The following is a 52,920-nucleotide window of genomic DNA, read 5'->3' as shown; positions in this document are numbered from 1 at the left end:
CCTTCGGGTCATTCTGTCGCTGACCGCCCAGCCAACGACACGGCGGCTGTGTAGATCAAGAACAACAGCGAGGTAGAGCCAACCCTCGGCAGTCCATATATAGGTGATGTCGCCTGCCCATTTTTGGCTGGGAGCAGCGGCAACAAAATCACCGTCAAGCCAGTTCGCCGCAATGCCAAGACGATGATTACTGTTGGTGGTGACCTTGTGCTTGCGAGTGCGAACTGGGCTTGGCTTTATGATCCCCCGGATCATAAGTTACCTGCGCTCCCGTTGATCCGCATTAAACGACCAACACGGCGCTCGCCTACAACGAGCCCTGCCTCGTTACCGCCCTCGATCACACTCTTTGTAGAACGTGAAATCAGCGCTTTCGAACGTGCCGTCCCGGCGCTTGGAATGGTCAAACAGGGGGATATTCGGTTCGATTGGGCTCACAGCTGCTTAAGCAGAGCGTTCTTCTCTTCCTTCAAGCTCGTGACAACATCAACAAAGACATTCACAATACACTCGACAATGACCCTGAAATGTTTTTTCGCATATAAAAATAGCGTTACAGTTTCGGCAGGAGAGGTCACTACTGCAATAGTGGCAGGCATCCCGGTCATCACGGGAGTCAAAAACCTTCAAATCGTCAGCGGAGGACAAACAACGGCGGCTGGCAGCTCTTGTGGGCCTTCGCGTTGCGTCTGCTTGGCTGACGAAGTTCGGCCGCAAAGATATTTTCGTTGTCGAGCTGCTTGACCGCGGACAAACTAGTTTTGGCAGACCAGTTTTACCTTTCTCAACATCATTACCTGGGGGTGCTCGACGGTGATCGGGGGCAAGCTCGGCGTCGACCGCGCTGTGGGCGAGACGAGATATTTTAAAATCGGTCAATGTCAGCACTTCGCGACCATCAGGCTGACAATGTCTTTCGCAAAAGCCATGACGTCTTTACCTGTCGCCTTATTTTCCTCCGAAGACATGGCGAGATCGAAGGCGGCCTGGTCGGCAAACGCCATTTCGACAATCATAAAGGGTTGGTCTGCGCCGAAGAGGTGCTTTTCAACCCGGTTGACCGTGAGCGACTTAAGGCCAGGCACTTCTTTGACGAGTGGCGAATGCACATTTTCATAATGCATATTGAACGCCGCTTCGTCTTCGGGTTTGCGATATATTGCGATCAGTTTTACAGTCATTTCGATTATTTCCTTTTGCTATCGCCGGTCAAATACGTGAACGGCTTTTCCTGTCGACCGAGCTATTGTTTCGGGACCAACGACCTCGACGGCTGTTGTTATCCCGACGGTTGTTTTCAATATATTCGCGAGTTCTGCGCCAATGGCTTCGCCTTCGCCCCGGCTCAGATAGCCCCGAGATTCGACTTTGATCAAAACCTCGTCGAGGCGGTTCGGACGCGTCAATTCGATTTCATAATGTCCGGTCAATGCGACGCATTTGAGTATCTGTTCTTCGATCTGGCTAGGAAACACGTTGACGCCACGAACGATCATCATATCATCAGACCGTCCAGCAATCCTCGCCATTCTGCGCATCGCGCCGTGGGTGCTGGGTAGCAAGCGCGTCAGGTCACGCGTGCGATAGCGGATGATCGGCATCGCCTGTTTCGTCAGCGATGTCAAAACCAGCTCGCCCTCTTCACCGTCAGTCAGTACTTTGCCGGTCTCGGGATTGACGATCTCTGGGTAGAAATGATCTTCCCAGATCGTGAGCCCATCCTGGCTATCGGCGTATTCCTGCGCGACACCCGGCCCTATCACTTCGGACAGGCCGTAAATATCCACCGCCGTGATATTGAAAATCGCCTCGATTTCAGAGCGCATCGCTTCGGTCCACGGCTCTGCACCAAAAATTCCAATGCGCAGAGATGTCGATGCAGGGTCGATACCTGCCGCACGCAATCCGTCGGCCAGGGCCAGCATATAGCTTGGCGTGACCATGATTATTTCGGGAGCGAAATCGGTGATGAGTTGCACTTGTTTTTCGGTTTGGCCGCCCGACATCGGAATCACGGTGCAGCCCAGTTCTTCCGCACCATAATGTGCACCCAAACCGCCTGTGAACAGTCCATAGCCGTAAGCGACGTGGACCTTCATTCCAGGCCTTCCACCTGCCACATATATCGAACGCGCAACAAGCTGCGCCCAAGTCGAAATATCATCGCGCGTGTAGCCAGCCACGCAGGGCTTCCCGGTGGTTCCCGAAGACGCATGGAGCCTGGCAATCTGCTCCGCGGGCACAGCGAAGAAACCGAAAGGGTAATTGTCGCGCAAGTCGGCCTTTGTAGTAAAAGGAAAGGTTGCGAGATCGTCGAGCGTAGCAATGTCGTTAGGATGGACGCCAGCTTTATCGAGCTTCGTCCTATATGCGGGGTTACCAGCATAGGCATGGGCGATCGAGGTCCGCAGGCGGTCCAACTGTAATATCTTGAGTGCAGAACCGTCAAGCTCAGTGCCGTCAAGACAGGTAGGTAGCGTTCTCATACTATGGCGTGTTCATGGTCAGCAAATCATAGGTTGCAACCACATCGTCGCCCTGATTGGTGACCAGCACCGACCAGCGCACTTCTCCCATTTCAGCATTGCGCAGCGATTTTGACTTTGCCGTCAGTGCAACTTTCATGCTGTCACCCGGTTTGAGCGGCTTCACGAAACGAAGCCGCTCCAGTCCGAAATTTGCGAGCACGGGACCAGGTGCTGGATCAACAAACAGACCAGCTGCAAAGGACAGGATCAGATAGCCATGCGCGACGCGGCCGCCGAAAATCGGGCTAGCAGCAGCAGCGACCTCGTCCATATGCGCGTAAAATGTATCGCCCGTGAAATGCGCGAAATGCTCAATGTCCTCCAGTGTTACCGTACGCCAGGCGCTATTGAACGTATAGCCGATTTCAAGTTCGCTCATTTTCTTGCGGAAAGGGTGGACGTCGCCTGTGGTTTGCGTAGTCCCAGGCAGATACTCGCCAATAATCGCCGCAAGCATGTCGGGCGTACCCTGTAGCGCAGAACGCTGCATTGCATGCTTGACCGCTCGCACGCCGCCCTGCTCTTCGCCACCGCCTGCACGTCCTGGTCCGCCATGGACTAAGACAGGAAGCGGCGTGCCATGGCCGGTCGATTCCTTCGCGCAGTCGCGATTTATGAAAACCATACGGCCGTGGAACGACCCCGCTCCCGAAACAATCTGCCGAACAACATCATTATCATGGCTGACCACAGACAGGGCAAGCGAGCCCTGTCCAAAGTTGGCAAGCGCGATAGCATCGTCGACATCCTTGTAAGGCATTAGCGTCGCTACCGGTCCAAACGCCTCCATTTCATGGATCGCGCTTGCCTTCCAAGGATCATCGGCGCGAAGTAGCAAGGGCGAAAGAAATGCACCCTTGTCTAGCCCGTCCCCCTTAAAGTTGGCCTCGTCGAGCGAACCAAAGACAATATCGGCAACTTTGGCTTGGAGCGCGACTTTTCCTAAAACGTCGGCGCGCTGACCCCGGCTGACGAGCGCGCCCATGCGTACATCGTCGCGGCGAGGGTCGCCGACGATGGTCGCTGCAAGTCGCCGTGAAAGAGCATCCTGCACCTCGTCCATACGATCTGCAGGAACAAGCGCGCGGCGGATAGCCGTACATTTTTGTCCAGCCTTTACCGTCATTTCCTTAGCGACTTCCTTGACAAACAGGTCGAATTCTGGCGTCCCTCCCATTGCATCCGGTCCGAGTATACTGGCGTTCAAGCTATCCCGCTCGGCGTTAAACAGCACTGCCTCGCGCGCGATAGCTGGATGTTGTTGTAGCTTTTCCGAGGTGGCGGCCGAACCGGTAAACGCGACCGAATCCTGTCCGGTCAGATGGTCGAGCAAATCACCCGTTGATCCTGAAATCAGTTGTAGTGCGCCATCAGGCAGTAAACCCGTTGCCAGCATAATCCTCACTGCGGCCTCGGCAATATAGCCCGTTTGCTGCGCAGGTTTAACAATGACCGGTAGCCCAGCAATAAGGGAGGGCCCGATCTTCTCAAGCATTCCCCATATAGGAAAATTGTAGGCATTGATGTGAACAGCGACGCCCTGTTTTGAACTATAAATATGCAATCCGGCAAAGCTTCCGGACTTACTCAACGGCTCAAACTCTCCATCGATTATTATATTCGAATTCGGCAGCTCGCGCTTTGCCTTGTTCGATGCGGAGAACAATGTCCCCGCCCCGCCCTCGATATCTATCCAACTGTCGGCCCGAGTTGCTCCCGTGTCGAATGACATTTCATAGAGTTTTTCCTTGTGTTCGCCAATCGCCTGCCCAAGCGCCTTGACGAGATTAGCTCGCTGGTGAAAGGTCATAGCGCGGAGCGCCGAGCCGCCCGAATTGCGCGCGTACGAAACCATAGCGCCGAAATCGAGGCCGTCGCTTCCAGTTTCGGCGACAATCTCGCCATTGATCGCGCTCTCGATGGGTGAAAGCCTTGTACTTCTAAACCATTTGCCTTCGGCGAAACTTTCTACTGTGCGAACGACCACTTCATCATTCCTTTCTTACCTGCCTTTGAATGCCGGGGGACGCTTTTCCGCAAAAGCGGCAACCCCCTCTGCATAATCTTCACTGAAGCCCAGCGTGCGCATCGCATCGCGTTCCGCATCCAGCTCATGATCGAGCGAATTCAGCATCGCTTCCCGCAAACGCTTTTTCGTGAACGCCAACCCCAATGTCGGCCCGGATGCAAATTTGGTGGCAAGCGCATCGACTGTTCCGACTAGCACGTCGTCATCAACACATTGCCAGATTAATCCCCACTGCTCCGCTCGCTCGGCACTAAGAGGTTCACCGGTCAAAGCCAGTCCCATCGCTCGAGAGAGACCGATCAAGCGAGGTAAAATCCAGGTCCCTCCCGAGTCCGGAATGAGCCCGATCGCGGCAAAAGACTGAATGAACTTAGCCGAACGCGCGGCGATCACAACATCGCACGCAAGTGCAATGTTCGCTCCTGCGCCCGCAGCAACACCGTTTACAGCTGCGATCACGGGCATTTCCAGCGCCGTCAATGTTCGGATCAGCGGATTGTAGAAACGCTCAACCGAATCTCCTAAATCTGTCTTGCCACCAGCGGGCGACACGGCACGGTCGGATAAATCCTGTCCGGCACAAAACCCGCGCCCTGCACCTGTCAATATTAGGCATCGCGCCCCCTGATCGACAATTCTAGTCAATGCGTCGCGCACTTCTTCATGCATCTCGACGGTAAAGCTATTCAGCCTGTCCGGTCTGTTGAACGTAATGCGTGCGACGTCCGATTCGACGGACAGAACTATCGTCTTATAATTCATTGCATTTTCGATCCTCGAAATCCCCGGATCGTTTCTATACTTGACCGTATGGTCGGTCAATCATTATGTGAGCAGGTTCGACGCTGGAAGGAAACGAAAGATATGAACCATGCCTATATTTGCGATGCTGTCCGAACACCCATAGGACGCTACGGCGGAGCACTTGCTTCGGTCCGGACAGACGATCTGGGCGCGGTTCCGCTTACAGCCCTCATGGAGCGTAACAAAGGTGTGGACTGGGAGGCGCTCGACGATGTCCTTTATGGTTGTGCTAACCAGGCAGGTGAGGATAATCGTAATATCGCACGAATGTCATTGTTGCTTGCCGGGTTGCCGGTTTCGGCTGGCGGGACAACGATCAACCGACTGTGCGGGTCTGGAATGGACACAGTTACGATGGCAGCGCAACGGGTGATGGCAGGAGCAGCCGATCTGGTGATAGCCGGCGGGGTTGAGAGCATGAGCCGCGCGCCTTTCGTAATACCCAAGGCAAACAATGCCTATGACCGCAGTGGACAGATGTTCGACACAACAATCGGCTGGCGCTTCGTCAACCCCGTGATCGCTGCGCTATACGGAATTGATTCTATGCCAGAGACTGCGGAGAACGTAGCCGAAGATTTCCGCGTCAGCCGTGCAGATCAGGATCTTTTCGCCATGGCGAGCCAAGACCGCGCCGCTGCAGCGCAAGCCAATGGCCGCCTGGCGCGAGAGATCGTTCCGGTGAAAGTCACACAAATGAAGGGCGATGCCATTTTCATCGACAAGGACGAACACCCTCGTCCAACAACGCTTGAAGCATTAGGCAAGCTGCAACCTATCGTTCGCCCCGAAGGAACGATAACCGCTGGTAATGCAAGCGGTGTCAACGACGGGGCAGCAGCGCTTATAATTGCCAGCGAAGCGGCAATCAAAAAACACGGCTTGACCCCGAGGGCGCGGGTTTTGGGGGGCGCGGTTGCTGGCGTGCCACCACGAATCATGGGTATTGGGCCGGCTCCTGCCACTCGCAAACTGTTGCACCGGCTGGATCTTGGCATCTCGGATATGGACATTGTGGAATTGAATGAGGCGTTTGCCGCACAAGGGATCGCGGTGCTACGCGAGCTGGGGCTACCGGATGTGGCAGAGCATGTTAACCCTAATGGTGGCGCCATCGCGCTTGGACATCCGCTCGGCATGTCGGGGACACGGCTAATACTTACTGCTATAGAAGAACTGCATCAGCGGCAACTTTCAAAAGCACTCGCCACTATGTGCATCGGCGTAGGGCAAGGCATCGCCATTGTTATAGAGCGCGCTTGAGTAATTAATTGACCGATTATTCGGTTAATGCTATTTAGAGAATATCGGAGCAGGTTATGTACACTACGGAATTGCAGAAAAGCCCCCGCATATTGCCCGTTTCCACCGAGGCCGCCGAGCAGACAGTCGCCTTCGATGCTCGGGTTGCAGGCGACGAGTATATCGAGCCTAAAGACTGGATGCCGGAGGCGTACCGCAAGACATTAGTGCGGCAGATTTCGCAGCACGCGCATAGCGAGATTGTCGGAATGCTGCCTGAGAGTAACTGGCTGACCCGCGCACCCTCGCTTCGACGAAAGGCGATCCTGTTCGCAAAGATTCAAGACGAGGGCGGGCATGGTCTCTATCTTTATGCTGCAGCCGAAACGCTTGGCACCAGCCGTGCCGAAATGATTGATGCGCTACACGGCGGCCGTGCGAAATATTCGACTATTTTCAATTATCCGACGCTGAATTGGGCCGATATTGGGGCAATCGGATGGCTTGTAGATGGTGCGGCAATTATGAATCAGGTGCCGCTGCAGCGCACCTCCTATGGCCCTTATGCGCGTGCAATGGTACGTATCTGTAAAGAAGAGAGTTTCCATCAGCGCCAAGGCTTCGATATCATGCTCCACATGGCGAAAGGCACAGCTGAGCAAAAGGCCATGGCACAGGACGCACTCAATCGCTGGTGGTGGCCAAGCCTGATGATGTTCGGCCCACCCGACGATAACTCGCCCAATTCGGCACAATCGATGCGCTGGCGAATTAAGCGCGAAACGAACGATGAGATCCGGCAGAAATTTATTGATGCGACGGTTCCACAAGCAGCGTTGCTTGGCCTAACGCTACCTGACCCCGACTTGAAATGGAACGACGCAAAGGGGGGGCATGATTTCGGCGCGATTGACTGGGAGGAATTCAATGCAGTCGTGCGCGGCGAGGGGCCTTGCGCGCTCGAACGGATCAGTGCTCGCCGCAAGGCATGGGATGAGGGAGCCTGGGTGCGGGATGCGGCGGATTCTTATGCCGCCAAACAGTCCAGCAAAAAGGCAGCATGAACATGTCATCCGACTGGCCCTTGTGGGAAGTATTCATTCGCGTGCGAGGTGGGCTTTCGCACCGACATGCGGGATCGGTTCATGCGCCCGACAGCGAAATGGCTATGCGTCATGCGCGCGACACTTATACAAGACGAATGGAGGGTGTCAGCCTATGGGTCATACAAAGCAATGATATTATTGCTTCCGATCCGGCTGATAGTGGCGCGTTGTTCGAACCAGCACAGGACAAGATCTATCGTCACCCGACCTTTTACACATTGCCTACCGAAGTAGAGCATATGTGATGGAGCGCGCGTTATATGATTATCTGCTGCGCCGCGGAGATGACAGCCTCATTCTGTCGCAGCGGCTGTCTGAATGGTGCGGTCACGCGCCAACCATTGAAGTTGACCTCTCACTCGCCAATCTAGGGCTCGATCTATTGGGACAGGCAACTCTTTTCCTAGATTACGCTGCATCGCTAAATACCGATGTTCACAATGCCGATGCGCTTGCCTTTCACCGCGATGCGGCAGAGTTTCGCAACTGCCTTTTGGTCGAGCAGCCCAATGGCGATTTTGCACAGACGATCGTTCGCCAGTTCCTCTATTCGACTTGGCAGAAGATGCTTTTCGACCGGCTGGCCTTTTCCAAAGACCCGACTGTTGCTGCCATCGCAGCAAAAGCGGTCAAGGAGATCAGCTATCACGCTGACATATCGGCGGACTGGATGATCAGGCTCGGAGGTGGCACCGATGAAAGCAGTCGCCGCCTTAAAGCCGGAGTCGAGTGGATGTGGCGGCTTGTTCCGGAATTGTTGGTCACGGACGAAATCGACAATGAATTGATCGCAAAGGAAATTGCGCCAGATCCGGCGAGTTTCGAAACCGATTTTATGACCAAGATAGCTGAAGTATTCGCCGAGGCGGGCCTCGATGTATCCCCGCTGCCTCGCAATTTTGCCAGCGGGCGGCGCGGGTACCATAGCGAACATCTAGGGCATTTGCTCTGCACAATGCAATATCTGCCGCGCGCTTATCCCGACGCGCAATGGTAGCAGGGTGACACATGACCTCGCCTCAATCCGCGCCATTCTGGCACAGGTGGCTGACCCTGAAATCCCAGTCGTTTCTATCGTGGATTTGGGCATAGTCCGCGAAGTGGGCGTCGGGCATGTCGCAGTCACACCGACCTATTCGGGTTGTCCTGCAACACATGTGATTGAGGCTGATATCCGCAAAGCACTGGATGCGGCAGGCTATCAGGACGTGCGAGTCGAAACGCGCCTCTCGCCGCCCTGGACGACCGAATGGATCACTTTGGAAGGACGCGACAAACTGAATGCCTATGGCATCGCGCCACCTGATCGGGGCACCTATGCATCTTGCCCACAATGCGGCAGCAACAATACCGAAGAATTAAGCCGTTTCGGCTCGACCCCGTGCAAGGCACTCTGGCGATGCCGGCAATGCCTGGAGCCTTTCGACCGTTTCAAATGCCACTGAGGTTTTATGTCATCAGCCTTTCATAAACTTAAAATTGCCGATGTCGTTCGTGAGACACCCGAGGCCATTTCGGTCTGCTTCGATCTTAAAGAAGCAGACAAAACTGCGTTTACCTTCCAACCAGGACAACACCTGACCCTTCGGACATTTATTGAGGGTGAGGAAGTCCGTCGCAATTATTCAATTTGCGCGGCACCGTCGGAAGGGCAGCTGCGTATCGCAATCAAAGCGATTCCCGGAGGACGGTTCTCGAACTGGGCGAACCAAAATCTCAAAGCGGACCACAGCATCGATGTAATGCCGCCTCACGGCGCCTTCACTCTCGAGTTTGCGTCCAATGGTGCTGCGCATTATGTTTTTTTCGCGGGCGGATCAGGAATAACCCCTGTGCTGTCATTGTTGAAAACAGCGCTTCTTGTCGAAGGACACAGCCGCGTTACGCTTATCTACGGAAACCGCGACACTGGCTCGATGATCTTTCTGGAGGAGCTCCAGAATCTCAAGAATAGATATATGAACCGGCTTACGCTACTCAACGTTCTGTCCGACGAGCTCGATGATATAGAGCTGTTTAACGGCATCTTGGATCGCGCCAAGTGCGATGACTTGCTGGATAGCATTCCGGAACTGGCAAGTGTCCGTGCCTTTTGCGTTTGCGGCCCAGGCCCGATGATGGATGCTGCACAAGCTGCGCTGCTTGCCCGCAATGTTGCAGCCGACCGCATACTGACCGAGCGCTTCACTGCTGGCCGCCCGTCGTCTAGCGAAACTGCAGTACTGGTTGCGCAAAGCAAAGAGGCTGCAGGCACACGGATGCGTGTTACCTTCGACGGCCGCACCCGCATGGTCGAATTTGATGCTGTTGCCGGTAACATTCTGGACAGCGCCAGGGCGAGAGGTCTGCCCGCACCCTATGCCTGCAAGGCTGGCGTTTGCGCTACTTGCCGCGCAAAGCTTGTTTCCGGAAAAGTCAAAATGGCTGCGCGCTACGGTCTGTCTGACGACGATGTTGCTAAAGGCTATATCCTTACCTGTCAGGCAATTCCAGCAAGCGACGACATCGTCGTCAACTTCGACGAGTAACGCTAACACCCGCTCCGTCGAAAACCGTCGAGTAAGACGCTAGTTGCAACCTCAGCAAGATCATCAGGCTTGATTTTGCCTTCGGGTGCGTGATCGGCCCAATGAGTGGTCAACAATCCGGCGTCATTGCCTCATTTTTTGCTGAACTTGCTGCGAATTTCTGTTGATGCCTTCTGCAACTGAGCATCAAAATCGCCTTGGATGGCAAACATGCCTTTCTGTAGTTCTATGGAGTTGCGTCCATATTTGATGGGTAGGAAGTAGGCCCCATTTTCATCCATCCATGCCCAGGACGTACGAGATAGCATGCCTTCTGTTGCGGATTTGATCAGACTAATCTGCTGATCAATACGGCGGATAAGTCGCTGACGACGCTGCGTTACAGCATGAACGGCCGTTGGCTTTTTGGTAGCAACGAACTTCAATTCCATGATCACATCTCCTTGTTGATGTGTTCATCGTCGGCACCTCTCGATTAAAGTGGCACTGGTTAAGTTGCGTTCAGGGCTGTCCACCAAACTTCTGGAGATTGATTGCCATTTCACGGCTGAGAGGAAGCCGCCGTGCATAAAAGACGCTCGATTTGCTCAACAGACGTTCCAGCGTTTTTAGCCAGGTTGAAGATGTTGACCTCACCGTGTGACAGGATCAACCGCATACAGATTGCCGTGTGCCTTAGAGAGTAGATCGTGTATTTGATCCCTGAAGCGGGATCGTGCTGAACCCCAGCTGTTTTCAGCACCTCCCGGAACTGCCGCTGAATGATCTTCGAGGCCGTCTCACGGTTCTGATATTCGGGCAAGAAACGGTAATCAGAAGGCTTGGCAGAAGGGTTACGTGCCATGATACGCTTCATCACGGGCACGGCACCCGGCATCGAGTTGGCAATTCTATGGCCGGTCTTTCCGTTGCGAATGGTCAGCAATAGGCGTTTTGGATCATCAGCAATTGTCACATCGCCATGCTTCAGAGCATAGAGTTCGGAAATGATGGGTCGAACAAACGAATGGCGGTGAACAGGATAAGGTCGTAGAGCTCTTCAGTGACAGGCACTCCCCTAACCTTCGTCTGGTCGTCGCCCAACATCAGCATCGAACTGACGTGGTCGATAGCAGCAGTGGGTAGGTCAGAATCGATGGTCATGAGCGCCCAATGTAGGGTGTGCGAGCTTTAGGGGAAGTGGGGATGGCACGTGATACGAGAGAATTGTCACCTAGCTTCACCACTAAATGAGGTGATTTGGCTTAGGCCATGATCGGGTTATGGAGGAAAATCGGAGAAACTTTAGTGAGAATCAGGAAGCAGCACTCCCCGAGGCTCCCCTAATTTGATTTACCGTGCTTCCATGGTGCTACCATGAGAATTAATGTAGATAACAAACCAGCCGGAAAACCCCGTAAGCCATTGAGAAATATGGTGGGCGCTAACGGGCTCGAACCGCTGACCCTCTCGGTGTAAACGAGATGCTCTACCAACTGAGCTAAGCGCCCCTCTCGGGAGACGGGCCTTTGCCAAAGCGAAACACATTTGGCAAGGCCATTTAGGGTCAGGACCACTTAAATCCACCATCGCGGCGTCAAAATGGCAAAGATATCGAAGGAAAATGTCCGCCGCAGGCAGTCATTCTGCCTGCAAGGGCATTTTGCTTTGAGATCGACGCCATTTTGGCGTCCTTCGGATGTGTCCCATATTGTCCATTGCCACCTTGGCAAGCTTGTACTGAACAATATGGCCTCAAACCGCGAAGGCGGATTTAAGTGGTCCTGACCCTAAATGATTGGCGCAAAACGTGTGCTGACTGCGACCATAAAATCGTCCATTTTTGCAGAAGTTTCGGGGGAAAGCTCAATAAACACGCGCCGTGCGTCGGCTGGGTCTTGCCGCCGCAAGAGCATGCTGCTTTCGGTCATTGCAGAAATCCATCTTAAGGCCGTCGTCGACGGGACCGCAGCGGCGATACACAGGCTGGATACGGATACGCGCTGCCCCTCTTGTGCTGCTGCCTTAAGGTCAAGCAGGATATCCCAACTCGGATCCGCGAATAGGTCGGGCGGGAAAAACTGTTCGCGTAACCGGCGCAGCTTGATTATTTCGCGCAGACTTAGCTTTGGCGTGGCATCGTTAGCGACCGAATTCTCGCCCGGGAATTCTTGAAAGCCCCCCAAAGGCGCTGCCCTAAAGCCAGTTGATTTATCCCTTATCTTATCCTTCGGCTCTGGATCAGCCATCCGCGCCAACGTTCGGGCGAATTCGGCCAACTCGTCGCTGATCCGGTGCAGCGATCTGAACTCTACCTCTTGGTCTCTCTCCTGCAGTCGATCCATTCTGATCCGTCCAAATGCGCCCACTAAAATAGGCATTGCTTCGACATCATCTGCATTGACCAGAAAGTGACATTGGCCGTGCGGAAACGCCGCATAAACTAATTCCAGCGTCTCCATCTTGGACCAGATCAATGCAGTGCTGTGATGTGTTTGCAGATAATGCGTTAGCCGCGATATGGTATCGCTGAGTATGTCCGTTTCGGAGGAAAGGTCGATCAGCAGAAAATCCGCAGGCTGCGTATCTTCCATTGGTAACGGCGTACAACCGGCCAATGTTGCCAGCGATGCAAGCTTGGTATCTCGTTCATATGAACCCCCGGCGATCATCGCAATGCGTCCGTTTTGGCCCGTGCCGCTAGGAGGTGAGAGGTCTTGCATGTTGTTCAAACAACTGTCTGATAAGATTATGCTTTTGTGAACGCACGAAAAAAACGACGGTTCATTTGTAAAACTTATCTCCATATTGCCTCCATAATGGAGGAAACAGTTTTGGCGGACAGGAGGTTTGCTTACGCTGCACGATGCGCTATCCCCTTGTGCATGAAGCGCCAGCATCGCTGCGGCATGACCCAAAGGAGCATAATTAGGTGAGAAAACATCACATCATGATGAGCGCAGCGGCGCTTATATTGTCAGGAGTATCAATGACAGCGGTTGCACAAACACAAAAAATGAATGCCAGCCAAGCTGCGAATGAACCGGCATTGCTGCAGGAATGGACGGGGCCTTATGATGGTGTGCCACCATGGGATCAGGTGAAGGTCTCGCAATTTCCGCCTGCATTCCAAGCCGCTATGGCGGCGTCAAAGGCTGAATTTGAAGCCATGCTTGCACAGCCTGGAGCCATCACCTTTGACAATACAATCACCGCCAGCGAGCTGTCCGGTGAAAAGATCGGCCGCTTATTCTCGATTTGGGGCGTCTATTCGTCGAATCTGTCTACCCCCGAAGTGCGCAAAATTCAGGCCGAGTGGGAACCAAAGCTAAGTGCGTTCTTCTCCGAATTGGCGCTGGACGCGCGGTATTTTCAGCGCGTGAAATATTTATATGACCAACGCGCGAATCTGGGCCTCGATGCCAAGCAGATGCGGCTGTTGGAGCGTAGCTATGACGGCTTGGTCCGCAATGGCGCGATGTTGGATGCGGCACAGAAAGCGCAAGTCATCCGTATTGAGACCGACCTATCGAAGAAGTTTTCCGCTTTTTCCGACAAGGTGCTTGCCGATGAGGAAACCTTCATTCTGATCACGCAGGAGGCCGATTTAGCTGGCCTACCAGAAACTTTTGTCGCGTCGTTGCAAGCCGCGGCCAAGGCGAAGGGCCAAAGCGGATGGGCTGTCGTCAACACCCGTTCAGCGGTACAGCCATTCCTTGAAAATTCGACCCGCCGCGATTTGCGCGAAAAAGTCTGGCAGGCCTTTACCAAGCGCGGTGATAATCAAAATGCCAATGACACCAACGCAACCATCGCCGAAATCCTGAAACTGCGTCAGCAGCGCGCCGAAATTTTGGGCTTTGCCACCCATGCGCATTACCGGATGGCCGATACCATGGCGCAGGACCCGAATAAGGCAATGGACCTGATGATGAAGGTTTGGCCGGCCGCTGCCGCGCGCGTGCGTGAAGAGGTGGCGGACATGCAGGCGATTGCCAATGCAGACAACATCACGATCGCGCCATGGGATTATCGTTTCTATGCCGAGAAAGTGCGCAAGGCGAAATATGACCTCGATCAGGAGGCGGTAAAGCCCTATTTCCAATTGGATAATATGGTGGCCGCGATGTTTGATGCCGCAGGCAAATTATACGGCATGAGCTTCACCGAAAATACCGGCACGGTTCCGGTCTTTGAACCCAAAGTACGGACATTTGAGGTCAGGCGCGATGGCAAGGTCGTGGGCCTGTTTTACCTCGACAACTTCGCACGCGCAGGCAAGCGTTCAGGCGCGTGGATGACCACCTATCGCAGCCAGCATATATTGGGCGGTAAGAACAATATTGTGCTGGCGTCGAACAACAACAACTTCGTGCCCGGCGCCGATGGCGTGCCAACGTTGATCAGCATCGATGACGCTTCTACCTTGTTCCACGAATTTGGTCATGCGATCCATTATCTGAACTATGACATCACCTGGCCAAGCCTTGGCGGGACACCGCGCGATTTTGTCGAATATCCCAGCCAAGTGAACGAAAATTGGCTGCTGACGCCGTATATTCTCAACACTTATGCCAAGCATTATAAGACCGGAGAACCCATTCCAGCCGCTTTGGTGGAGAAAATCCGAGCAAGCGACACGTTCAACCAAGGTTTTTCCACGGTTGAATATCTGTCGAGTGCGATATTGGACATGAAATTGCATAACCGAAGCCAGCCTGTGGCGGATCCCGCCGCCTTTGAACGCGATACGCTTGCGGAAATTGGCATGCCAAAGGAAATGGTCATGCGGCATCGTCTGCCGCAGTTTAACCACCTGTTTTCCAGCGACAGCTATTCGGCCGGCTATTACAGCTATCTTTGGTCCGAAACGATGGATGCCGACACTTGGGCCGCCTTCACTGAAAAGGGCGATGTCTGGGACAAGGAAACGGCAGAGCGTTTCCGCTCCATGCTGATGGCGACTGGTAATGAAACCGACCGGATCGAAGCCTATCGCGCATTTCGTGGTCGTGACCCCGACGTTAAATATATCATGAAAAAACGCGGATTTCCGACCGGCGAATAAGCCGCTGCGATATTATAAAACAGGGGCTGCGCAGGCGACAATCTGCGTAGCCCCTTTTTTGATTTTCGAAGCTATATTGCAAAAATTGAGCTATTGTTGGAAGCCGCATTGGCCAAGCGCGGCGTGAAGGTCGGAGTCAGCGCAACGCCGAAACGCGGACGTCCGGCAAAGGAGAATTGAGATGCTAGCTTTATTTTCGGGTAAAGAGCCTTGGTTCCGGGCGAAGAAATTCGGTTACGGTGCAGGACTGCCGTTCAGGTGGCAGGGCTGGGTGACATTAGCGGCCTATCTTTTGGCGATGGTGGGCTTAGGACTATTCGCGGACGGTCATGGCGCCATGCCAACGATTGCTATTGTCGCGCTCATGCTATGTGTCACCGGCATTTTCGTCGCCATCGTCCGCAAACGCACAGAAGGCGGGTGGAAATGGCGCGGAGGTTGGGGCGCTTAGCCTAAAGCCTCGTCCAACAACCGCGCTAAACGGATGCCGCCACGTTCCACCTGTTGGCGCAATGCTGCGCGCGAGGCCGCTACATCGGCTTCGTCAATGACAACAGGAGAGGTTGGCTTTGCGCCACAAGGGTCGCCATCCATCGCGCGCGGATACGCGATGTCGCGCGAGACCGCCCAATTCTCTTCACTCCACAGACGCACATTGCCTTGCACGACCGCTGCTTTTTCGGCTGGCGAAAATAGGCGGACTATGAAGGGCGCGGCGGACAGTGCGCGGTCGGCCAAAAGCCCGTCCCACACCGAATGCAGATTATATCCAGGCATCACACCATAAGTGGTTTTTAGGTCATTGCCGCCACGGTCCGCGCGGTCACCGGCGTGCAATGGTTGGTGGATGTCGCCGACAAAATGCACCAGAAATGCAAGCGCCTCCAACCGGACATGTGCGGGCAAATTTTTGTTCGATAGCAGTGCAAAGTTGCGGTCAATCTGCGCAGAAACGCAATTACCATCGGCGCAGGCGCTTTTCAGGTCGAACGGCTTGCAGATGTCGACATTTTGGTAATGCCAGCTGTTGGTATAGCCCCAGCGAACCCGGTCGCCCTTGATGCAATCCGCCCAAACGCTGACATCTGCAATATTGCGCATGGCGCATTTCGGGGTTCCAAGCATCGGTGCCGCACGCAATAGGCGCTGCATATGCGCGCGCGCCTTGGGCGACATATTGGCCTGGGCAATGTGCGCCACCGTCTCATGGCCATATTCCCAATAAGCCTGGGCAGGTGCCAACGGTGCGAACAAAAGGGCGATCGAAATAAGGAAGCGTTTCATAAGTGCGCCTTAGTTTGTATTCATGCGTAAATCAAAGCAGTAGGCGCATGCATTGCGATTTGGTGCCACTAGCCAAAACATTGGGAGGCGGGTGATGGATATTGATAGACGTGGGCTCATGGCAGGTGCTGCGGCGTTGACGATCGCCGGTTGCGCTGGGCCGCGGCAAGTGCTCCCGTCCGTTTCCGCCAATGCTGCGTTGGCGGCGCTGGAGGCGCGCGTTGGCGGACGGCTTGGGGCATGTGTACTCGACACCGCGTCTGGGCGAATGACTGGGCATCATTATGGCGAGTTGTTCGGCATGTGCTCGACATTCAAGCTGGCACTCGCGGGCGCGGTCTTGCATCTGGCCGATAAGGGCAGGCTGAACCCGTCCGCCGCACTGCGCTACACCGAAGCCGACATGGTGCCGCACGCGCCCGTCACTGGACCCAATCTTACCAAAGGCGCGATGCGCATCATTGAACTTGCCGAAGCAACGCAAAAGACCAGTGACAATGTCGCTGCAAATCTGCTCATTCGCCATATGGGTGGACCGGCTGCGGTCACGGCTTTGTTGAGAAGCTGGGGTGATGATGTCACGCGGCTTGATCGTTATGAAACCGAAATGAACAATGTCCCGCCGGGGGAGGAACGCGACACGACAACACCGCGCGCATTTGCCCAGACTATGGCGTGGTTGTTGACGACCGACCGGATATTGTCGCCGGCGTCACGCGCACTGCTCATTCAATGGATGGTTGACACCACCACGGGCGGCAAACGGATTCGCGCGGGACTGCCGGCATCTTGGGGCAGCGGTGATAAGACCGGCAGCGCAAACAGCCCCAACTATAACAATAAGACCAACGATGTCGCTATCTTCTGGCCGCCTGCGCGTATGCCCGTCATCGTCACGGCTTATTATGAATCTGACGGCAAATATCTCCAAACCCGCGATCAGGATCAGGCGGTGCTGGCGGATGTCGGGAGAATTGCCGCCGCACAAGCTTTAGAATGGCACGGCGGGCTGGATTAAGCCTGATTGCCTTGGCCGTTCTGGCCGCCTATATCCCCTTTATGTCTTCTATTCGCCCTTGGCGCGATATCGCGCGTCGTCAGTCCCGCCAGATCATGGTCGGTAACGTCCCTGTTGGTGGAAATGCGCCGATTTCGGTGCAAACCATGACCAACACGCTCACCAGCGATGCGGCTGCGACGATTGACCAAATCCGCCGGTGTGAGGATGCAGGCGTCGATATCATCCGCGTTTCCTGCCCCGATGTGGAAAGCACGGCGGCGCTGAAACAGATTGTCCGTGCGGCCAATGTGCCGATCGTCGCCGACATTCATTTTCATTACAAACGCGCGTTGGAGGCGGCGGACGCGGGCGCGGCGTGCTTGCGTATCAACCCCGGCAATATCGGTTCATCGGCGCGCGTGAAGGAAGTTGTCAACGCCGCCAAAGCCAATGGCTGCGCGATCCGGATCGGCGTGAATGCCGGAAGCTTGGAAAAAGACCTGCTGGAAAAATATGGCGAGCCTTGCCCGGAGGCGCTGATTGAAAGCGCGCTTGACCATATCAAGTTGCTGCAGGACCATGATTTCCACGAATTTAAAGTTGCGGTGAAGGCATCGGACGTTTTTCTGGCGGTTGCCGCTTATATGGGCTTGGCCGACGCCGTCGACTGCCCCTTGCATCTGGGCATTACCGAAGCGGGGGGCCTTATTGGCGGAACTGTAAAATCCTCCATCGGCATGGGCAATTTATTGTGGGCCGGGATTGGCGATACAATCCGCGTCAGCCTGTCTGCCGAACCCGAAGAAGAAGTGCGCGTCGGCTATGAAATTCTGAAAGCACTTGGCCTGCGCACCCGCGGCGTGCGCGTCGTCAGCTGCCCAAGCTGCGCGCGGCAGGGCTTTGACGTTATCCGCACGGTGCAAAAGCTGGAAGATGCGCTTGGCCATATCAAAACACCCATGTCGCTCTCGGTTCTCGGTTGCGTCGTCAATGGCCCCGGCGAAGCGCGCGAGACCGACATCGGTATAACTGGCGGCGGCAATGGCAAGCATATGGTCTATCTGTCGGGCGTCACCGACCATCATGTCGAGGATGACGACATGATCAGCCACATCGTGCGTCTGGTCGAAGCCAAAGCCGCAGAGATTGACGCGGGCACCAGCGTCAGCATGGATACGCTGCACGGGAAAGCGGCTTGAGCCTCTCGATACGGGCGGCAACGCCAACCGACATATCTCTCATCGGGCAATTTATCCGCGACCTTGCGGAATATGAAAAGCTGGCCCATGCCGTGCGTTTTGATGAAGCAGTGATGGCGCAAAAGCTGTTTGGGCCGCGGCCTTATGCCGAGGTTTTGATTGGCGAGATTGACGGAGCGCCGCAGGGTTTTGCATTGTTCTTCCACAATTTTTCGACCTTCGAAGGCCGACCCGGAATCTATCTGGAGGATTTGTTTGTCCGGCCGGCGGCGCGTGGTTCGGGGCTGGGTAAGGCTTTGCTGGGCAGGCTTGCGGCGCTTGCGGTGGAACGCGATTGCGCGCGGCTGGAATGGTCGGTGTTGGATTGGAACACGCCAGCCATTGATTTCTACAAGGCGCTGGGGGCCGTGCCCATGGACGAATGGACCGTCTATCGCGTGGACGGCGCGACGCTCAAAACCCTTGCCACGCATAGCTTGTAAACATGGCTGAACTGCATCCGCGCCCGCTTGTCCCGTTCATGGTGGCAGCGGCAGGCATTGCCACATTTTCGTTGATGGATGCGGTGATGAAAGACATCGCTTTGTCGCTGGGCGCTTATAATGCGGTGATGTGGCGCCACTGCCTTGGCACATTATTCATGGGGCTGTTATTTTTTGGGACGCGGCAGAAATGGCCGTCAGTCGATATCCTTAAAATGCATATATGGCGCAGCATAATCGTGTCGGTGATGGCGGTCAGCTTTTTCTGGTCATTGACGCAATTGCCGCTGGCTGAGGCCATTGGGTTGAGCTTCATCGCGCCTGTCATCGCGCTCTATCTTGCCGCTGTTATGCTGGGCGAGACGATAGGCCGCTCTGCCATCTGGGCTTCGCTGGCGGGGCTTGGCGGGGTATTGATCATCATGGCTGGCCGGTTGAGCGGAGACTATACCAGCGGCCATCTCTGGGGCGCTGCGGCGGTGTTGGGTTCGGCTGTGGTGTTTGCGTATAATCTGATCCTCGCCCGGCGGCAGGCGCAAGTGGCAGGGCCCATTGAAATCGCCTTTTTCCAGAATCTGTTTGTCGCGTTAACGCTTGGCCTTTTTGCGCCATATTTTTTGCAGCCGATAGCGATGTCGGATGCGCCCATGATCAGCGGCGCTGCGGCGCTGGCGATTATTTCATTGTTGCTGCTGAGTTGGGCCTATGCCCGCGCCGAGGCGCAGATTTTGATTCCGGTCGAATATACTGGCTTTGTCTGGGCGGCGTTTTTCGGCTGGCTGTTCTTTGCCGAGCCAGTGACCTTGTCTGTGCTTTTGGGCACCGCCTTGATCGTGGCCGGAAGCCTGATCGCGGCAAGGGCAAAGCCCGAGCCTGTCAATCAGGTGGAGATTGCGACGGTTTAGGGAAGGGGCAAGGCTTCTTTCGCAAACCCAATGCGTCGTCATCCTGAACTTGTTTCAGGATAACAGGCGGTGGTTCGTTATCCTGAAACAAGTTCAGGATGACGGGGGTGAAACGTCTCTTCACTTATACCCGTCACCCTGAACTTGTTTCAGGGTCCATTTCGCCTCTAAACCCTTCGGCCCGCGTGGCACGATGGATGCTGAACCAAGTTCAGCATGACGTAGTATATAAACGGAACAGTTAGTCTAAGCCGCTAGCGCGGAATAGATCATCGTCTTGATCTCGCGGCGCACGGGGTAGGTGGTTGAAGGCAGCAACTGCGTCATGAAAATCATGATGATGTCTTCAACCGGATCGACGAAAAACGCTGTGGAATACATGCCGCCCCAATAAAAATCGCCGTTGGAACAAGGCGCAAGTGTCGCGGCGCTGTCGATGGTTGTGGCAAAGCCAAGGCCAAAGCCAATGCCGGCCATTTCGGCCTCACTGAACAAAGATTTCGACATTTGCGTCAGGTCTTGACCGCCGGGAATATGATTGGCGGTCATCAATTCTATTGTCTTGGGGCTCAAGATTTGTGCGCCGTCAAGCGCACCCCCGTTCAGCAGCATCCGGCAGAACCGATGATAATCCGCAACGCTCGACGCCAGGCCGCCGCCGCCGGAGTTAAATGACCAGCCTTTGGCCCACATGCTCTCGGCCCCGGCCTTGTCGATCAGCTTCATTTTCGCTTCGGGGTCAAAGCCAAAGCCTTCGGGGATCCGCGCTGCCTTATTGGCGGGCACTTGAAAAAATGTATCGGTCATGCCCAAAGGCGCAAAAATATGCGTTTGGAAATATTCAGGCAGGGATAGTCCGCTGATCCGTTCAACCAATATGCCGACGATGTCGGTGGCAACCGAATAATTCCACTGCGTGCCCGGGTCGAATTCCAGCGGGATTTGCGCGAGCGTGTCAATCACGCTTTGCGATGTATTTTTGCTCCAGCTTTCAACATCGGTCTTGCGATAGGCCGCATCGACATTGCCCTGTTCCTGAAAGCTATAGGTGAATCCGGCCGTATGCCGCAGCAAGTCAACCACCCGCATAAGCGTGGATGGCGCGCGCGTCATAAATGGCACATTGCCGCCACCGCCCACAAACACGCCCAATTTTGCAAATTCGGGGATATATTTGCTGACCGGATCGGTCAGCGCGACCTTCCCCTGTTCCACCAATTGCATGAACGCGACCGAAGTGATTGGCTTGGTCATCGATGCGATGCGGAAAATGGCATCTTCGGCAACGCCCGAGCTCCATTGCAACGCGATATCGTCACCGCGCCCTACCAGCACGGACGCAAAGGGCAATTTGCCATTGTCGAGATAATTGGCCTGAATAAAGGCAGGAATCCGCGCGAGGCGGTCGGGCACGAAACCTAAATCTTCGGCGCTCATACGGCGGTTTGTCCTGTTAATTGGCGCGTTACGGGGTGCGAACTGGAAAGCCCGCCGTCCACGGCAATGGCTTGGCCGTTGACATAAGAGGCTTGGTCGCTGGCAAGGAACAAGGCGACATTAGCAAGCTCCTCTGGCTGCGCACCTCTGCGCAAGGGGTTTAGGCGGCCGATTTTTTCGGTCACGCCCTTTTCGCGGGCATAATCGAAAGTCGGCTTCGTCATGCCGGTTTCAGTGAGGCCCGGGCAAATCGCGTTGCAGCGGACATTGGTGCCCGACAATTGCTGCGCGCTGACCTGCGCCAGATTGATGACGCCAGCCTTCGACGCCGAATAAGGTGGTCCGCCTGCGCCCGAACGAATGCCCGCGACGCTTGCTGTCAAGATGATCGACCCGCCATTGCCTGCATCGGCCATGACCTTTCCGGCATGCTTAACCATCAGCCACGGACCAATCAGGTTGACGCGCAGAACGCTGGTGAAGTTCTCGACCGTATTGTCGAAAATACCCTCCATGCCGCCGGAAATGCCCGCATTGGCAAAGGCGATGTCGAGATGTCCGTGCAGCGCGATGGCCTTGGCGACTAAAGCTGTGACATCCGCCTCATCGCCTGCGTCCATTTGCACGGCGGTCGCCGCATCGCCGATCATCGCAGCGGTGTCATGGACGGAAGCCGCCATGTCGCCCAAAACGACCTTCGCACCCTCGGCCGCAAAGCGGATGGCGGAGGCCCGGCCAATGCCCGAACCCGCGCCCGTGATGATGGCGACTTTGCCTGCTAATGCTCCACTCATACGACGACGCCTCCATCAACGACAATTGTCTGCCCTGTCATAAAGCTTGATGCGTCGGATGCCAAATACACCGCAGCGCCGGCGATCTCGCGCGGCTCGCCGATGCGGCCCAATGCCGCGCCAGAGGTAGACGCCTTCAGATTTTCGGGGTTCTCCCATAGGGCCTTGGCAAAATCGGTTTTCACCAGTCCCGGCGCGATCGAATTGATCCGCACATTATACGGGCCATATTCGCGGGCGAGGTTTTTGGTCATCTGGATATCCGCCGCCTTGGTGATCGCATACGCGCCCAAGATCGGCGAGCCGCGCAAGCCGGCAATGGATGACACGATCACGATAGAGCCCGATTTGCGTTCGATCATTTCGGGCACGACCATCTGGATCAGCCAATGTTGCGACACGATATTGTGATCAAGCGCCTTGCGCAGTTGTTCGTCCGTGATCGTCGCCATGGGGCCATAATGCGGGTTCGACGCCGCATTGCAGACCAGAACGTCGACTTTGCCAAATGCCTTGCGGGTTTCGTCGACAAGGTTTTGCAAGGACCCTTTGGACGAGAGGGTTGAGGCCACGGCAATCGCAGCGCCCGGATGCTTGGCATTGATGCCAGCGGCCACTGCTTCGCAATCCTCGATATTTCGACTGGAAATCGCAACCTTTGCGCCTTGCCCGGCCATTTCTTCGGCAATCGCTTGGCCAATGCCACGCGACGAACCTGTGATGATGGCGACCTTACCGGTCATATCGAATAATGACATTTGCATTCCTCTCACTCATTCCTCCCTATCGACTTGCGATGGGGAGGTGGCAGCCAAAGCGGCAGCTTTGGATGACGGAGGGGCGGCGACGTTTCATTCCCCTCCACCATCCTGCGGATGGTCCCCCTCCCCATCGCAAGTCGATGGGGAGGAACTTATTTTTACGCCCCGGCTTTTTCGGCGAATTTCCAGGCGGAATCGGCCAGCGGGAACACGCGTTCGGCCATGGCTTGCGCATGGGACGAACTTGCGGTGCCATCGATGACGCGTTTTTTGATACCTTGAACAATCCCAGCGAGACGGAAGAAATTATAGGCAAAATACCAGTTCATATCGGGCACGCCGTCGCGGCCCGTGGCGGCGCAATAACGCTCCACCATCGCGTCGAGTTCGGGAATGCCAAGTGCAGCGCGGTCCAAATCCATAATGCCCGACCGGCCTTCATTTTGCGTCACCCATGCCATTGCGACATAGGTAAAATCAGCTAGCGGATCGCCCAAGGTCGACAATTCCCAATCCAGAACCGCAACGACCTTCGCCTCTTTGGCATCGAAGATCATATTGTCGATGCGATAATCACCATGCACCACGCTAGTGCGCGTTTGTTCGGGCAGCGTCTTGGGCAGCCATGCGATCAGCCGCTCCATTTCGGGCATGACTTCGGTTTCGGCGAACCGATATTGCTTCGTCCAGCGTTCCACCTGCCGCCCGAAATAATTGCCGGGCTTACCAAAATCGGACAGGCCAGCGCTTTCAACATCCACATTGTGCAAGGCCGCGAGGGTATCAATCATCGCCTCATAAGTGGCGCGGCGCTCAGGCGGGTTTGACCCCGGCATGGAACCGTCCCAGATAGTGCGTCCTTCGACCATATCCATGATGTAGAACATCGAACCAGCGACACTGTCATCGGCACACAGGCCAAATGGCTTGGCGACTGGAAAGCCCGTGGGATACAGGCCCGCAATCACCTTATATTCACGGTCAACGGCGTGCGCGCTGGGTAGCAGAGCACCAAATGGCTTGCGGCGTAGGACGTAGGAACCGCTTTTCGCGTTCAACCGGTAAGTCGGGTTTGACTGCCCACCTGCGAATTTCAGAATCTCGACCGGGCCTTTAAAGCCTTCGACATTTTCCGACATCCATGCCGCCAATTTATCGGCGTCGAGGATGTCAGCTCCGGTTGGCGCAACCGTTCCGGTAAAGGCGGTTTGCGCGTCAATCGGGGTTGCGGCTGCGCTCATTGGTCAAAAACGATGACCGAACGGGCGGAGTCACCGCGCTTCATCTGGTCAAAGCCTTCGTTAATCCGCTCCAACGGAATGGTTTCCGAAATGATGGTGTCGAGATCAAGCAGCCCACGCATGTAGAAATCCACCAGACGTGGAATATCAACGGGGAAGCGGTTTCCGCCCATGATCGCGCCTTGGAGTTTTTTGCCTGACAATAGGTCCATTGCCGAAAGGCCAACCGAATGCTGCAACGGCATCATACCCAAGATGGTGGCCGTTCCGCCGCGCTTCAGCGACTTGACCGCAAGCTCGCCCGATGCGGGACGACCTACAGCCTCAATCGCATGATCGACGCCGCCTTTGGTCAATTCCTGAATTTGCTTGGCTGCATCGGCGTCCATGGGATCGATGACATCGGTGGCACCCAGCTGCATTGCAAGCGCACGCTTTTCCGGCATGGGGTCAGCGGCAATGATGCGGCCAGCGCCAGCAATTTTCGCAGCATTGATGGTCGCAAGACCAACACCGCCACAGCCGATAACGGCCACAGTTTCACCCGGCGTTACCTTGCACGCGTTGAATATCGTGCCCGCCCCAGTAGTCACGGCGCAGCCGATAACGGACGCTTGTGGCAAAGGCATGTCGGGATGGATTGCGACGCATGCATGTTCGTGCACCAGCATCATTTCGGCATAAGCCGACAGGTTCAGCATCTGGTTTACAATGCTGCCATCCGGCCGCGTCAGACGCGGGGCCTCACCCGCCTTGCGGCGCGTGTCGCCGCCAAGGCACAAGGACATGCGTCCAGTAACGCAATATTCGCAATGGCCGCAAAACGCCGAAAGGCAGGTGACAACGGCGTCACCCACCTTCACGGTGCGCACTTCGCTGCCTACAGCCTCCACAATGCCCGCCGCCTCATGCCCGGGGATGGCGGGCAGTGGATGGGGGTAAGTGCCCTCGATGAAGTGCAGGTCGCTATGGCATAGCCCGCAGGCCGCGGTGCGGATCAGCACCTCATGCGGCCCGGGATTGGAGATATGGATCTGCTCAATCTGAAGCGGTTTGCCCGCTTCGATTAAAACGGCAGCCTTCACCGTGTTGCCCCCATATCGCCGCTGGACATGCCTTCTTTGCCACGGCCGCCATGCTTGCCCAATTCCATACGCGCGATGGCGCGGGCATGCACTTCGTCGGGACCATCGGCCAGACGCAAGGTACGCTGATGCGCCCAAGCAGATGCGAGACCGAAATCGTCGGACACACCGCCGCCGCCATGCGCTTGGATGGCATTGTCGATGATGCTCAAAGCCATATTTGGTGCCTGCACCTTGATCATTGCGATTTCGGCTGCTGCTGCCTTGTTGCCGACCTTGTCCATCATATCCGCTGCCTTCAGGCAAAGCAGGCGCGTCATTTCAATGTCGATACGGGCACGCGCAATGCGCTCTTCCCATACGCTATGTTCGGCAACGGTCTTGCCAAAGGCAACGCGCGATTGCAGGCGCTTGCACATTTTCTCCAGCGCTTCTTCCGCCGTACCAATGGTGCGCATGCAATGGTGGATGCGGCCTGGTCCAAGGCGGCCTTGCGCGATCTCGAACCCGCGACCTTCGCCCAGCAACATGTTCGATGCCGGAATGCGGACATCTTTCAATTCGATTTCCATATGACCATGCGGAGCATCGTCATAGCCGAACACAGGCAGATGGCGCAGGATGTTCACGCCTGGCGCATCGAGTTCCATCAGGACCATCGACTGCTGCGCATGGCGCTTGGCTTCGAAATCGGTCTTGCCCATGACAATCGCGATTTTGCAGCGCGGATCGCCTGCGCCTGATGACCACCATTTCACGCCGTTGAGGACATATTCGTCGCCTTCGCGGCGGATCGATGTTTCGATGTTGGTGGCATCCGACGACGCAACGGCTGGTTCCGTCATCAAAAAGGCAGAACGGATTTTGCCGTTCATCAAAGGAATCATCCATTTTTCTTTTTGTGCGGCTGTGCCGTAGCGCAGGAATACCTCCATATTGCCGGTGTCTGGCGCCGAACAGTTATAGACTTCAGATGCAAAGCCGATGCGGCCCATTTCTTCGGCGCACAATGCATATTCCATGTTGGTGAGGCCGGGGCCTTCGAAATGCACGCTGTCGTCGACATGCACGCGGCCCGACGTTGGCGGCATGAACAGGTTCCAAAGGCCAGCGGCCTTCGCGCGCGCCTTTTCCTCTTCAACGACTTGAAGCACTTTCCAACGGTCGCCCACGGCCTGCTCGGCATAATAATCGGCGACGCGTGGACGCAAGAAGCGTTCATTATGGTCGCGGATACGGTCCCGCCAATATGTTTGCTTGTCGTTGAGATCGAAATCCATGACTCATTCCTCTTTCAAATTTAATTGACTGGTTAACTGGCAGACTCTGTCGCCGTGTTCAAGGCGCGCAAGCGTTCATTGTGACTTTCGCGCGAAATCGGGAAATGGCGCAGGATCAGGATGCCGATAATGCCAATGCCTAATACCGTGACCATATAATATAACGCCAGCCCGTCGAGGACGGCGACATCAACTTCGCCCGGCTTCGCATCTTGCGGGAAATTGGCAAAGCTCAGAATCATCCCGGCGGCAAAGGTGCCGATGCCAACCGCGCATTTCTGCATGAAGAAATAGCCTGCGAAAAACAGCCCTTCGGAGCGTCGGCCCGTTTCCTGCTGCGATGCCTCCACGACATCGGCCATCATTGAGGAGGTCAGCATCATCATACTCACCGCCGCGCTATTGGCGATGGTCATTAACGCAAACATGAACAGGATCGAAGGATCCGACGGCGCGCCGGGCACAAGGTCAAGCAGCCAGCTACCGTATAATGAACCGGTGAAGGTCAGTGAGATAATCGCGAACAGGATCGCCGCATTTTTCTTGCCCATTCGGGCGGAGACAGGCGGGACAATGACGAACGCAATGACGACCGTCGAAAATAGGGTCAGCGCATAATAAAGCATTTCCATCTGCTGCAGCTGCCACAGAAAGGAGAGCTGATAATTGGTGAGCGCAAAGGTCATCCCTTGATTGATGAGCCCGAACAAAGCGGCGAACACGAGCCACAGAAAGGCGCGGTTCGACAATGTCGCTTTCACCTCGGCAAAAGCATGGCGAAAGCCAGCGCCGCGCGGTGCTGGGGGGGATTGCTTGGCCACATGCCGATGCTGGCCAAGCGCGGAGATCAACACCGCGCCGCTCATCATCAGCGCGCCCCAGACCGAATAAGCGTCATATCCCGCAGGGTCGCTCACACCCTTTTCTCCGTTGAAGAAAATGCCATAAGCGAAAATGAGCATCAGCAAGCCGCCTGCCCAGCCAAAAAGGAACCGATAACGCATCAAACGTGTGCGTTCGTCATAATCGCCGGTCAGCTCGGGCACGAGGGCGATAGACGGCACTTCGCACATCGCCACTAAGGTGCGCGCCAAGACCGCCGTGCAGAACAGCCAGATGATCGTGCCTGTCTGGCCCATTTCAGGCGGGTGCCACAGCAACAGCCATATAAGGCCAAGCGGAATAGCGGCAGCGTAAAGCCAGGGCAGGCGTCTGCCCCATTTGCTTTGCGTGCGGTCGGACAATTCGCCAATGATCGGGTCTACAAAGGCATCGAATATCAGTGCGGCCATGATGACGGTGCCAACAATGCCGGCGTCAATTCCCAACACCTGATTATAGAAAATCAACAGGAAGACGGAAAAGCCATTGTCCTTGACGCCATAAGCAACTGAGCCAAGGCCGTGCATGACTTTTAACGATCGGGGAAGTGCTACGACTGATGTCATGTCGGCTTAAATCACAAAATGCGAAAAGGCGTGTTTTCCGGCGAATCGCACGATGTTTCTCTCCTATATCCCGCGCATATGCTAGGGCCGCGACCTCGTCTGTCAATCGAGATGCAAATGACGTTACGGCATGCATCGCTCACCGATAAAGACTTGCGTTTCGGTGCGTGACCGCCCAAAAATTCATCACGCAATTAAACAGGAGATCGTCATGTCCGACCTTGAAACATTCCGCGCCGAGGCGCGCGCTTGGCTGGAGGAAAACTGCCCCGCCGAAATGCGCACACCGGCCAAGGGTGACGAAGACGTCTGCTGGGGTGGGCGCAACTTCGTGTTCCAATCCGAAGCGCAAAAATTGTGGCTCGAAGCTTGCGTCGCCAAGGGCTACACCGTGCCCGATTGGCCCAAGGCTTATGGCGGCGCTGGCCTTTCCCCGCAGGAAACAAAAATACTGCGTCAGGAAATGGCAAAGCTGGGTTGCCGCTCGCCGCTCAACAGCTTCGGCATCTGGATGCTTGGACCAGCCTTGCTGAAATTCGGCACGGAAGAACAAAAAGTACATTATATGGGCCAAATCGCCCGCGGTGAAATCCGTTGGTGTCAGGGCTATTCCGAACCGGGCTCGGGCAGTGACCTTGTGTCGATGCAAACCTTTGGCGAAGATAAAGGCGATCATTGGGTCGTCAATGGCCAGAAAATCTGGACCTCTTATGCGGACAAGGCTGATTGGATTTTCTGTTTGGTCCGCACCGACAAGACGAACAAATATCAAGGAATCAGCTTCTTGTTGTTCGACATGGAAACGCCGGGTGTTACGACCAAGCCGATCAAGCTGATCTCTGGCAATTCGCCTTTCTGCGAGACATTTTTCGACAATGTTGTTGTGCCGAAGCATCAAATCGTTGGCGAAATCAATCGCGGCTGGGATGTGGCGAAATATCTGTTGGGCCATGAACGCGAAATGATCTCGGGCATGGGCGGCGATGGCGGCGTGACCTCGATCGGCGCGGCGATGAAGGCGACCTTGTCGCAAGAGCCTGTGCTGCGCGCGCAAATGGCCTTGTTCGATGTTGATAACCTGACCTTCCGTGCGCATGGCGAACGTTTCATGGACGAATGGAAAACGGGCAAGGCGCACCCAGCTTATTCCAACCTGATGAAATATGTCGGCACCGAATTGAACAAGAAACGCAATGAACTGGTGATGTCGATTGGCGGCAGCCAAGCGCTTGAGTGGGAAAGCGAACGCGCCAATGGCGGGTCAAAGGCACGCAATTGGCTGCGGACCAAGGCGAACTCAATTGAGGGCGGCACCAGCGAAGTGATGTTGAACGTCGTGTCTAAGCGCATCCTTGAGATGCCGGGCGGTTAAACACGACCGTTACCCCCGCGCAAGCGGGGCCCACTCCTGACAGCTAAAACTACGGCGCAGGAGTTGGATTCTCGCCTGCGCGGGAATGACGAGATAAATTTAGAGAGGCTTTAATATGGCAATGACCTTAAACGACGACCAGAATATGCTGCGCGACACCGCGCGGGATTTCATGGCGAGCGAAGCGCCCGTCACCCATTTCCGCAAGTTTCGCGACATGGGCTGCAAGGACGGTTTCAGCCATGGCTTGTGGAAGCAATTTGCCGAAATGGGCTTTACGGGCATCCTCATCCCCGAAGCCGATGGCGGCATGGGCATGGGCCAGATTGAGGCTGGCATTGTCCTTGAAGAAATCGGCCGCAACCTGTCACCATCGCCTTTCCTGACCACGTCAGTTGCGGCGGTTGAGGCGTTGAAGCTGGCGGATAAGGCGATGCGCGACCGCTGGTTCCCCGGCATATTGGCTGGCGAAACCGTGATCGGCATCGCGATTGAAGAAGGCGTCAAGCACCGTCCGGAGAAAATCGCCTGCGTTGCGGAACGCAGCGGCAATGGCTTTAAGCTGACGGGGCAAAAGCAATTTGTCGTGCAAGGCGCGTCATCGGACATGCTGATCGTCGCGGCGCGCACGGCTGGCGCGGCAGGTGAAACCGATGGTCTGACCTTGTTCGCGGTGGACAAGGATGCCGCCGGCCTGTCGATGGAGGCAGCAAGGCTTGTTGATTCTGCCGTTGCTGCGCATGTAAAACTTGACGGTGTTCAGGTGGATGCCGACGCCGTGATTGGCGAAGTCGATGGCGGTTGGGCGGTGCTGTCCAAGATGCTTGATGCCGGACGGGTGGGCGCTGCTGCTGAAATGGTAGGCGTGGGCACAGGCGCGATGGACATGACCTTTGAATATCTCAAAACGCGCAAGCAATTCGACCGCGTCATTGGCGAATTTCAGGCGCTTCAACACCGCGCCGCGCATTTATATGGCGAAATGGAAGGCGCGCGTTCGATTGTACTGAAGGCGCAATCCTTAATGGACGAAGGCCATGCTAAGGCCGAACTATATGTCGCGGCAGCCAAGGCGAAAGCCGGACTTGCCTGCAATCTTTCGGTGCGAGAAGGCGTGCAAATGCATGGCGGTATCGGCATGACCGACGAATATGACATCGGCCTATATATGAAGCGTGACCGCAGCTTGAACGAATTTTTCGGCGACGCTTATTACCACGCAGACCGCGTGGCGACGATGAACGGTTATTGAGCATTCTCCCCTCCCGCATGCGGGAGGGGCCTGGGGAGGGCTGTCGCCTTCTTCTTAGCCCGCTCGCCTGTGGCGAGCCCCACCCCTAACCCCTCCCGCCTGCGGGAGGGGAACTGTCAGGAGAGACCCATGGACATCAACACATTATTCAACCTCAAGGGCCGCGTAGCCTTAGTCACCGGCGGATCGCGCGGCATCGGCAAGATGATCGTCGAAGGCTATCTCAAGGCTGGCGCAGCGCGCGTGTATATCAGCGCCCGTAAGGTCGGTCAGATTGAGGAAACCGTCGCCGAATTCGGCGATCAGGTCATCGGCCTGCCTTGCGACCTTTCGACCGTAGACGGCTGCCTCTCACTCGCTGAACAAATCGCGGCGCGTGAGGAGAAGTTGGACATTTTGGTCAATAATGCCGGGGCCGCATGGGGCGCGGAATTTGGTCAGTTTCCAGAAAGCGGCTGGGACCGTGTGATGGATCTGAACGTCAAATCCTTATTCTTTTTGACGCAAGCCTTGCACCCGCAGTTGAAAGCAGCCGCCACCTTTGACCGCCCAGGCAAGGTCATCAACATTGCGTCTATCGACGGCTTGCGTATCAACCCGTGGCAGACCTACAGCTATCAGGCATCGAAAGCTGCCGTGATCCATTTGACTCGCCGCTTGGCGGCTGAACTGGTCAAAGACAATATCTTGGTTTCGGGCATTGCGCCGGGCGCATTTCAGTCGGACATGAATAAGGATGCCCGCGACCATGCAGAAGCGGTGGGCAAGAATATCCCGTTCCCACGAATCGGAACGCCAGAGGATATGGCTGGTCTGGCTATCTTCCTTGCGGCGCGGGCTGGCGATTATATCGTGGGTGAGACCATTGCGTGCGATGGCGGTATCGTAAATGCGTCGCTGCCGGGCAATGGAATCGCGCCTTAACTGCTAATTTTTGTGATAATTTGGGAACGAAATCAACGCGTTTCCAACAGAAATAGGGCTAGTTGCAAAACACGCAACTGGCCCCATTGTTTTCGCAATTGCAGCATTTTCATCGCGACCCTATTTGATCTGCAACGGCAAGCGATTGTCGAAACTCTTATTGACCGGGCGGCTCTCCCCTCCTCTCCCCCCTCGCCCCCGGACAATTTTTACGGCCTCCATGCACTGCGTGGGGGCCGTATCGTTTTGGGCTCCAAACTTATCCTCCATTTTGTCCACCACAAAGTGCGCGCGCTGTGGATAACTCCGCAAATCATGCTTTGAACGACTCGAAAGTCATGAGACCTTCAAGGCATCAGGCAGGAACGCTTCGATGCAAAGCCAGACCGGAAACGGGCAGGCGGAGCGGAGGAGACAGACTGCAGGATCGCCAAATGCACAGGCAACCCGTCGCAAGACAGGAAATGCAGTGAAGATGGTGGGTACGAAGAAAACGAATATCGAGTGCGGCATCACGCAAGTGACGCAACGCCGGATAGGATACCCAAGGTACCAAGGTGAACCAAGGAAACCTTCGGGTGACGTTGGGGAACCGGACGTCAGACGGAGAAAAAATGGCCCTTGTGGCCATGGACTTCGAAAGTCAGACGCAGTGGGCGCTGGTAGCGATGCCAGCGCCCATTTATTTTGTGCTGGCCCCTTTCCGGCCTCTCGGCTGCGCGCGTGGCGCATGGGATTGGGCAATTCGCACGTAATCAAAATCAAACAGGCTGGATAAACGTAAGCGGTCTCGCTAAAGCCCTCTCATGTCCGAAATTACGCCCCAAATTGTCGCCGACCATGGTCTAAACGAAGAAGAATATGCGCGCATCTTGCACGCTATGGGGCGCGAACCCAATTTGATAGAGCTTGGGATATTCTCGGTGATGTGGTCGGAGCATTGCTCTTATAAATCCTCACGTATCCATTTGAAGAAATTGCCGACTGAGGCCCCTTGGGTCATTTGCGGCCCCGGCGAAAATGCGGGCGTTATCGACATTGGCGACGGTCCAAATGGCACCAAGCTTGCCGCAATCTTCAAGATGGAATCGCATAATCACCCATCTTATATCGAACCCTATCAAGGCGCGGCAACGGGCGTGGGCGGCATATTGCGCGATGTGTTCACCATGGGCGCACGGCCCGTGGCCAATATGAATGCGCTGCGTTTCGGGCGGCCTGACCATCCGAAGATGAAGCATCTGGTGCAGGGCGTTGTTGCCGGCATTGGCGGCTATGGCAATTGCGTTGGCGTGCCGACCGTGGGCGGTGAGACCAATTTCCATCCGGCTTATGATGGCAATATCCTTGTGAACGCGATGACCGTTGGCGTTGCAGACCAAGATAAGATTTTTTATTCCGCCGCAACGGGCCTTGGTAATCCCATCGTCTATGTCGGTTCAAAGACGGGCCGTGATGGCATTCATGGCGCGACCATGGCGTCTGCCGATTTCGGCGCAGATATTGAAGAGAAGCGCCCCACGGTTCAAGTTGGCGACCCGTTCACGGAAAAACTGCTGATTGAGGCGTGCCTTGAACTGATGGCGTCGGACGCAATCGTTGCGATTCAGGACATGGGCGCGGCGGGCTTAACCAGCTCCAGCGTCGAAATGGCGACCAATGGCAAAGCGGGCATCCTCCTCGACATGGACAAGGTGCCGTGCCGCGAGCAGGGCATGACGCCTTATGAAATGATGCTGTCCGAAAGCCAGGAGCGCATGCTCATGGTGCTGAAGCCCGGCCGTGAAGAATTTGCCAAGGCGATTTTTGACAAATGGGAACTGGATTTCGCGGTCATCGGCAAAGTCACGGACACCGGCCATATGGTGCTGACGTGGAAGGGCGAAGTGGTCTGCGATATCCCGCTCGGCCCGCTCGCCGAAGACGCGCCTTTGTACGATCGTCCCGCTGCGTCGAAGGAAGACTATAAGGCATGGGCCAAGGTTCAGCCGCTGGGCGACGTTCCTGCGAGTAACGACATCGGCGCGGATTTGTTGAAGCTGATGGCTAGCCCTGACCTCGCAAGCCGCGCATGGATATGGCAACAATATGATAGCCAAGTAGGCGGCGACACGGCGCAGCTTTCGGGCGGGGATGCAGCGGTCGTGCGCATCCACGGTACCAACCGCGCGCTGGCGATGAGCACCGATTGCACGCCGCGTTATTGCTATGCCGACCCGTATGAAGGTGGCAAGCAGGCGGTGGCCGAAACCTATCGCAACATCAGCGCCGTTGGCGCAACGCCGCTGGCGATTACCAACTGCCTGAACTTTGCCAACCCGCAGCGCCCCGAAATCATGGCGCAGATTGTGGGTTGCCTCGAAGGCATGGGCGATGCTTGCCGCGCGCTCGATTACCCGATCGTGTCCGGCAATGTGTCCTTATATAATGAAAGCAAGGCCACAGGCGGCGGCAGCGCGATTTTACCAACGCCCGCCATTGGCGGCGTTGGCATAATGGAAGATGTCAGCAAGATGGCGACAATCGCGTTTAAGAACGAAGGCGACGGCATTTTTGTGATCGGCGATAGCAACGGGCATCTTGGCCAGTCCTTATGGCTGCGCGAATTGCATGGCCGCGAAGACGGGGCGCCGCCGCCTGTCGACTTGGCGCAGGAACGGGCGCATGCCGAATTTGTGCGCCAACTCATTCACGATGGCAAGGTGAACGCCGTGCATGATGTCGCCGATGGCGGATTGCTTGTTGCGCTGACCGAAATGGCGTTGGCCAGTAATAAGGGATGTGCGCTCGAAGAAATCGGCGACGCCTTCACCGCTTTTGGTGAGGATCAGGCGCGTTATGTTGTGACCAGAGCCGCTGCGGACCAAATTCAGGCCGCAGGCATTCCGATGACGCGGATAGGCACGGTTGGCGGCGCATCGGTCGCAGGGCCGGGCTTTGACGTGCCGATTGCGACACTGCGCGCTGCGCATGACAGCTTCTTCAAGGACTGGATGGAAAGCTAAAGAGCCTCTCCTCTCCAATCGAGACGAACGGGAATGCGCGTCTCAGGTTTAAGCCGTCGCAGCCAGCAAATTATACGGGTCAATACCTTCCGACCGCATCGCGGCATGGGCCGCTTTGTAGGTCACTGGTTCGGCAATCCCCAAGCGCTTACGGGCATCGACTAAAGGCTCGCGCAACAAGGCTGCGATATCTTCCTGAACGATGTTCTTCGCCGCTTTGCCGATACGATAGCCTTCGTGGACAGCCTTCATAATCGGCGCTGCTTTCGCCACGCGATATTTCAGTTCCAATCCGCCGGCATAGGCAATGAAGCCGACGCCCAGATTGTGATTTTGCGCATAGGTAAAGCCAAGCACGCATTGTTCGCCCAGCGCATCGCGGCCATAGCCGGTGAGGATGTGCAGCATGTCATGGGTGTCGCGCAAGCGGTCACCATAGCGTTCAACCACATCGCCGAACATGGGATAGGATGTTTGGAACTGGGCATATTCCGCCTCAAGACCCGCAGCGCTAAGGCCTTCGCGCTCCATGAAATCCACATAAGCACGGCCAACCGTACCTTCTGGAAGCTTCTTGATGCTGTCATGATCATCGAGCATGTCAATCAGGCGCTCATTGCTTTCGAGCAACGCTCTGCCCTTGGGTGTTTCCCAAAATTTCCGCGCCATCTTTCTAAATTTGCTACCGCTTAAGGCTGCAATGATGTGAAAGACCTGCTCTGTGTCTTCTTTGTTGGCAATCAGCTTACGAAAATGACGCCACGCCTTCAACGGCTGCATTTTTGCAAAGGGGCGGTCAGGGTGCGAAAAGTGCAGTTCAGTCATAACGAATCCACCAAAAATGATGGGATATAGGTAAAAACTACCTACATCAGTGTCAATAAGAAAAGTTAAACGCACTGGACGCTTATGCAGGATCGCTGTATTAATGTCGTAACACAGGGGGTAAGGCATGCAGGGTACGGAACAACGGCATATCAGCTTGGACGCGATGCGTGGCTTTGCGGTGATGGGCATTTTGGCGATGAACATCATCGGCTTTGCGATGCCAGAATGGGCTTATGTTACGCCTGCAGCTTATGGCACCGACACGTTGGCAGACCAAATTGCATGGGCATTTTCCTTCATCTTCATTGACGGCAAAATGCGCGGGCTATTCTCGCTTTTGTTCGGCGCGAGCATGATGCTCATCATCGCCCGCGCCGAGGCAAAGGTCCAGAGCGCCGCGCAAGTGCATTATCGCCGCATGGCGTGGCTCGCTCTATTCGGCCTTGCGCATTATTTCTTCATCTGGTTCGGGGATATCCTGTTTTTATATGCGATTATTGGCATGATCGCCTTTCGTTTCCGCGATTGGGCGCCCGTAAAGCTGATCAAGGTCGCTTTAATCATTTTTGCGGTTGGGCTGGTGTTCTGGGGCTTACAATTTGGCGGGCTTCAGGTCTTTCAATATGTCGCAACCCAGCCCGACGCCAGCGCCGACACGGCCCGCCAGTTTCGCGAGCTGATGGCGAGTGGCGACCTTGCTTTTAACATTGCGCCTGACCTCGCGCTACACAGGGGCAGCTATGCCGCGATTACATGGGATAAGTTTGGCGAGTGGAGCACGCCATTCACCTTAGTGCCGCAATCCATTGGCGAAACATTGCCGCTGATGATGATCGGCATGGCGATGCAAAAAAGCGGTTTCGTAACGGGGGAATGGGAACTGGCCGTTTACAAGCGTTGGGCCTTGCGGCTGGTGCCGATTGGGTTGCTGCTGACCCTGTCTCTGGCGCTTTGGATAGTCGCCGTTGATTTCGACCGGATCACCGCGCTTGCGGTTCTGTACGTCTGGGGCGGCATTCCGCGTCTGATGCTGACGATTGGCTATGCCGCGCTCTTGATTCTGCTCATCGGTCATTACCGCAACCATCCGATGCTCACGCGGGTCGCCGCAGCGGGCCGCACCGCGTTCAGCAACTATCTGGGCACAAGCATTGTTATGACCAGCATTTTTTATGGTTATGGCTTTGGCTTGTACGGCGATGTTGGCCGCGCCGGATTATGGCTGTTTGTGCTGGGCGCGTGGGCAGTGATGCTGCTGTGGTCAAAGCCATGGCTGATGACATTCCAATATGGTCCGTTGGAATGGCTGTGGCGAAGCTTAGCGCGCGGAAAAGTACAGGCCATGCGTCGTTAATGCTATTGCAATCAGTTCGCATTAACGGTAAGGCGATTCCATAGGAGTTGATCCATGGTCGTTTGCATCTGTAATGCTATCAAGGAAAAAGACCTGCGCGCTGCGGTGCGTTGTGCCTCGGAACGTCCGAATGACGTATATGCGCGCCTTGGGCGTAAGCCAAAATGCGGCCAATGCCTGTCGTTCGCGCGAAACATTATCAGCACCGGACCTGCAACCGCTTAGCAATAGCGGGTTGAAAAAATCAGCTTTTCCGCCATTTTTTCGCCTTCACGGTCATGCATTAACGCGCTAGTATATGCGCAACTAACCTAAAGGACATGGCGATGAAGGGTGATGCAAAAGTCATCGAATTTTTGAACGAGGCGCTCAAAAATGAACTGACTGCGGTCAATCAATATTGGCTGCATTATCGCATGCTGGACAATTGGGGCGTGTCGCGCTTGGCACATTTTGAACGGCATGAATCGATTGACGAGATGAAGCATGCCGACAAATTGTCGGAGCGTATCTTGTTTCTGGATGGCCTACCCAATTTCCAATTGCTTGGTCGTCTGCGTATTGGCGAGACAGTTGAGGAAATCCTGAAAGCCGATCTTGAGCTCGAATATGAAGCGCTGCCGCTGCTGAAGGATGCAATTGCGCATAGCGAAAGCGTCCGCGATTATGTCAGCCGCGACCTATTCGCATCCATATTGGAAAGCGAAGAAGAGCATGTCGATATGCTGGAAAAACAGTTCGACTTGATTGCGCGCATGGGGATAGAAAATTACATCCAGCTGCAGTCAAAACCCATTGAGGACTGATATTGCGCTGGGCAATCCTTAGCCGCCATCCTTAGCCGCAATCCCTAACTATTGTCGGCGAACGGGTTCTTCGACGAACGGAAGTTAATACGCACAGGCACGGCTCCAAAATCCAGATCGCGGCGGATACCGTTGAGCAAATAGCGCGCATAGCTGGCGGGCAACTCGTCTGTTCGGTTGCCAAAGATGACAAAGGTCGGCGGACGGTTCCGCGCTTGGGTCATGTACCGCAGCTTTATTCGCTTGCCCCCAGGGGCAGGTGGCGGGTTTGCCGAAATCGCGGCTTCAAACCAGCGGTTGAGAATGCCCGTTGGCACGCGCTTGTTCCACGCTTCGCGCGCATCGAACGCAGCGGAAATCATTTGGTCTAGCCCCTTGCCGGTCAATGCCGACACCGCGATCATCGGAACGCCCTTTAACTGCGACAGGCCTTCTTCGAGCGCAGCGCGAATGCCCTTGAACAGGCCGCTGCCATCAACCGCCACATCCCATTTGTTGATCGCGATGATCAGCGCGCGGCCCTCTTGAATCACATGGTCTGCAATTTTCAGATCCTGCACCTCCAAGCCCTTGGTCGCATCCAGCAACAACACAACCACTTCGGCAAAATCGATAGCATGGCGCGCATCGGCCACAGATAGCTTTTCCAGCTTATCCTGCACCTTGGCGCGCTTGCGCATGCCAGCGGTGTCAATCAAGCGCACGCGGCGTTCGGTCAGCAATGGCGGAATATTGCCTTCTTCATCAGGCTCGCCTTCTTTGGGATTTGGGTCTGTCCAGATCCAGTCGACCGAAATACTGTCGCGGGTAATTCCGGCTTCGGGGCCCGTAATCAGGCGGTTCTCGCCTAATAATTTGTTGATCAACGTCGACTTACCGGCATTGGGCCGCCCGACAATCGCCAGCTTCAATATCGCGTCGGGTGCCTCGGGATCAGGGACTTCAAATGCACCCCCGTCAATATGTGGCAGCAAGGATTGAAACAGGTCGGCCATGCCTTCGCCATGCTCGCCGCTAATGGCGATGGGGTCGCCAAAGCCAAGTGCGTAGCTTTCTAAGATGCCATTATCGCCTTGCTTGCCCTCGGCCTTATTGACCGCGAGTACGACCGGCGTTGCACTGCTGCGCAGCCAGCGGGCGATTTCTTCGTCAAGCGGGGTCACGCCCACGCGGCCATCGATCAGGAACAGGGCGACTTGTGCGCCGGCAATCGCGGCTTCTGTTTGCATCCGCATTCTGCCGGGCAGGGTGTCGGGATCTTCATCCTCATAACCCGCCGTGTCGACAATGGTGAATTCCAAGTCGAACAAGCGGCCTTCGCCTTCACGCCGGTCACGGGTGACGCCCGGCGTGTCGTCGACAAGCGCGAGTTTCTTGCCAACCAGCCGGTTGAACAAAGTGGACTTGCCGACATTGGGCCGACCGATAATGGCTACCGTCGGCAACATGCCGCTACTTCTCCTTTTATGGCCTAGCCGCGGAACGCGGAAATGCGGCCGGAATCATCCAGAATATATAAGATGTTGTTCGCGACAATCGGCGCAAGCGACACATCAGATTTTACGTCGGCAACTTCAGTGGCTGTGCCATCTTCTGGCGCAACCGCCCAGATGGAACCGCGCGAATTGGCAATGATCAAGCGACCGCCGGCAAGAATAGGGCCATACCAGCTAATCGGGCCCTTTTTCTTCTTTGCATTGTCGTAACGCTGCAGCTTCGAAATCCAACGGATTTTCCCGCTGGAACGGGCAACGCTCAATAAACGGGCTTCGTCGGTCATGACGAACACCCATTCACCTGCCGTCACGGGTGTCGAAATACCCGCAATGTTGATTTCCCAAATGCGCTGGCCAGTGACCAGTTCATAGGACGCCATGCGTCCGCCTTTACCCAAAGCGAAGACGCGGCCACGGTCGATGACAGGGTCGGCATCAATATCGGTCAGCGTCGAAACCGATGTCGACATTGCGGTACGCGACAAGGTGTCGTTCCACAGGCTGCGGCCATTTTCATACCGATAGGCGGCAAGCTCACCACTGGAATAGCCAGCGATGACGGTGCCTTGTGCCGCAGCAGGGGCGCCAACGCCAAATATGCCCGATGCCGCAACTGGCCCGGCCTCTTTCCATTGGGGCTCACCATCGCTTTGGCGCAGCGCGTAAATCTGGTTGTCCTGCGTCATCACATATAGGTTACCGTTGGACAATGTCGGCGCACCACGCAAGGGTCCGGCTGGACGCTTTTTCCACACAAGCGCGCCAGTTTCCGCCACAAGCGCGGCGACATCGCCGACGCCATTGGTCGCAAAAACATTGCTGCTGGTTGCGCTGACGCCGCCGCCATAACGCGAAGGCTTGCCGTCGCTGTCAACCTCAAGCGCGTTTGTCCAGATTTGTGCGCCGGTGTTCGCATCAAATGCCGTAACGCGCGCGGTGGTGTCGACGACATAGACGCGGCCATCGCTCATCACTGGGCTCGCGGCCAAGCGTGCACGTGGGTTGGCACCGGTCACATCTGCGGTCCAAATGCGTTTCAGATTTTGACCAAGCGCCGCATGACCGGGCGATTTCGCGGCATTGCCGCCGGGCTGTGCCCATGCTTCATTCGCCAATGCTGGCGGCAGGGTGACGGCGACATCGGCCAAGGACGCATCGACCTCGGTATCACGCTCTGTGCCCAAAATGCTGACGCGTGCGCCGACGGTCGGCGTGTTATTCTTCTTACCGGAATCACCGCGCACCCCGTCAATGACGGCGCAGCCACCAAGCGACGTTGTCACGGCGAGTGCCAGAAGCAATTTGGATATGGTCTTCAAAGTCACTCTCCTTTGGCGGCGCTATCGCCAGCCTTCGCTGCCGCATTGCGGGTTACGTCAAGCTGAACGGTATCGATACCAAGCGCACCTGCCATTTGCTGGGCACGGCTGCGCAAGGTCTGCGGCGCGTCCTCTTGTTTCGCGATCTGCGCAAAAATAGGGCCAGCCAAATTGTCCTTACCCATTTTCATATAGGCTAAGGCGGTTAATTCGCCCGCGCTGCCGAAATAAGGGTGGCCAGCGGTCGCCAGTGGTTTCAATCGGTCAATCACTTGCTGCGGCGCGATGGCGTCAAACTCGGCGCTCACTTGGCGGATCAGGGCCAGATCGCGGAATGTCTGTGGCAGGCTGTCGTCGCCTGCAACCTTGGCATAGATAGCAATCGCCTTCTTGGTCTCACCATCTTCACCGAGCAGATTTGCCTCCACCAATTGCGCCATGGCGCGATATCCGGGTTGATCGGCCTTGGCGAGCACTGCCAATTTGGCGCGCGCCTCTTTTTCTTGCCCAGCGCGCAACTTGTCCATTGCGTCGACAAATTCTTCGCTTTGCAAATCTGCTGCGGCCTGCATTTGATTGTGATAGATGATCCAGCCAGCAAAGGCCAAAAGTCCGGCCACCACAGCCGCCAAAAGCCAGCGGCCATAACGCGTCCAAAAACTGCTCAGGTCACTCGCGCGGACGGCATCATCGACCTCACGCAAAAATGCCTCGTCGCTACCGCTCCGGTCTTTATCCGCGGGCTTTTCAGTCGGTGTCAAAGCCAAAAGGGCCTCCGAATTTGTTTAGTCAAAATTGGTCAACACGGTCCTTAGCCCGACTTGGCCCGATAGGCCAGCCTGCTTTATACAGGCTGATATAGCTGGTCGGGTCCGGGGAAGCTGCGGTCACGCACGCCAGCGGCATAAGCGCGCACAGCGTCCTCAACGCCGACACCCATATCACCGAATTTCTTGACGAATTTGGGAACGCGGTCGAACAAGCCCAGCATGTCTTCGGCAACCAACACTTGCCCGTCGCATTGCGCCGACGCGCCAATGCCAATGGTTGGGCAGGCAACTTTTTGCGTAATTTCAATGGCGATATGTTCAAGTACGCCTTCAATCACCATGGCAAATGCCCCGGCGTCGGACATGGACATCGCATCATCGACGATCGACTTGGCTTCTTCTGGGCTTTTGCCGCGCACGCCATAGCCGCCCAGAATGTTCACCGCCTGCGGCGTTAATCCGACATGCGCCATCACCGGAATGCCGCGTGAGGTCAGGAACTCCACCGTGGGCGCGAGCACCTTGCCGCCTTCCAGCTTCACCGCCGCCGCGCCGGTCTCTTTCAACAGTCGCGATGCGTTGACAAATGCTTGTTCGGGCGATGCTTCATAGGAGCCAAAGGGCATATCGACGATGACGGCGGCGTGATAGCTGCCGCGCACCACCGCCGCGCCATGCGCCGCCATCATTTCCATCGTCACCGCCACGGTGTGCGGCAGGCCGTAAATCACTTGCCCCAGCGAATCACCGACGAGCAGCATGTCGCAATGCGGGTCCATCAACTGCGCCATGCGGACGGTATAGGCCGTCAGCATCACCAGCGGTTCCTTACCCTTTTGCTGCCGAATGCGCGGCACGGTCAGCCGCTTCATCGGCGAAGGCGTCGGGTTCGCGCGACTGGTGGATGTATCGAAAGTGAGCGTTTTTGAATGTGTAGACATAGCGCAGGGGCTTAGCCGCTAATCGCCGCGGGCAAAAGCAAATAGAGTCTTCGTCTTATTGGCGCGCCGCCACCGCTTCGGTCACATTGTCGCTGAAAATGCCGTCGACGCCGGTAGCCAAGAAGGCTTTTATCTCTGCGTTCAAGTCACCTGTCCCACGCGGATCAACGCCGGATTTTTGCGCGAGGGGCAGGAAGTAATTTTCGCGGCGAAACGTCCACGGGTGAACCGCAAGACCCAGTTTATGTGCGTCCGCGACAAGGGTCGTCGGATCGCCCAGATTGCCCAGCAAAGTACGCGGGATGATGAGTGCCTTATTGGGGCCAATGCCATCGGCATAGCTCGCCACGGCCTTTAGGCCCTCTGCCGTTGCCATTGCGGCATAGGTCAAATCGCTGCGGTCGGGCGGGCTGCCTGTGTCCGCCATCAACTGGATCAGGCGCAATTTCGTTTTGGACCGCAAGGCTTTCAGATTTTCGACCTCGAACGATTGGATGAACACCGGCGCGCTTTTGTCGACATGACCATATTTGGTCAGCGCGGCCAGCAACGGCGCTTCATGCGGCAGACCAATCGCGGTGAAATAGCTTGGGTGCTTGGTTTCGGGATAGACGCCTATCGTCCGACCCGTCGTCTTGCTTGCCTCTTTGGCCAAAGCGAGGATCTCGTCAAAGGTCGGTATCTCAAACTGCCCGTCATAGGCCATATTTGCCTTGCGCAATTGCGGTAGGCGTTCTTTCGCGCGCAGGGTCTTCAATTCGGCGAGGGCGAAGTCTTCGGTAAACCAGCCTGTCATTTTCTGGCCATCGATGACCTTGGTCATCTTGCGGTCGGCAAATTCGGCCTTGTCCGCGACGTTAGTGGTTTCCGAAATCTCATTCTCATGCCGCGCGACCAGAACGCCATCCTTGGTGAGCACCAAGTCCGGCTCAATATAATCGGCGCCTTGTTCAATCGCGAGGCGGTAGCTTGCCAACGTATGCTCGGGCCGCTCGCCCGATGCGCCGCGATGGGCGATGACGATGACTTTGCCTTCAAGCGGTTGTTCCATGGCGTGGCTTTCCGAAATGGAGAAGGGCGACAATGACAGGGTGGCGATCAAGAGGATATGTAAGAATTTCATCCTGCTGTCATGCCTGCGCGACATTTCAATTCTGCGACAAAAGCGCATCCCATTCGGATTCCTTAAACCCGACGAGCAAAGCCTTGCCGCCTTCAACCACTGGCCGTTTGATCATGGACGGGTTGGCAACCATCAACGCAATCGCCTTGGTCGCATCTATGTCGGCCTTATCCGCATCGGGCAGCTTCTTAAACGTCGTGCCCGCCTTGTTCAGCAGCTTTTCCCAGCCGACTTGGCTGGCCCAGCGCGCCAGATGTTCTTGCGTCACCCCTGCCTTTTTATAATCATGAAAGGCAAAGCTGACGCCGCGCGCATCCAAATATTTCCGCGCTTTTTTGACGGTGTCGCAATTGGGAATGCCGTAGAGAGTTAGGGTCATATGCTGGGTCCGTTATCTGCCATGAATATCATTTATAATGCGCCCGCCGGTCGCCGAAATCGCGCACACGCTTGCGCCATGCGCGATAGCTTCCGGGCTTTAACTGGGTGCGCATGATGACTTTAATCTCGTCAGGCGTGACCCCGTGCTGCGCCGAAATCTGCGTGAAGCTGATATGATCCGACAGCGCCATTTCGACGATCTCGCTAATCTGCGCAGGCGATAGCGCGGCGGTCATTGCGGGTGAACGCCTACTCCCACTCAACGATTCACTGCTATGAAATATATATAAATCAATTAGTTAACTCCAATTTTTAGTTTTGTGTAACTAATGCGATTTAAGATTTATTCCAATAAATCAATTACTTATGTATGTAATTGAAATCTCGTGTCGTAGATGCACAATGTGTAAACATCATACTTGCGCAAACCGTCTCTTTCCAGTGCCTTTCTCGTGATTATTTCGCTTTCGAACCAACGCCAGTGACACTGCTCAAAGCAGTATCAAGTTCGCCGTTCAAAACAGCTTCCTTGACCGTTGAAAGAACCGTGCTGACCTCTGACGCATTAGTGCATTGAATAGCGTTCTTGCCCTTCGCAAGCTCGATTGGTTTGCTGCCATAACGCACTGTTAGTTGCACTGTATCGTCAGCGTTCACGACCCACCAACGCTTGATGCGTTTCGCTACCTCACGACGATGCTGATTGCCGCTTTCGTCAGTGACAGTAACAAACTTGCTTGGTGCATACGCTGGGTCTGTAGCAAGCTTGATCTGCTGATCGATCTTATCTGCCAGTTTACGACGACGCACGAAGATGCGCCCTTGTGCTGTTTCTGGTCGAAACTCGATCAGCTTCAGCGATGATATTAGCGACATTGCATTCTCCTTTTTCGAGAACTCAATGTGAATCCTTCATTTTGATATTCCTACCGAAATGTAGCCTCGCAAAAACTCAAGCTTTAAAGTTTAAAGTAAGCTGTCGGTTTTCCCGACAATCAATGCGTTGTCGGGAAAACCGACAGCGCACCATTTGTCATTTCAGCTTTCTGTTCCGCTTTCCTAAAACAGAAAACTCACCCAGCCAGATCGAACTCAACACTGTCAGCATCAACCAACGAACGACATCTGATACTCATAGATGTAAGCTGTTTTGCTAATGGCTGATAACGCGGCAATGTTTTCAACTGCTCAGCGGCGCACATTAATCGACTGGCACAAATTGCTATCGTGCCCAGACTTGGTTCTGTTTTTTGATGACGCAGCTTACGCAAATACCCTTCCGAACAACCTAACCAATGTTCGCTGAACTCGCTTTCAGTCGCAGCAATTCCTTTGTCTTTTAGAAACCCAAGCACTTCATAAATAATATCTTTTCTCATCGTTTCGATCTCCCAGTGATAAATACACATCAGTAGCAAGTGACTTGCTCACTGTATTTATCTGGGAAATGAGAATGGTCGCAAAATCGTTAGTGAGACTGAACTGGGCGAAGTGGGCTTCGTCGTATGATTGGAATGTTTATGGGACACTGAACTTCGCTGTTGGACACAAAATTGGGATTGAAGAAGCACAGCGACAATGGTCGCACTTCTGGAGCAAGTTGGATCGTATCTGTTACGGGCAGTCAAAGGGTAGGCAGAATCGAGTTCAGCGTTTTGTTTACACGCACAGCGGCAGGAACGGGGACAACATACATTCGCACTTCCTTGCTCGATCTCTGGGTGACACGGGAGAGTTCTGCGTTCTGCTTAATGCGCTCTGGGCTGGTATGGAGGGTGCGGGCGCAGCGGTAGCTGAGCAGAACGAGATACTGCCCGTTTTCAGCAAGCAACGAGCTTCCTGGTATCTGCTTCACGAAGATCACGATGGTGAGATGAACGGCTTCAATGCGAAGCTGACGCATCTCGATCAGTATCAACCCAAGATGCGTGACACTGCGTTGATCGACCTACGATCAGCAGCAGATCGCTTCCAGCACATTAACGATGCCTCGATCGCATTCGATCAGCATCTTGCAAGGGCTGAGCAGCGATACATTAGGCGCAACTCGAACTAACAGGACAGCTATGCTGCGGTGAAGTCGTGCGTCTTATGGACAAGGCAATGTGCTGAGTGATTTCAGCGCAAGTCTTCATAATACCCAAAATGCAAAGACATTAACAAAGAATCAAAAGTTTGTGAAAACGACATAGGTCATTGGGAAACAACAAAACGACTGATGGAGGAAATCGGTAGGATCAAATGTCTGATTAATTTAAGAATCTCTCATCGGAAAAGTTTATGTGAGACAAGCAAAATGGCAAAAGCAAAGGTTCTGACTAAAGACGAAATCAAACGAGTGATGCGTATCGCTGACACAGGGAATAACGGTCTCAGAGATAGAACGGCTTTGTCGCTTAGTATCTTAGCTGGGATGCGCATTGGAGAGATTGCGGCTTTGAAGATTTCTGATGTTCGCGGGATTGATAGACGAGCAGTAGAAGTCATCAATCTCAGCAAACATCAAACGAAAGGCAATCGCTCACGCAGGGTTTTCATCTCAGACGAACTTCGCAAAATCCTAAATCAATATCTCGCTCAGATTAGCCAGCTTGATGAGAGCAAAGCATTCATTCGCTCAACACGGACTGGCAACCATTTTAGCAACATCAGTCTCAGCTTGCGCTTCAAAGCAATCTACGCAGCCGCTGGTATCAAAACGAGCAGTCATTCAGGCAGAAGGACATTTGCTACACGCTTAAACGCTGCTGGCATTGGGATGGCGACAATTCAGCAAGCTATGGGTCACGCTAACATTGCTACTACTGCTGGATATTGCTGGGTCAGTGATGAGCAATTGGCAAATGCTGTTAATGTGATTTGAACAACACAAATAACAATTCAGTCTTTTAACTCTAACTTGTAATAAATGCTATCGCACCAGCCTATATGAGTTTCAAATGTCTGTCTTTCAAAACCAATATTTTCAAAACCAAACTTGTTCAATAGATTGATGGATCTTAAATTGCGTGGGTCTACATCAGCAAATAAATGATCAGAAATATTATATTCTCTGACATAACTTATTAGTCCTCTCATTGCCTCTGAAGCAATACCTATTCCCCAATAAGATCTATTAAGAATAAAACCGACTTCTGGTAATTTTCAGAAACCAAGTTTACCAACTATTTTTCCTTGAAAATCAATGAAAAAGTCAAATTGGCTTTCAGGATTGTAATCAAGAAGTGGCGTAAGCCAAGTTCTTGTTTCAGATATGCTTTGATGAGCTCCATTTGACCAGTAAGTCATTACCTCATCGTCACAGAATATTTCGTGAATGTCTTCCAAATCGGAGAGTTTTGGCAGGCGTAACTTGAGGCGCTCAGTGACGATCACAATCTTCTCAGAACTGCAGGAAACGGAAAAAATCGTCGAGTGCATAATCACTTGCACGACAATGAGCAAGCTGCTCATTCGTCACTCCTAAAATGCGCTCAGCTTCCGCTGACAGAGCCATTGACGGCTTTGCCCACTCGTCAAACTCATCGTTTTCATCCCAACGATTGATTGCATAGTAGTGAATTATTTCACCCTTCTCTGGTGTGAGTGCGCTTGTCTCAAGCCTTATAATTAACTCACGCTTTAAGCCACGAGTGCCAGCCTGAAACAGTTCCAACCCACCATCAATGTAAAGTTCAAACAGACTGTCGTGCAGCCGCTTCTGGCTTTGGATAAGCCTGTCGTTCATCGTGTTATAGCCTGCGCAGCTTTGCGAAATGCAACCTCATCATTTTGTGCCCCATAGACATACCCACGCAATGCTCGTTGCTGATGAGTGGGAGATGTCGGTGCTTGTTGTTTCTGCGACGATTGTCCTGATCGCTCCTGTGAACGGTCCTCTGAATCGTTTTGGGATTGTGGGGTATCAGCAGTGCTTGGCTCTGGCTTAGGTTGCTTCTGGGCTTTCTGAGGAGCAGGCTTCGGTGGCTTTGATTTGCTGCTTGAGCGACACTGTTTCGCAAGCGCAGTGTTTCTATCAGCCAATTTCCCTGACAACTCCCCTGCGACTGACAGAAACAGGTCAATGTCCTGCTTGATCGTCTTGCTTTCTTCTTCTGATGATAGCTCGATCACCATAGCAATCCAGCGTTTCAATTCTTCTCGTGCGTTCATCCCATACACCCTGCTTTCAAGTGTATTTATCACTCGGGAGCTGCAGGCTTACTCGATTGCTAATCTAACGGATGAAGTAACCGACTATCTTCCATTTGTCGTCTTCACGAGCAAGAATGACTGTTTCAATCGTGTCAGCCTTTTTCGAAAAAACTGTACGATACTGTAAAATCTCATACTCTCCATCAGGCGCACCAGGCAGTGATTTCGATTTACTCGAACCGTTCACGACCCGCGACACAACTGTGCCTAAAGGCTCCCTAACTGATTGAACTGTTTTTACCCACTGCTCCTGCGTCAGCTGCGAACGAAACAGTTTTCCAGTATCATTCCAGCTTGCAGACCAGCTGTTAGCATCAAGCAACGAAAGCCAACCATCAGCGACCGTCAGCTCAGGCGAGACAGGCGCAGGCGCACTAATGGCAGCAAGAATTAAAGTAGCTTCTTTGAACATTAGACTTCCTAACTTACGAATGATGCGCTGCTGTTAATGTGATGATTTGCGTGGAGCTATCATTGCTGAAGATGCCCCGCCACTCCAAAAGTACCTGATCCAGAAACGCTTTCGTAGCTTCGAGCGGAGCTAACTTAAATGTTTTAAGTTAGATGGGAATTATTCGACCATCTTTGTCACGCCTAAAGTCAGCCACAGCGTTCGCCAAACGACGATCATCTATCAAGTGATAGTATGTCTTTCTGATCTCAGTGTCGCTCGTGCCACACATCTCTGCGACTTGCTGAAACGATAAACCACTCAGCACCCTTTGCGTGATCATAAAGTGCCGTAAGCTGTATGGAACGATACCTCGTGCTTCGTGATCTACAATGCCTGCAAGCTTCACCATACGATGGAAATGATAGAGAATTGCACGATTCGAAATGCGTGTTTTGCCGTCGAGACTGAATATCAAATCAGTGCTGCTCGTATGCCTGGAAAGCTCTTTCCAGCGTTCGAAGTAAGTACCCCCACGACAGTATAATTTACGATCCTTACGAACCTTACTCGTCTCTTTGCGCACATAGATTTCGGCAAGCAGCTTCGTCTGCATCGCTGCGCCAAGCTCGTGCTTTTTCATCTTCACATCACACCAGCGAAGTTGCTGCTGCTCACCCGTTCTCAGCCCCGCATTTGCTGCAATCAAAACATAGTGCCTCGCCAACTCACGCATCATATGTTCATCATCGTCGAGCTTGTTTGCCTTACGAGCGACATATGAACGCATTGCTTTGGTCAATGCATTATACTCGTCGTTAGTAAGCGTAGCTCGTCGAATTGCTTCGTTGTCGATTTCATACTTACTAAGCTTGGGGAAATCGAACGCTTCGACGACACTCTGTTTTGCACGAAAAAGATACGCCATCATTGCGTTGATAGTGCCTTGCTCGTTTGCAAGCGTTGTATGTGCGATGCCGTGCTTTGCGTTTTTGATACGATAAGCGAAGTAGCCTTCAGCAGCGTTTCGCTCCAGTTCCTTCAGCTTTGTGTCACGCTTGATATAGTCCAGCCAGTGACCAAGATGCGTCGATATTGTGCCGTGACGCCCCTTTGTGATTGTCTTGAGTTCGACCAGCTTTTGTTTGTCAGCGAGATAGAGATTCACCCCTTCTTCTGCTGTAATCGAGAAGTAGCGTTTGCCAGACTTCTGATCTGAACGAAGCTCGATGTAACGATCTTCTGCTCGTTTTTTTGCTGTCTCTAAATCGCGAGTTTTTAAGCTCTCACGAACATATTTGTTCTCACCATCAAGCCACATTCTGAAGTGCCAGTAAACACCTCGCTGCTCAATAAGCACCTTATCAAACAGCCAGATACGACCGTCATCAGCCTTAACTCGATGTGACATTGTCTATTTCCCCTCAAGCGCACCCAAACAGCAATGTCGCCTACGATTTAGAGTAGTGACAAGAATGTGTAAGTAGCTGTGCAACAATAAGCTTGCTGGAACTGGAAACAAACGATTTTTTGTGCGTCGTGAATGTTTTGTGTAACTAAATAAACAAACAATATCAGTTACTTAGTAACGCATTCTACTCCCACTCAACGATTCACTGCTATAAAACATATATAAATCAATTAGTTAGCTCCAATTTTTATTTTTGTGTAACTAATGCGATTTAAGATTTATTCCATTAAATCAATCACTTAGGTATGTAATTGAAATCTCGTGTCGTAGATGCACAATGTGTAAACATCATACTTACGCAAATCGTCTCTTTCCAGTGCCTTTCTCGTGATTATTTCGCTTTCGAACTAACGCCAGTGACGCTGTTCAAAACAGTATCAAGTTCGCCGTTCAAAACAGCTTCCTTTACCGTTGAAAGAACCGTGCTGACCTCTGAAGCATTAGCGCATTGAATAGCGTTCTTGCCCTTCGCAAGCTCAATTGGTTTGCTGCCATAACGCACTGTTAGTTGAACTGTATCGTCAGCGTTCACGACCCACCATCGCTTGATGCGCTTTGCTACTTCACGACGATGCTGATTGCCGCTTTCGTCAGTGACAGTAACAAACTTGCTTGGTGCATACGCTGGGTCTGTAGCAAGCTTGATCTGCTGATCGATCTTATCTGCCAGTTTGCGACGACGCACGAAGATGCGCCCTTGTGCTGTTTCTGGTCGAAACTCGATCAGCTTCAGCGATGATATTAGCGACATTGCATTCTCCTTTTTCGAGAACTCAATGTGAATCCTTCGCTTTGATATTCCTACCGAAATCTAGCCAATCAACGCTGAAGCGTTAGCCACAATAACGCGCCTTTCAGGTCAGATTCAGAAACATCCTCGCTGTATATTTCCCCACTTAACGTAACATCATTCCCTCTAATGTCTCTGTTGTTGATACATACATATATCTCGACTTCATCGACGAGATGGGCGCCGAAAAGAAACGTAAGTAGAAATTCTATCTGGAGTTCTCTTCCATTTTTTAGACAAGCGGATGCCTTTACGTCTCTGCTTTTTATGCGGTTTTGGATAAATGCATCAGCATCTTTGTAGTCGTATCCATCTGTCGTTCTTATGAGTAAACCGTCGGAAATTATCTTAAAGTCGTGATATACGTTTCCTAGATCGTCATCGATACCATGCCGATACTCGATTTCAGTGACGACATGTTCAGCTATGCATAAGAGATTGTCACCAATCCCAGACGATTGAGCGATAGCTATTGCAAGATCATTTCCTAGTTTTTCCCGTTCTTTAGTCACGCCCTTTTCCCCATCGTTGCCGTTAGTGCTCGAAGTTTCGCAGCTATGTCTTCATTTGTTAGACGCTCTTCTGGACACTTAATTTGCTCAATCACCGCTTCCACCGCACGAATTTTGCACTGTCTTTTGCTATCAATCTTTTCTGAAATTGGACCGCTCTGATTGTCTAAGCTGCGACTAGTAATAGCTCGTGGAACGCTAAATGGGTCAAGACTGGGGTAGTTACTAGCAGTGAAATCACATTGTCTGTCGAGCCAGATTTGCAACGACGGATCGATGCTTAGTTGCTCTTCAAGATACAGCAGTGCCCGTTCGAAAGCCGTTTGTGCTTTTGCGTGTAGCTGTCGTGCTGATCGCACTCCTCGCTGACTTGCAGTTTCACCGCGATTGTAGAGCAGTATTGCCTTCTTCAGCAGCTCCTCATACTCGATAACTGCGCCAGATTTTCTACTAAGCAAGTTGCGCTGATCTAATGTGTTCGACCAACTATCCTCGTATTCCTTATAACCTTGCTCACCAAGCCAAGTCTGAAGCTGACGATTTTGCACGATTTCGCCACGCCTCAATCGATCCAATAAATCGTGAAGCTTTGCCAACCGTGCTTCGTCTGACTTGTGCAATGAGAAACCCAACCGTCTTGATGTGACAGATCCAAACCGTGCAGCAAAAGGAACCTTTTTCCAAGTTGGTTTTAATTACTCAGATCAAACTCGACGCTGTCTGCATCAACCAACGAACGACATTTGATACTCATTGATGTAAGCTGTTTTGCCAATGGCTGATAGCGCGGCAATGTTCTCAACTGCTCAGCAGCGTTCTGTAATCTACTCGCACATATTGCGATTGTGCCCAAACTTGGTTCTGTTTTCTTATGTCGTAATTTACGCATGTAGCCTTCTGAACAACCAAGCCAATGCTCAGAAAATTCGCTCTCGCCAGAAACAATCTGCTTAGATTTAAGATACCCAAAAACTTCTAAAATCGTGTCTTTTTTCATAGTTTTCCTTACTCCGTGATAAATACTCATATCGTCAGAATGTAAGCGCAATCTGACTAGTATTTATCTGTGGAGCAGAAAGAACGTGTCTGTAACCTATTCACGTTTCTATGTTCTATCATAGGGCATTATCGTCGCATTGAGTTTGCCAGCCTAGCTGTCGCCAACAGAACTTGCAGCCCAGTAAGCGTGACCACAGACACGCAATACAACAAGCAAAGTCGCAACTGGCTTGTAAAAATATTATGCGATGGATCAAGAAAGATGAGACTGCGAAAGCGGTAACTTGTATGTGTCTTAGGGGTAAATGATTGGTTCCCAAGACGCTGCGTTGCGAACAACTCACCACACATAAAGGTAACAGCGTAACCCTATCTCCCATTCAGTTCATTTGAACTGCGTGGTTGTGTGCAATCATTGGCTTAAACGACTCAACGAAAAGTGCAAAAGCCACAGTGAAGCGTAAGCCTCACTGTGGCAGCAATCTAACGAAATGTACCAACCAACAAATATAAAAAAACAAAGCGATGAGGGTTACGAAGAAACCCGAAATCGCATGAGTTCGTAGAACTCATAATCAAGGAGACTGATTAAATCTGAATGATTCTCAGAAAATAGTCTGAGACATATCCATCCAGAATCCCGTTTCATTGCAACATCGCATAAACCGTATTCGGACTGACTTTCACCTCTTTACAGATAGCGCGGATTGATGAGCCATTTCGCTTCATCCATTGAATTTTTGCTATCTGCGCTTCTGTCGTTGGCTTGCGACCAAAACGTACACCGCGCTC

Annotated in this window: 56 protein-coding genes, 1 tRNA gene and 2 pseudogenes; 21 read left to right on the top strand and 38 right to left on the bottom strand. The window is 53.9% G+C overall.

The window, feature by feature from the left end; all coding sequences use genetic code 11:
- The 5 genes and pseudogenes from ACILP3_RS06240 to paaG all read right to left on the bottom strand — a co-directional run.
- Positions 1-326 (bottom strand): annotated as a pseudogene (locus ACILP3_RS06240) (DDE-type integrase/transposase/recombinase); the annotation flags it as partial.
- 555 nt (positions 327-881) lie between these two features.
- The gene (locus tag ACILP3_RS06235; protein WP_395615793.1) at positions 882-1,181 is read right to left on the bottom strand and encodes an EthD family reductase; all 300 of its coding nucleotides are present in this window, start codon (positions 1,179-1,181) and stop codon (positions 882-884) included.
- Positions 1,182-1,199: 18 nt separating this feature from the next.
- Positions 1,200-2,486 carry a phenylacetate--CoA ligase PaaK gene (paaK, locus tag ACILP3_RS06230; protein WP_395615792.1) on the bottom strand — a complete coding sequence of 429 codons (1,287 nt, stop codon included), beginning with the start codon at positions 2,484-2,486 and terminating at the stop codon, positions 1,200-1,202.
- A gap of 1 nt (position 2,487) precedes the next feature.
- Positions 2,488-4,515, bottom strand: coding sequence for a phenylacetic acid degradation bifunctional protein PaaZ (paaZ, locus tag ACILP3_RS06225; protein WP_395615791.1), 2,028 nt, complete (start codon positions 4,513-4,515; stop codon positions 2,488-2,490).
- Positions 4,516-4,530: 15 nt separating this feature from the next.
- Entirely contained in the window at positions 4,531-5,379 is an 849-nt protein-coding gene (paaG, locus tag ACILP3_RS06220) for a 2-(1,2-epoxy-1,2-dihydrophenyl)acetyl-CoA isomerase PaaG (RefSeq protein WP_395615790.1), read from the bottom strand.
- A 42-nt stretch (positions 5,380-5,421) separates the two neighbouring features.
- On the opposite strand from paaG, the gene pcaF reads away from it, so the two are divergent.
- From pcaF to ACILP3_RS06190, 6 genes are read left to right on the top strand one after another with little or no spacing between them, the layout of a single operon-like run.
- Positions 5,422-6,624: a 3-oxoadipyl-CoA thiolase gene (gene pcaF, locus ACILP3_RS06215; RefSeq protein WP_395615789.1), complete on the top strand. Its 1,203-nt coding sequence runs from the start codon at positions 5,422-5,424 to the stop codon at positions 6,622-6,624.
- A gap of 56 nt (positions 6,625-6,680) precedes the next feature.
- The gene (paaA, locus tag ACILP3_RS06210) at positions 6,681-7,667 is read left to right on the top strand and encodes a 1,2-phenylacetyl-CoA epoxidase subunit PaaA (RefSeq protein ID WP_395615788.1); all 987 of its coding nucleotides are present in this window, start codon (positions 6,681-6,683) and stop codon (positions 7,665-7,667) included.
- Positions 7,664-7,954, top strand: coding sequence for a 1,2-phenylacetyl-CoA epoxidase subunit PaaB (gene paaB / locus ACILP3_RS06205; RefSeq protein WP_395615787.1), 291 nt, complete (start codon positions 7,664-7,666; stop codon positions 7,952-7,954). The genes paaA and paaB overlap by 4 nt, the downstream gene beginning before the upstream one ends.
- A complete protein-coding gene (gene paaC / locus ACILP3_RS06200) occupies positions 7,954-8,706 on the top strand; it encodes a 1,2-phenylacetyl-CoA epoxidase subunit PaaC (RefSeq protein ID WP_395615786.1) in 753 nt (250 codons plus the stop codon). Before paaB ends, paaC begins: the two co-directional genes overlap by 1 nt.
- 4 nt (positions 8,707-8,710) lie before the next feature.
- Entirely contained in the window at positions 8,711-9,154 is a 444-nt protein-coding gene (gene paaD, locus ACILP3_RS06195) for a 1,2-phenylacetyl-CoA epoxidase subunit PaaD (RefSeq protein ID WP_395615785.1), read from the top strand.
- 6 nt (positions 9,155-9,160) lie between these two features.
- Positions 9,161-10,237 (top strand): 2Fe-2S iron-sulfur cluster-binding protein, encoded by a 1,077-nt coding sequence (locus ACILP3_RS06190; protein ID WP_395615784.1) that lies wholly within the window; start codon positions 9,161-9,163, stop codon positions 10,235-10,237.
- A 131-nt stretch (positions 10,238-10,368) separates the two neighbouring features.
- Here the strand turns inward: ACILP3_RS06190 and ACILP3_RS06185 are convergent, their stop codons facing one another.
- From ACILP3_RS06185 to ACILP3_RS06165, 5 genes are all read right to left on the bottom strand, one after another.
- The gene (locus tag ACILP3_RS06185) at positions 10,369-10,668 is read right to left on the bottom strand and encodes a hypothetical protein (RefSeq protein WP_395615783.1); all 300 of its coding nucleotides are present in this window, start codon (positions 10,666-10,668) and stop codon (positions 10,369-10,371) included.
- A gap of 110 nt (positions 10,669-10,778) precedes the next feature.
- Positions 10,779-11,192 (bottom strand): hypothetical protein, encoded by a 414-nt coding sequence (locus tag ACILP3_RS06180; protein ID WP_395615782.1) that lies wholly within the window; start codon positions 11,190-11,192, stop codon positions 10,779-10,781.
- An 11-nt stretch (positions 11,193-11,203) separates the two neighbouring features.
- The gene (locus ACILP3_RS06175; RefSeq protein WP_395615781.1) at positions 11,204-11,380 is read right to left on the bottom strand and encodes a hypothetical protein; all 177 of its coding nucleotides are present in this window, start codon (positions 11,378-11,380) and stop codon (positions 11,204-11,206) included.
- 271 nt (positions 11,381-11,651) lie between these two features.
- A tRNA-Val gene (locus tag ACILP3_RS06170) sits at positions 11,652-11,727 on the bottom strand.
- Between the two features lie 279 nt (positions 11,728-12,006).
- On the bottom strand, positions 12,007-12,939 hold the full coding sequence (locus tag ACILP3_RS06165) for a hypothetical protein (protein ID WP_395615780.1): 933 nt from the start codon (positions 12,937-12,939) through the stop codon (positions 12,007-12,009).
- 266 nt (positions 12,940-13,205) lie between these two features.
- Here ACILP3_RS06165 and ACILP3_RS06160 point away from each other — a divergent pair, with 266 nt between their 5' ends.
- The gene (locus tag ACILP3_RS06160; RefSeq protein ID WP_395615779.1) at positions 13,206-15,284 is read left to right on the top strand and encodes a M3 family metallopeptidase; all 2,079 of its coding nucleotides are present in this window, start codon (positions 13,206-13,208) and stop codon (positions 15,282-15,284) included.
- Positions 15,285-15,465: 181 nt separating this feature from the next.
- A complete protein-coding gene (locus tag ACILP3_RS06155) occupies positions 15,466-15,735 on the top strand; it encodes a hypothetical protein (protein ID WP_395615778.1) in 270 nt (89 codons plus the stop codon).
- Here ACILP3_RS06155 and ACILP3_RS06150 read toward each other — a convergent pair.
- Positions 15,732-16,568, bottom strand: coding sequence for a S1/P1 nuclease (locus ACILP3_RS06150; protein WP_395615777.1), 837 nt, complete (start codon positions 16,566-16,568; stop codon positions 15,732-15,734). The genes ACILP3_RS06155 and ACILP3_RS06150 overlap by 4 nt on opposite strands.
- A gap of 94 nt (positions 16,569-16,662) precedes the next feature.
- On the opposite strand from ACILP3_RS06150, the gene bla reads away from it, so the two are divergent.
- The 4 genes from bla to ACILP3_RS06130 are packed head-to-tail and all read left to right on the top strand — an operon-like array spanning position 16,663 to position 20,154.
- A complete protein-coding gene (gene bla, locus ACILP3_RS06145; RefSeq protein ID WP_395615776.1) occupies positions 16,663-17,586 on the top strand; it encodes a class A beta-lactamase in 924 nt (307 codons plus the stop codon).
- Positions 17,587-17,627: 41 nt separating this feature from the next.
- Positions 17,628-18,767: a flavodoxin-dependent (E)-4-hydroxy-3-methylbut-2-enyl-diphosphate synthase gene (ispG, locus tag ACILP3_RS06140; RefSeq protein ID WP_395615796.1), complete on the top strand. Its 1,140-nt coding sequence runs from the start codon at positions 17,628-17,630 to the stop codon at positions 18,765-18,767.
- Positions 18,764-19,249 (top strand): GNAT family N-acetyltransferase, encoded by a 486-nt coding sequence (locus ACILP3_RS06135; protein ID WP_395615775.1) that lies wholly within the window; start codon positions 18,764-18,766, stop codon positions 19,247-19,249. The genes ispG and ACILP3_RS06135 overlap by 4 nt, the downstream gene beginning before the upstream one ends.
- 2 nt (positions 19,250-19,251) lie before the next feature.
- The gene (locus tag ACILP3_RS06130; RefSeq protein WP_395615774.1) at positions 19,252-20,154 is read left to right on the top strand and encodes a DMT family transporter; all 903 of its coding nucleotides are present in this window, start codon (positions 19,252-19,254) and stop codon (positions 20,152-20,154) included.
- Between the two features lie 246 nt (positions 20,155-20,400).
- On the opposite strand, the gene ACILP3_RS06125 is transcribed toward ACILP3_RS06130, so the two are convergent.
- The 7 genes from ACILP3_RS06125 to ACILP3_RS06095 all read right to left on the bottom strand — a co-directional run bounded on the left by ACILP3_RS06125 (position 20,401) and on the right by ACILP3_RS06095 (position 28,200).
- Complete coding sequence (locus tag ACILP3_RS06125; protein WP_395615773.1) at positions 20,401-21,591, bottom strand: serine hydrolase domain-containing protein; 1,191 nt, start codon at positions 21,589-21,591, stop codon at positions 20,401-20,403.
- On the bottom strand, positions 21,588-22,385 hold the full coding sequence (locus tag ACILP3_RS06120) for an SDR family NAD(P)-dependent oxidoreductase (RefSeq protein ID WP_395615772.1): 798 nt from the start codon (positions 22,383-22,385) through the stop codon (positions 21,588-21,590). Before ACILP3_RS06120 ends, ACILP3_RS06125 begins: the two co-directional genes overlap by 4 nt.
- On the bottom strand, positions 22,382-23,143 hold the full coding sequence (locus ACILP3_RS06115) for an SDR family NAD(P)-dependent oxidoreductase (RefSeq protein WP_395615771.1): 762 nt from the start codon (positions 23,141-23,143) through the stop codon (positions 22,382-22,384). Before ACILP3_RS06115 ends, ACILP3_RS06120 begins: the two co-directional genes overlap by 4 nt.
- A gap of 161 nt (positions 23,144-23,304) precedes the next feature.
- Positions 23,305-24,387 (bottom strand): phosphotransferase family protein, encoded by a 1,083-nt coding sequence (locus ACILP3_RS06110; RefSeq protein ID WP_395615770.1) that lies wholly within the window; start codon positions 24,385-24,387, stop codon positions 23,305-23,307.
- On the bottom strand, positions 24,384-25,472 hold the full coding sequence (locus ACILP3_RS06105) for a Zn-dependent alcohol dehydrogenase (RefSeq protein WP_395615769.1): 1,089 nt from the start codon (positions 25,470-25,472) through the stop codon (positions 24,384-24,386). Before ACILP3_RS06105 ends, ACILP3_RS06110 begins: the two co-directional genes overlap by 4 nt.
- Entirely contained in the window at positions 25,469-26,752 is a 1,284-nt protein-coding gene (locus ACILP3_RS06100; RefSeq protein ID WP_395615768.1) for an acyl-CoA dehydrogenase family protein, read from the bottom strand. The genes ACILP3_RS06105 and ACILP3_RS06100 overlap by 4 nt, the downstream gene beginning before the upstream one ends.
- A 32-nt stretch (positions 26,753-26,784) precedes the next feature.
- Entirely contained in the window at positions 26,785-28,200 is a 1,416-nt protein-coding gene (locus ACILP3_RS06095) for an MFS transporter (RefSeq protein WP_395615767.1), read from the bottom strand.
- Between the two features lie 211 nt (positions 28,201-28,411).
- Between ACILP3_RS06095 and ACILP3_RS06090 the strand changes: the two genes are divergently transcribed.
- From ACILP3_RS06090 to purL, 4 genes are all read left to right on the top strand, one after another.
- Entirely contained in the window at positions 28,412-29,572 is a 1,161-nt protein-coding gene (locus ACILP3_RS06090) for an acyl-CoA dehydrogenase family protein (protein ID WP_395615766.1), read from the top strand.
- A 115-nt stretch (positions 29,573-29,687) separates the two neighbouring features.
- Entirely contained in the window at positions 29,688-30,824 is a 1,137-nt protein-coding gene (locus ACILP3_RS06085) for an acyl-CoA dehydrogenase family protein (RefSeq protein WP_395615765.1), read from the top strand.
- 129 nt (positions 30,825-30,953) lie between these two features.
- Positions 30,954-31,748 carry an SDR family NAD(P)-dependent oxidoreductase gene (locus tag ACILP3_RS06080; protein WP_395615764.1) on the top strand — a complete coding sequence of 265 codons (795 nt, stop codon included), beginning with the start codon at positions 30,954-30,956 and terminating at the stop codon, positions 31,746-31,748.
- Between the two features lie 806 nt (positions 31,749-32,554).
- Entirely contained in the window at positions 32,555-34,753 is a 2,199-nt protein-coding gene (gene purL / locus ACILP3_RS06075) for a phosphoribosylformylglycinamidine synthase subunit PurL (protein WP_395615763.1), read from the top strand.
- A 48-nt stretch (positions 34,754-34,801) separates the two neighbouring features.
- On the opposite strand, the gene ACILP3_RS06070 is transcribed toward purL, so the two are convergent.
- Positions 34,802-35,578 carry a Coq4 family protein gene (locus ACILP3_RS06070; protein WP_395615762.1) on the bottom strand — a complete coding sequence of 259 codons (777 nt, stop codon included), beginning with the start codon at positions 35,576-35,578 and terminating at the stop codon, positions 34,802-34,804.
- 127 nt (positions 35,579-35,705) lie between these two features.
- On the opposite strand from ACILP3_RS06070, the gene ACILP3_RS06065 reads away from it, so the two are divergent.
- From ACILP3_RS06065 to bfr, 3 genes are all read left to right on the top strand, one after another.
- Entirely contained in the window at positions 35,706-36,935 is a 1,230-nt protein-coding gene (locus ACILP3_RS06065) for a DUF418 domain-containing protein (RefSeq protein WP_395615761.1), read from the top strand.
- A 54-nt stretch (positions 36,936-36,989) separates the two neighbouring features.
- Positions 36,990-37,160, top strand: a complete 171-nt coding sequence (locus ACILP3_RS06060; RefSeq protein ID WP_295493048.1) for a bacterioferritin-associated ferredoxin — start codon at positions 36,990-36,992, stop codon at positions 37,158-37,160.
- A 101-nt stretch (positions 37,161-37,261) separates the two neighbouring features.
- Complete coding sequence (gene bfr / locus ACILP3_RS06055; protein ID WP_295493046.1) at positions 37,262-37,741, top strand: bacterioferritin; 480 nt, start codon at positions 37,262-37,264, stop codon at positions 37,739-37,741.
- Positions 37,742-37,785: 44 nt separating this feature from the next.
- Here bfr and der read toward each other — a convergent pair whose 3' ends face one another.
- From der to ACILP3_RS06010, 9 genes are all read right to left on the bottom strand, one after another.
- Positions 37,786-39,189, bottom strand: a complete 1,404-nt coding sequence (gene der, locus ACILP3_RS06050; RefSeq protein WP_395615760.1) for a ribosome biogenesis GTPase Der — start codon at positions 39,187-39,189, stop codon at positions 37,786-37,788.
- Positions 39,190-39,212: 23 nt separating this feature from the next.
- On the bottom strand, positions 39,213-40,547 hold the full coding sequence (locus ACILP3_RS06045) for a PQQ-binding-like beta-propeller repeat protein (protein WP_395615795.1): 1,335 nt from the start codon (positions 40,545-40,547) through the stop codon (positions 39,213-39,215).
- An 11-nt stretch (positions 40,548-40,558) separates the two neighbouring features.
- The gene (locus tag ACILP3_RS06040) at positions 40,559-41,323 is read right to left on the bottom strand and encodes a tetratricopeptide repeat protein (RefSeq protein WP_395615759.1); all 765 of its coding nucleotides are present in this window, start codon (positions 41,321-41,323) and stop codon (positions 40,559-40,561) included.
- A gap of 77 nt (positions 41,324-41,400) precedes the next feature.
- Positions 41,401-42,267 (bottom strand): 3-methyl-2-oxobutanoate hydroxymethyltransferase, encoded by an 867-nt coding sequence (gene panB / locus ACILP3_RS06035; protein ID WP_395615758.1) that lies wholly within the window; start codon positions 42,265-42,267, stop codon positions 41,401-41,403.
- 55 nt (positions 42,268-42,322) lie between these two features.
- Entirely contained in the window at positions 42,323-43,390 is a 1,068-nt protein-coding gene (locus ACILP3_RS06030; RefSeq protein ID WP_395615757.1) for a glycerophosphodiester phosphodiesterase, read from the bottom strand.
- A 25-nt stretch (positions 43,391-43,415) separates the two neighbouring features.
- Positions 43,416-43,769: an ArsC family reductase gene (locus ACILP3_RS06025; RefSeq protein WP_395615756.1), complete on the bottom strand. Its 354-nt coding sequence runs from the start codon at positions 43,767-43,769 to the stop codon at positions 43,416-43,418.
- A 28-nt stretch (positions 43,770-43,797) separates the two neighbouring features.
- The gene (locus ACILP3_RS06020; protein WP_395615755.1) at positions 43,798-44,007 is read right to left on the bottom strand and encodes a DUF2805 domain-containing protein; all 210 of its coding nucleotides are present in this window, start codon (positions 44,005-44,007) and stop codon (positions 43,798-43,800) included.
- A 220-nt stretch (positions 44,008-44,227) separates the two neighbouring features.
- On the bottom strand, positions 44,228-44,647 hold the full coding sequence (locus ACILP3_RS06015; protein ID WP_395615754.1) for a DUF6641 family protein: 420 nt from the start codon (positions 44,645-44,647) through the stop codon (positions 44,228-44,230).
- Positions 44,648-44,844: 197 nt separating this feature from the next.
- Positions 44,845-45,150: a DUF6626 family protein gene (locus tag ACILP3_RS06010; RefSeq protein ID WP_395615753.1), complete on the bottom strand. Its 306-nt coding sequence runs from the start codon at positions 45,148-45,150 to the stop codon at positions 44,845-44,847.
- Positions 45,151-45,224: 74 nt separating this feature from the next.
- Between ACILP3_RS06010 and ACILP3_RS06005 the strand changes: the two genes are divergently transcribed.
- Together ACILP3_RS06005 and ACILP3_RS06000 are read left to right on the top strand one after the other, a co-directional pair.
- The gene (locus ACILP3_RS06005) at positions 45,225-45,827 is read left to right on the top strand and encodes a hypothetical protein (protein ID WP_395615752.1); all 603 of its coding nucleotides are present in this window, start codon (positions 45,225-45,227) and stop codon (positions 45,825-45,827) included.
- A gap of 240 nt (positions 45,828-46,067) precedes the next feature.
- Positions 46,068-46,634, top strand: coding sequence for a tyrosine-type recombinase/integrase (locus tag ACILP3_RS06000; protein WP_395615751.1), 567 nt, complete (start codon positions 46,068-46,070; stop codon positions 46,632-46,634).
- Positions 46,635-46,651: 17 nt separating this feature from the next.
- Here the strand turns inward: ACILP3_RS06000 and ACILP3_RS05995 are convergent.
- The 10 genes and pseudogenes from ACILP3_RS05995 to ACILP3_RS05950 form a co-directional block, all read right to left on the bottom strand.
- A pseudogene (locus ACILP3_RS05995) lies at positions 46,652-47,146 on the bottom strand (GNAT family N-acetyltransferase).
- Between the two features lie 7 nt (positions 47,147-47,153).
- The gene (locus tag ACILP3_RS05990) at positions 47,154-47,498 is read right to left on the bottom strand and encodes a hypothetical protein (protein ID WP_395615750.1); all 345 of its coding nucleotides are present in this window, start codon (positions 47,496-47,498) and stop codon (positions 47,154-47,156) included.
- The gene (locus tag ACILP3_RS05985; RefSeq protein WP_395615749.1) at positions 47,495-47,923 is read right to left on the bottom strand and encodes a hypothetical protein; all 429 of its coding nucleotides are present in this window, start codon (positions 47,921-47,923) and stop codon (positions 47,495-47,497) included. Before ACILP3_RS05985 ends, ACILP3_RS05990 begins: the two co-directional genes overlap by 4 nt.
- A 64-nt stretch (positions 47,924-47,987) precedes the next feature.
- Positions 47,988-48,377, bottom strand: a complete 390-nt coding sequence (locus ACILP3_RS05980; RefSeq protein ID WP_395615748.1) for a DUF4019 domain-containing protein — start codon at positions 48,375-48,377, stop codon at positions 47,988-47,990.
- 148 nt (positions 48,378-48,525) lie between these two features.
- Complete coding sequence (gene xerC / locus ACILP3_RS05975; protein WP_395615747.1) at positions 48,526-49,767, bottom strand: tyrosine recombinase XerC; 1,242 nt, start codon at positions 49,765-49,767, stop codon at positions 48,526-48,528.
- Positions 49,768-50,158: 391 nt separating this feature from the next.
- Positions 50,159-50,578: a DUF6641 family protein gene (locus ACILP3_RS05970; RefSeq protein ID WP_395615746.1), complete on the bottom strand. Its 420-nt coding sequence runs from the start codon at positions 50,576-50,578 to the stop codon at positions 50,159-50,161.
- A gap of 68 nt (positions 50,579-50,646) precedes the next feature.
- Entirely contained in the window at positions 50,647-51,129 is a 483-nt protein-coding gene (locus tag ACILP3_RS05965) for a hypothetical protein (RefSeq protein WP_395615745.1), read from the bottom strand.
- Positions 51,126-51,749, bottom strand: a complete 624-nt coding sequence (locus ACILP3_RS05960) for a hypothetical protein (RefSeq protein ID WP_395615744.1) — start codon at positions 51,747-51,749, stop codon at positions 51,126-51,128. The genes ACILP3_RS05965 and ACILP3_RS05960 overlap by 4 nt, the downstream gene beginning before the upstream one ends.
- A gap of 71 nt (positions 51,750-51,820) precedes the next feature.
- Positions 51,821-52,126 (bottom strand): DUF6626 family protein, encoded by a 306-nt coding sequence (locus ACILP3_RS05955; protein WP_395615743.1) that lies wholly within the window; start codon positions 52,124-52,126, stop codon positions 51,821-51,823.
- 647 nt (positions 52,127-52,773) lie between these two features.
- Positions 52,774-52,920, bottom strand: a 147-nt coding sequence (locus ACILP3_RS05950; protein ID WP_395615794.1) for a helix-turn-helix domain-containing protein, incomplete at its 5' end; no start/stop codon positions are given.

The organism is Sphingorhabdus sp., from assembly GCF_044239665.1.
In the GTDB taxonomy this organism is placed as follows: Bacteria; Pseudomonadota; Alphaproteobacteria; order Sphingomonadales; family Sphingomonadaceae; genus Sphingorhabdus_B.
Note: the sequence above shows the minus strand (reverse complement) of the source record. Positions and strands in the feature narration are given on the sequence as shown.

Bases quoted from the DNA above. Each gene is read 5' to 3' on its own strand.
- ACILP3_RS06235 (WP_395615793.1), bottom strand. From the start codon at position 1,181: ATGACTGTAAAACTGATCGCAATATATCGCAAACCCGAAGACGAAGCG.
- paaK (WP_395615792.1), bottom strand. From the start codon at position 2,486: ATGAGAACGCTACCTACCTGTCTTGACGGCACTGAGCTTGACGGTTCT.
- pcaF (WP_395615789.1), top strand. From the start codon at position 5,422: ATGAACCATGCCTATATTTGCGATGCTGTCCGAACACCCATAGGACGC.
- paaA (WP_395615788.1), top strand. From the start codon at position 6,681: ATGTACACTACGGAATTGCAGAAAAGCCCCCGCATATTGCCCGTTTCC.
- paaB (WP_395615787.1), top strand. From the start codon at position 7,664: ATGAACATGTCATCCGACTGGCCCTTGTGGGAAGTATTCATTCGCGTG.
- paaC (WP_395615786.1), top strand. From the start codon at position 7,954: ATGGAGCGCGCGTTATATGATTATCTGCTGCGCCGCGGAGATGACAGC.
- ACILP3_RS06190 (WP_395615784.1), top strand. From the start codon at position 9,161: ATGTCATCAGCCTTTCATAAACTTAAAATTGCCGATGTCGTTCGTGAG.
- ACILP3_RS06185 (WP_395615783.1), bottom strand. From the start codon at position 10,668: ATGGAATTGAAGTTCGTTGCTACCAAAAAGCCAACGGCCGTTCATGCT.
- ACILP3_RS06175 (WP_395615781.1), bottom strand. From the start codon at position 11,380: ATGACCATCGATTCTGACCTACCCACTGCTGCTATCGACCACGTCAGT.
- ACILP3_RS06165 (WP_395615780.1), bottom strand. From the start codon at position 12,939: ATGCAAGACCTCTCACCTCCTAGCGGCACGGGCCAAAACGGACGCATT.
- ACILP3_RS06160 (WP_395615779.1), top strand. From the start codon at position 13,206: ATGACAGCGGTTGCACAAACACAAAAAATGAATGCCAGCCAAGCTGCG.
- ACILP3_RS06155 (WP_395615778.1), top strand. From the start codon at position 15,466: ATGCTAGCTTTATTTTCGGGTAAAGAGCCTTGGTTCCGGGCGAAGAAA.
- ACILP3_RS06150 (WP_395615777.1), bottom strand. From the start codon at position 16,568: ATGAAACGCTTCCTTATTTCGATCGCCCTTTTGTTCGCACCGTTGGCA.
- bla (WP_395615776.1), top strand. From the start codon at position 16,663: ATGGATATTGATAGACGTGGGCTCATGGCAGGTGCTGCGGCGTTGACG.
- ispG (WP_395615796.1), top strand. From the start codon at position 17,628: ATGTCTTCTATTCGCCCTTGGCGCGATATCGCGCGTCGTCAGTCCCGC.
- ACILP3_RS06130 (WP_395615774.1), top strand. From the start codon at position 19,252: ATGGCTGAACTGCATCCGCGCCCGCTTGTCCCGTTCATGGTGGCAGCG.
- ACILP3_RS06125 (WP_395615773.1), bottom strand. From the start codon at position 21,591: ATGAGCGCCGAAGATTTAGGTTTCGTGCCCGACCGCCTCGCGCGGATT.
- ACILP3_RS06120 (WP_395615772.1), bottom strand. From the start codon at position 22,385: ATGAGTGGAGCATTAGCAGGCAAAGTCGCCATCATCACGGGCGCGGGT.
- ACILP3_RS06115 (WP_395615771.1), bottom strand. From the start codon at position 23,143: ATGTCATTATTCGATATGACCGGTAAGGTCGCCATCATCACAGGTTCG.
- ACILP3_RS06110 (WP_395615770.1), bottom strand. From the start codon at position 24,387: ATGAGCGCAGCCGCAACCCCGATTGACGCGCAAACCGCCTTTACCGGA.
- ACILP3_RS06100 (WP_395615768.1), bottom strand. From the start codon at position 26,752: ATGGATTTCGATCTCAACGACAAGCAAACATATTGGCGGGACCGTATC.
- ACILP3_RS06095 (WP_395615767.1), bottom strand. From the start codon at position 28,200: ATGACATCAGTCGTAGCACTTCCCCGATCGTTAAAAGTCATGCACGGC.
- ACILP3_RS06090 (WP_395615766.1), top strand. From the start codon at position 28,412: ATGTCCGACCTTGAAACATTCCGCGCCGAGGCGCGCGCTTGGCTGGAG.
- ACILP3_RS06085 (WP_395615765.1), top strand. From the start codon at position 29,688: ATGGCAATGACCTTAAACGACGACCAGAATATGCTGCGCGACACCGCG.
- ACILP3_RS06080 (WP_395615764.1), top strand. From the start codon at position 30,954: ATGGACATCAACACATTATTCAACCTCAAGGGCCGCGTAGCCTTAGTC.
- purL (WP_395615763.1), top strand. From the start codon at position 32,555: ATGTCCGAAATTACGCCCCAAATTGTCGCCGACCATGGTCTAAACGAA.
- ACILP3_RS06070 (WP_395615762.1), bottom strand. From the start codon at position 35,578: ATGACTGAACTGCACTTTTCGCACCCTGACCGCCCCTTTGCAAAAATG.
- ACILP3_RS06065 (WP_395615761.1), top strand. From the start codon at position 35,706: ATGCAGGGTACGGAACAACGGCATATCAGCTTGGACGCGATGCGTGGC.
- ACILP3_RS06060 (WP_295493048.1), top strand. From the start codon at position 36,990: ATGGTCGTTTGCATCTGTAATGCTATCAAGGAAAAAGACCTGCGCGCT.
- bfr (WP_295493046.1), top strand. From the start codon at position 37,262: ATGAAGGGTGATGCAAAAGTCATCGAATTTTTGAACGAGGCGCTCAAA.
- der (WP_395615760.1), bottom strand. From the start codon at position 39,189: ATGTTGCCGACGGTAGCCATTATCGGTCGGCCCAATGTCGGCAAGTCC.
- panB (WP_395615758.1), bottom strand. From the start codon at position 42,267: ATGTCTACACATTCAAAAACGCTCACTTTCGATACATCCACCAGTCGC.
- ACILP3_RS06030 (WP_395615757.1), bottom strand. From the start codon at position 43,390: ATGAAATTCTTACATATCCTCTTGATCGCCACCCTGTCATTGTCGCCC.
- ACILP3_RS06025 (WP_395615756.1), bottom strand. From the start codon at position 43,769: ATGACCCTAACTCTCTACGGCATTCCCAATTGCGACACCGTCAAAAAA.
- ACILP3_RS06020 (WP_395615755.1), bottom strand. From the start codon at position 44,007: ATGACCGCCGCGCTATCGCCTGCGCAGATTAGCGAGATCGTCGAAATG.
- ACILP3_RS06015 (WP_395615754.1), bottom strand. From the start codon at position 44,647: ATGTCGCTAATATCATCGCTGAAGCTGATCGAGTTTCGACCAGAAACA.
- ACILP3_RS06010 (WP_395615753.1), bottom strand. From the start codon at position 45,150: ATGAGAAAAGATATTATTTATGAAGTGCTTGGGTTTCTAAAAGACAAA.
- ACILP3_RS06005 (WP_395615752.1), top strand. From the start codon at position 45,225: ATGGTCGCAAAATCGTTAGTGAGACTGAACTGGGCGAAGTGGGCTTCG.
- ACILP3_RS06000 (WP_395615751.1), top strand. From the start codon at position 46,068: ATGGCAAAAGCAAAGGTTCTGACTAAAGACGAAATCAAACGAGTGATG.
- ACILP3_RS05990 (WP_395615750.1), bottom strand. From the start codon at position 47,498: ATGAACGACAGGCTTATCCAAAGCCAGAAGCGGCTGCACGACAGTCTG.
- ACILP3_RS05985 (WP_395615749.1), bottom strand. From the start codon at position 47,923: ATGAACGCACGAGAAGAATTGAAACGCTGGATTGCTATGGTGATCGAG.
- ACILP3_RS05980 (WP_395615748.1), bottom strand. From the start codon at position 48,377: ATGTTCAAAGAAGCTACTTTAATTCTTGCTGCCATTAGTGCGCCTGCG.
- xerC (WP_395615747.1), bottom strand. From the start codon at position 49,767: ATGTCACATCGAGTTAAGGCTGATGACGGTCGTATCTGGCTGTTTGAT.
- ACILP3_RS05970 (WP_395615746.1), bottom strand. From the start codon at position 50,578: ATGTCGCTAATATCATCGCTGAAGCTGATCGAGTTTCGACCAGAAACA.
- ACILP3_RS05955 (WP_395615743.1), bottom strand. From the start codon at position 52,126: ATGAAAAAAGACACGATTTTAGAAGTTTTTGGGTATCTTAAATCTAAG.